The sequence below is a fragment of the Luteibacter sp. 621 genome (assembly GCF_050435445.1).
Classification (GTDB): domain Bacteria; phylum Pseudomonadota; class Gammaproteobacteria; order Xanthomonadales; family Rhodanobacteraceae; genus Luteibacter.
Map to the genome: position 1 here is coordinate 1 of NZ_JBNDKI010000028.1, position 57,671 is coordinate 57,671.

At 65.2% G+C, this 57,671-nt stretch carries 39 protein-coding genes, 1 rRNA gene and 1 pseudogene; 15 read left to right on the forward strand and 26 right to left on the reverse strand.

Annotated elements, in window-relative coordinates; all coding sequences use genetic code 11:
• Window positions 1-166: 166 nt before the first annotated feature.
• The 3 genes from rrf to ABIE56_RS21170 all read left to right on the forward strand — a co-directional run bounded on the left by rrf (window position 167) and on the right by ABIE56_RS21170 (window position 2,736).
• Window positions 167-281 (forward strand): 5S ribosomal RNA (rrf, locus tag ABIE56_RS21160).
• 170 nt (window positions 282-451) lie between these two features.
• Window positions 452-2,050 carry an AAA family ATPase gene (locus tag ABIE56_RS21165; protein WP_429245788.1) on the forward strand — a complete coding sequence of 533 codons (1,599 nt, stop codon included), beginning with the start codon at window positions 452-454 and terminating at the stop codon, window positions 2,048-2,050.
• A 2-nt stretch (window positions 2,051-2,052) separates the two neighbouring features.
• On the forward strand, window positions 2,053-2,736 hold the full coding sequence (locus ABIE56_RS21170; RefSeq protein WP_429245826.1) for a rhomboid family intramembrane serine protease: 684 nt from the start codon (window positions 2,053-2,055) through the stop codon (window positions 2,734-2,736).
• On the opposite strand, the gene ABIE56_RS21175 is transcribed toward ABIE56_RS21170, so the two are convergent.
• Complete coding sequence (locus ABIE56_RS21175; protein ID WP_429245789.1) at window positions 2,725-3,462, reverse strand: glutamine amidotransferase; 738 nt, start codon at window positions 3,460-3,462, stop codon at window positions 2,725-2,727. The genes ABIE56_RS21170 and ABIE56_RS21175 overlap by 12 nt on opposite strands.
• A gap of 3 nt (window positions 3,463-3,465) precedes the next feature.
• Complete coding sequence (locus ABIE56_RS21180; protein ID WP_429245790.1) at window positions 3,466-5,280, reverse strand: GspE/PulE family protein; 1,815 nt, start codon at window positions 5,278-5,280, stop codon at window positions 3,466-3,468.
• A gap of 65 nt (window positions 5,281-5,345) precedes the next feature.
• Between ABIE56_RS21180 and glyQ the strand changes: the two genes are divergently transcribed.
• Window positions 5,346-6,260, forward strand: coding sequence for a glycine--tRNA ligase subunit alpha (gene glyQ, locus ABIE56_RS21185; RefSeq protein ID WP_429245791.1), 915 nt, complete (start codon window positions 5,346-5,348; stop codon window positions 6,258-6,260).
• The gene (gene glyS / locus ABIE56_RS21190; RefSeq protein WP_429245792.1) at window positions 6,250-8,394 is read left to right on the forward strand and encodes a glycine--tRNA ligase subunit beta; all 2,145 of its coding nucleotides are present in this window, start codon (window positions 6,250-6,252) and stop codon (window positions 8,392-8,394) included. The genes glyQ and glyS overlap by 11 nt, the downstream gene beginning before the upstream one ends.
• Before the next feature lie 35 nt (window positions 8,395-8,429).
• Here glyS and ABIE56_RS21195 read toward each other — a convergent pair whose 3' ends face one another.
• On the reverse strand, window positions 8,430-9,038 hold the full coding sequence (locus tag ABIE56_RS21195; RefSeq protein WP_429245793.1) for a helix-turn-helix domain-containing protein: 609 nt from the start codon (window positions 9,036-9,038) through the stop codon (window positions 8,430-8,432).
• A 568-nt stretch (window positions 9,039-9,606) separates the two neighbouring features.
• On the opposite strand from ABIE56_RS21195, the gene ABIE56_RS21200 reads away from it, so the two are divergent.
• The 4 genes from ABIE56_RS21200 to ABIE56_RS21215 all read left to right on the forward strand — a co-directional run bounded on the left by ABIE56_RS21200 (window position 9,607) and on the right by ABIE56_RS21215 (window position 20,949).
• The gene (locus ABIE56_RS21200) at window positions 9,607-12,678 is read left to right on the forward strand and encodes a TonB-dependent receptor (protein WP_429245794.1); all 3,072 of its coding nucleotides are present in this window, start codon (window positions 9,607-9,609) and stop codon (window positions 12,676-12,678) included.
• A gap of 476 nt (window positions 12,679-13,154) precedes the next feature.
• Window positions 13,155-16,190: a TonB-dependent receptor gene (locus ABIE56_RS21205; RefSeq protein WP_429245795.1), complete on the forward strand. Its 3,036-nt coding sequence runs from the start codon at window positions 13,155-13,157 to the stop codon at window positions 16,188-16,190.
• 530 nt (window positions 16,191-16,720) lie between these two features.
• Window positions 16,721-19,768, forward strand: a complete 3,048-nt coding sequence (locus tag ABIE56_RS21210) for a TonB-dependent receptor (RefSeq protein WP_429245796.1) — start codon at window positions 16,721-16,723, stop codon at window positions 19,766-19,768.
• 335 nt (window positions 19,769-20,103) lie between these two features.
• A complete protein-coding gene (locus ABIE56_RS21215; protein ID WP_429245797.1) occupies window positions 20,104-20,949 on the forward strand; it encodes a YbaY family lipoprotein in 846 nt (281 codons plus the stop codon).
• 113 nt (window positions 20,950-21,062) lie between these two features.
• On the opposite strand, the gene ABIE56_RS21220 is transcribed toward ABIE56_RS21215, so the two are convergent.
• The 5 genes from ABIE56_RS21220 to pepN all read right to left on the reverse strand — a co-directional run bounded on the left by ABIE56_RS21220 (window position 21,063) and on the right by pepN (window position 31,388).
• The gene (locus ABIE56_RS21220) at window positions 21,063-22,859 is read right to left on the reverse strand and encodes an autotransporter outer membrane beta-barrel domain-containing protein (protein ID WP_429245798.1); all 1,797 of its coding nucleotides are present in this window, start codon (window positions 22,857-22,859) and stop codon (window positions 21,063-21,065) included.
• A 198-nt stretch (window positions 22,860-23,057) separates the two neighbouring features.
• Window positions 23,058-25,397, reverse strand: coding sequence for a Tex family protein (locus ABIE56_RS21225; protein WP_429245799.1), 2,340 nt, complete (start codon window positions 25,395-25,397; stop codon window positions 23,058-23,060).
• Between the two features lie 96 nt (window positions 25,398-25,493).
• On the reverse strand, window positions 25,494-26,282 hold the full coding sequence (locus tag ABIE56_RS21230) for an RDD family protein (RefSeq protein WP_429245800.1): 789 nt from the start codon (window positions 26,280-26,282) through the stop codon (window positions 25,494-25,496).
• Window positions 26,283-26,354: 72 nt separating this feature from the next.
• Window positions 26,355-28,229 carry a tRNA uridine-5-carboxymethylaminomethyl(34) synthesis enzyme MnmG gene (gene mnmG / locus ABIE56_RS21235; protein WP_429245801.1) on the reverse strand — a complete coding sequence of 625 codons (1,875 nt, stop codon included), beginning with the start codon at window positions 28,227-28,229 and terminating at the stop codon, window positions 26,355-26,357.
• 510 nt (window positions 28,230-28,739) lie between these two features.
• Window positions 28,740-31,388: an aminopeptidase N gene (gene pepN, locus ABIE56_RS21240; RefSeq protein ID WP_429245802.1), complete on the reverse strand. Its 2,649-nt coding sequence runs from the start codon at window positions 31,386-31,388 to the stop codon at window positions 28,740-28,742.
• A 71-nt stretch (window positions 31,389-31,459) separates the two neighbouring features.
• Here pepN and ABIE56_RS21245 point away from each other — a divergent pair, with 71 nt between their 5' ends.
• The 3 genes from ABIE56_RS21245 to ABIE56_RS21255 all read left to right on the forward strand — a co-directional run bounded on the left by ABIE56_RS21245 (window position 31,460) and on the right by ABIE56_RS21255 (window position 34,129).
• Window positions 31,460-32,464: an aldose 1-epimerase gene (locus ABIE56_RS21245; RefSeq protein ID WP_429245803.1), complete on the forward strand. Its 1,005-nt coding sequence runs from the start codon at window positions 31,460-31,462 to the stop codon at window positions 32,462-32,464.
• On the forward strand, window positions 32,461-33,405 hold the full coding sequence (locus ABIE56_RS21250; protein WP_429245804.1) for a threonine ammonia-lyase: 945 nt from the start codon (window positions 32,461-32,463) through the stop codon (window positions 33,403-33,405). Before ABIE56_RS21245 ends, ABIE56_RS21250 begins: the two co-directional genes overlap by 4 nt.
• A gap of 172 nt (window positions 33,406-33,577) precedes the next feature.
• A complete protein-coding gene (locus tag ABIE56_RS21255; RefSeq protein ID WP_429245805.1) occupies window positions 33,578-34,129 on the forward strand; it encodes a DNA-3-methyladenine glycosylase I in 552 nt (183 codons plus the stop codon).
• Window position 34,130: 1 nt separating this feature from the next.
• Here ABIE56_RS21255 and bioC read toward each other — a convergent pair whose 3' ends face one another.
• Genes bioC through bioB form a run of 5 tightly spaced genes read right to left on the reverse strand, consistent with a single transcriptional unit; the run spans window position 34,131 to window position 38,776 of the window.
• Window positions 34,131-35,021: a malonyl-ACP O-methyltransferase BioC gene (bioC, locus tag ABIE56_RS21260; RefSeq protein WP_429245806.1), complete on the reverse strand. Its 891-nt coding sequence runs from the start codon at window positions 35,019-35,021 to the stop codon at window positions 34,131-34,133.
• The gene (bioH, locus tag ABIE56_RS21265; protein WP_429245807.1) at window positions 35,018-35,791 is read right to left on the reverse strand and encodes a pimeloyl-ACP methyl ester esterase BioH; all 774 of its coding nucleotides are present in this window, start codon (window positions 35,789-35,791) and stop codon (window positions 35,018-35,020) included. The genes bioC and bioH overlap by 4 nt, the downstream gene beginning before the upstream one ends.
• Entirely contained in the window at window positions 35,788-36,531 is a 744-nt protein-coding gene (locus ABIE56_RS21270) for a sulfurtransferase (RefSeq protein ID WP_429245808.1), read from the reverse strand. The genes bioH and ABIE56_RS21270 overlap by 4 nt, the downstream gene beginning before the upstream one ends.
• Window positions 36,532-36,554: 23 nt before the next feature.
• Window positions 36,555-37,766 carry an 8-amino-7-oxononanoate synthase gene (gene bioF / locus ABIE56_RS21275; protein ID WP_429245827.1) on the reverse strand — a complete coding sequence of 404 codons (1,212 nt, stop codon included), beginning with the start codon at window positions 37,764-37,766 and terminating at the stop codon, window positions 36,555-36,557.
• A gap of 2 nt (window positions 37,767-37,768) precedes the next feature.
• Entirely contained in the window at window positions 37,769-38,776 is a 1,008-nt protein-coding gene (gene bioB, locus ABIE56_RS21280) for a biotin synthase BioB (protein WP_429245809.1), read from the reverse strand.
• A gap of 136 nt (window positions 38,777-38,912) precedes the next feature.
• Here bioB and ABIE56_RS21285 point away from each other — a divergent pair, with 136 nt between their 5' ends.
• Both ABIE56_RS21285 and ABIE56_RS21290 read left to right on the forward strand, forming a co-directional pair.
• Window positions 38,913-39,122 carry a hypothetical protein gene (locus tag ABIE56_RS21285; RefSeq protein WP_429245810.1) on the forward strand — a complete coding sequence of 70 codons (210 nt, stop codon included), beginning with the start codon at window positions 38,913-38,915 and terminating at the stop codon, window positions 39,120-39,122.
• A gap of 21 nt (window positions 39,123-39,143) precedes the next feature.
• A complete protein-coding gene (locus ABIE56_RS21290) occupies window positions 39,144-39,869 on the forward strand; it encodes a ComF family protein (protein WP_429245811.1) in 726 nt (241 codons plus the stop codon).
• Between the two features lie 76 nt (window positions 39,870-39,945).
• Here ABIE56_RS21290 and ABIE56_RS21295 read toward each other — a convergent pair whose 3' ends face one another.
• The 4 genes from ABIE56_RS21295 to ABIE56_RS21310 all read right to left on the reverse strand — a co-directional run bounded on the left by ABIE56_RS21295 (window position 39,946) and on the right by ABIE56_RS21310 (window position 45,538).
• Window positions 39,946-41,454 carry a CehA/McbA family metallohydrolase gene (locus tag ABIE56_RS21295; protein WP_429245812.1) on the reverse strand — a complete coding sequence of 503 codons (1,509 nt, stop codon included), beginning with the start codon at window positions 41,452-41,454 and terminating at the stop codon, window positions 39,946-39,948.
• A complete protein-coding gene (locus ABIE56_RS21300; RefSeq protein WP_429245813.1) occupies window positions 41,454-43,946 on the reverse strand; it encodes a TonB-dependent receptor in 2,493 nt (830 codons plus the stop codon). The genes ABIE56_RS21295 and ABIE56_RS21300 overlap by 1 nt, the downstream gene beginning before the upstream one ends.
• Window positions 43,947-44,211: 265 nt before the next feature.
• Window positions 44,212-45,138, reverse strand: a complete 927-nt coding sequence (gene ubiA / locus ABIE56_RS21305; RefSeq protein ID WP_429245828.1) for a 4-hydroxybenzoate octaprenyltransferase — start codon at window positions 45,136-45,138, stop codon at window positions 44,212-44,214.
• A 238-nt stretch (window positions 45,139-45,376) separates the two neighbouring features.
• Entirely contained in the window at window positions 45,377-45,538 is a 162-nt protein-coding gene (locus tag ABIE56_RS21310; protein ID WP_429245814.1) for a hypothetical protein, read from the reverse strand.
• A gap of 208 nt (window positions 45,539-45,746) precedes the next feature.
• Here ABIE56_RS21310 and ABIE56_RS21315 point away from each other — a divergent pair, with 208 nt between their 5' ends.
• Entirely contained in the window at window positions 45,747-46,346 is a 600-nt protein-coding gene (locus ABIE56_RS21315) for a short chain dehydrogenase (RefSeq protein WP_429245815.1), read from the forward strand.
• 125 nt (window positions 46,347-46,471) lie between these two features.
• Here the strand turns inward: ABIE56_RS21315 and ilvN are convergent, their stop codons facing one another.
• From ilvN to ABIE56_RS21360, 9 genes and pseudogenes are all read right to left on the reverse strand, one after another.
• Window positions 46,472-46,951, reverse strand: a complete 480-nt coding sequence (gene ilvN / locus ABIE56_RS21320; protein WP_429245816.1) for an acetolactate synthase small subunit — start codon at window positions 46,949-46,951, stop codon at window positions 46,472-46,474.
• A gap of 2 nt (window positions 46,952-46,953) precedes the next feature.
• Window positions 46,954-48,747 carry a biosynthetic-type acetolactate synthase large subunit gene (ilvB, locus tag ABIE56_RS21325; protein WP_429245829.1) on the reverse strand — a complete coding sequence of 598 codons (1,794 nt, stop codon included), beginning with the start codon at window positions 48,745-48,747 and terminating at the stop codon, window positions 46,954-46,956.
• A 175-nt stretch (window positions 48,748-48,922) separates the two neighbouring features.
• The gene (gene ilvC / locus ABIE56_RS21330; protein ID WP_429245817.1) at window positions 48,923-49,942 is read right to left on the reverse strand and encodes a ketol-acid reductoisomerase; all 1,020 of its coding nucleotides are present in this window, start codon (window positions 49,940-49,942) and stop codon (window positions 48,923-48,925) included.
• Window positions 49,943-50,128: 186 nt separating this feature from the next.
• On the reverse strand, window positions 50,129-51,889 hold the full coding sequence (ilvD, locus tag ABIE56_RS21335) for a dihydroxy-acid dehydratase (protein WP_429245818.1): 1,761 nt from the start codon (window positions 51,887-51,889) through the stop codon (window positions 50,129-50,131).
• Entirely contained in the window at window positions 51,886-52,953 is a 1,068-nt protein-coding gene (gene leuB / locus ABIE56_RS21340) for a 3-isopropylmalate dehydrogenase (protein ID WP_429245819.1), read from the reverse strand. Before leuB ends, ilvD begins: the two co-directional genes overlap by 4 nt.
• The gene (gene leuD, locus ABIE56_RS21345; RefSeq protein WP_429245820.1) at window positions 52,950-53,546 is read right to left on the reverse strand and encodes a 3-isopropylmalate dehydratase small subunit; all 597 of its coding nucleotides are present in this window, start codon (window positions 53,544-53,546) and stop codon (window positions 52,950-52,952) included. The genes leuB and leuD overlap by 4 nt, the downstream gene beginning before the upstream one ends.
• A complete protein-coding gene (leuC, locus tag ABIE56_RS21350) occupies window positions 53,543-54,958 on the reverse strand; it encodes a 3-isopropylmalate dehydratase large subunit (RefSeq protein WP_429245821.1) in 1,416 nt (471 codons plus the stop codon). Before leuC ends, leuD begins: the two co-directional genes overlap by 4 nt.
• The gene (locus tag ABIE56_RS21355; RefSeq protein WP_429245822.1) at window positions 54,955-55,902 is read right to left on the reverse strand and encodes a branched-chain amino acid transaminase; all 948 of its coding nucleotides are present in this window, start codon (window positions 55,900-55,902) and stop codon (window positions 54,955-54,957) included. The genes leuC and ABIE56_RS21355 overlap by 4 nt, the downstream gene beginning before the upstream one ends.
• A gap of 40 nt (window positions 55,903-55,942) precedes the next feature.
• Window positions 55,943-57,142, reverse strand: a pseudogene (locus ABIE56_RS21360) (2-isopropylmalate synthase); the annotation flags it as partial.
• Window positions 57,143-57,671 lie beyond the last annotated feature (529 nt).

Consider the following 57,671-nt stretch of genomic DNA (forward strand, 5'->3'; position numbering starts at 1 on the left):
ATGCATTGAGCTTACGTGTACTAATGAGCCGTGAGGCTTGACCATATAACCCCAAGACGCTTCACCGTCTTAACTCTTCAAGCTCGATCCGTTTCGAACCCGGACGCTTGTCACTCGTTTACACCCTCTGTGGAGCCGGCGCTCAATGCGCTGCTCCCACCCCTTCCCTGGCGGCTATAGCGGCGTGGTCCCACCTGATCCCATCCCGAACTCAGAAGTGAAACGCGCATGCGCCGATGGTAGTGTGGCTCAAGCCATGCAAGAGTAGGTCACCGCCAGGGGCCTTATCCCGGAAACCCGGTCTCGAAAGAGACCGGGTTTTCTTTTGCCCGCGATTTGGCAATCCCGCCCCTGTAGGAGCGCGCTTGCGCACGATCGGTACTTGCGGCCAGCCTGAGATCGCGCGCGAGCGCGCTCCTACATCTGCGGGCAATTCGGCTACTCTAGGCCTATGTATCTACAGACCTTTGGGCTGCGCGAGCCGCCGTTCGGCGATGCACCGGATCCGCGATTTGCGTGCTTGTTTGCGCGCGAACGCGAGGTCCTTGCGCACGTCGAATACGAGCTGGGTGCCGGCGACCATAGCGTCACGCTGATTACCGGCGAAGCCGGCATCGGCAAATCCTTGCTGTGCATGCTTATCGAAACCGATGCCGCCCAGCACGGGGTTCGCGCCGTGCGCCACGACGCGGGCGATTACGCCCTGGAGACGGTGGCCTGGTTGCGCTCCATGTACGCGGGCTTTGGGTTGCCGCTACCGCTTAGTGCCGAGGCCAACACGGAAGAGCACCTGGTGGATGGCCTGGCCGCCGGCCTCGGCCGCCTGGCCCACCATGTCAATCACCGCTTCCTGCTTATCCTCGACGATGCCGACGAACTGGGCGACGATGAGCTCACGATCGTCGAACGTCTGTACGTTGCCTGCGAGAAGGCCAAGGCGCCGTTTCATCTGGTCCTGGCGGGCTTGCCTGCATTTCGGGAGCGGCTGGGCGGTGCCGGCGCGAAAGGTCTGGGTGGCCACGTACGCAGCCGGTTGCCGCTGAATCCATTGAATCCGGAAGAGAGCGAGCGCTACGTTCGCCATCGTCTGCATGTGGCAGGCACGGCCCAGATGCCCTTCAGCAGGTTAGGCCTGCGCTCGCTGCGCGATGATGGCAAGGGAAACCCTGGGCGCCTTAATGCGTTGGCCCACCGCGCGCTTGAGCGCGCCGCCGAGCGCGGCGAAAAGAACATCGGTGAACGCGCCCTCGGCTTCGTCGCCCGCGAAGTGCTCCCGCAATATGCCCGCTACTGGCTGCGCCGCTACCGTAAGCCCATCCTGGCGATCGGCGCGATGCTGGCCATTGTCTTCGTGGGCGGATTTGCCGTGTGGGTGTTCACCGGCCACACCCCCTCGCGCCCCAAGAGTTTTGTCGCGGTCACGCCGGAACAGGCCCTTGCGAAGCTGCAGGATGCCCTGCCAACACCCGAAGTCGGCGCTGTCAGGGTCTGGGGCGAGCTTCTGGCGCGGTGGCAGGTTTCTTCCAAGGAAACCTCGGTCGCCAACGCCATTAACTGTGACGCGCTGATATTCCCTGGTTTCGCCTGCGTGAGCGGCCGCGGCACGCTGGATCAGCTGCGCCGTTTCGATCGCCCGCTGGTGCTGGAACTGGACGATGCGCACGCCAAACAACAAGTGTTACTCGTTGGCGCGGGCGACGAAGCCGTGCGGCTCTATCTGGGTGGCAAGTACGTCGAACTGACCCGCGATGCCTTCGATCGCGTTTGGAAGGGCCGCTTCTATGCGGTGTTCCGCGTGGACCCGGTCATGCCGAACAAGCTATCGCGTGGTGACAGCGGCGACGGTATGCACTGGCTGGTAACGCACCTGGGGCCCATTGACCCGAAGGCGACCGACAAGCCGGTATTTGATGCTGGCGTGGAAACACGCGTGCGCAACCTCCAGCAGCGGTTTGGCATATCCGCGGATGGCGTCGTGGGCCCGGAGACCATGTTCGCGCTCTCGTCGCTGGAGACCGACGGCCCGCATCTCGCACGCGGCGTGCCCTGATGATGTTTGTGCACGTCGATACGCGCCGCCGCTCCCGGCTGTGCTGGGCCACGATGCTCATCGTGGTGGTTTGCGTGGTCAGCTTCGTAGCCCTGGCACTCGCCGGGCGCACAGAGCGCATGGCGATCATGCTGCATTGGGGCACGGTGCCGGCGCACCTGTTCGGCGCTGGTCTGCCGCTTTGGCAGCAGATAAGCGATCCGGCGCTCCTGCGCCTGTTCACCGCGATCTTTATCCACGGCGGCTGGTTGCACCTGCTCAGCAACCTGTTGTTCCTGGTTATCTTCAGCCTGCCAGCCGAACGTAGCCTGGGATCGCCTCGGTTCCTGCTGCTGTTCCTTGCGGGCGGCGTGGTCGCCAACCTTATCGGTGCGATTTCGCTCACGGGCGCGCGTGTGGCCATCATCGGCTGCAGTGGCGCCGTATCCGCCGTGGTCGGCGCGTATGTGACGTTGTTTCCGCGAGCGCGCCTCGGCCTGGTCGTACCGCTGGGTCTTTACCTTGAATTCGTCCGTGTGCCCGCGTTCGTGCTCATCGGCATATGGGCGCTGGTGCAGCTGCTTTTCAGCTATGCCGGCGCGAGCTACGGTGCCGTCGTGTGGTGGACCCACATCGGCGGCTTTCTCTTCGGCATCCTGTTCGCGTTTTTCTCGCGCGGCGCCATCGTTCGCCGCCTACGCGGCTGAGGTTTCCCGCAAGGCGCCAAGGTGCGTGTGCAGAAACCCACGCAGAAGGCCCGTCGCGTGTGGCGTGGCCACGACCGCCGCCAGCATCTCACCCGGGGGTGTGCCTTCGCTGGCGAGCACATCGTGCTTGCGGCGGATGTAGGCGCGCATGACTTCGGCCGAGAATTCCGGATGGAACTGCGTGCTGACGGCGTGCTTGCCGTAGCGCACGAGATGGTGCGGATCGCGTGCGCTACGGGCCAGAGACACGGCGCCAGGGGGTAGCTCGAGCACACTTTGCTCATGCGTGGTGTGCGCGTGGAACGTGGCGGGCAGCGTTACGCCCAGTGCATCTGCTGCGGCTGGCCCGTGCGTGGTGAGCGGTACCGTACCCATCTCGCGCCCGCCGGGCAGGTAATCCACGCGGCCACCCAACGCATGGGACATCAACTGGTGCCCGTAGCACACGCCCAGCATCGGCAGCTCCACATCCATGGCATCGCGAATCCACCCGGCAGTTCGTTCACTCCACGGCAGGCGTTCGGTCACCATGGATGCCGAGCCGGTCAGGATCGCGCCCGATACCTCGTCGGGATCGGGCAGGGGATCGCCACCTTCCACATCCACCACGCGCACGCGCGGCAGGCGCAGCCGCAGGCCGAGCTGGAACCAGCGTGGGAAATCTCCATGGCGGGCGCTAATGACTTCCGGGGCACGCCCCGTGCGGACGATGAGTACAGGCTTCATGGGTTACATCGTATCGTCGATATCGGTAGGTGGCAGCACGTTCAGCACTTCGCGCACCGTGGTCAACCCGGCCGCGACCTGCGCCGCCGCGGATATGCGCAGCGGCTTCATGCCTTCGCGTAGCGCGGTTTCGCTGAAGCGCGCAAGGTCGAGCTGTGCGGTGATCTGTGCGCGCAGGCGTGGCGAGAGCGGCATCATTTCGTACACACCCGTGCGGCCGAGAAAGCCGGTTTTGCGGCATTCCAGGCAGCCCACGGCGGTGAATACGCGCTCGGGGATGGGGATGTCCCAGCCATGCGTGAGCACGCGCCACTCGTCGGGATCCTGCGTGGTCGCTACCTTGCAATGCGGGCAAAGCGTACGCACAAGGCGCTGCGCTACCACGCCAGCAAGGGTCGACTGGATGAGGTAATGCGGAACGCCAAGATCGAGCAGGCGCGTAACGGCACTCGGCGAATCGTTCGTGTGCAGTGTTGAAAGCACCATGTGGCCAGTAAGCGACGCCTGCACGGCCATCTGCGCGGTTTCGAGGTCGCGCACCTCGCCCACCATGATGATGTCGGGATCCTGGCGCAGCAGCGTACGTACGCCGGCGGCAAAATCCAGGTCGATCGCCGGTTGCACCTGCATCTGGTTCAGTTCGGGGGAGACCATTTCGATGGGGTCTTCCACCGTGCACACGTTCAGCTCGGGGCGTGCGAGGTGCTTGAGCGTGGAGTAAAGCGTGGTGGTTTTGCCCGAACCGGTGGGGCCGGTCACCAGCACGATGCCATGCGGGCGTTCCACCATGGCGCGCCAGATGCGGTCTTCCTCGGGCGCGAAACCGAGTTGGCTGAAATCCTTCATGACCAGGTCGGGATCGAAGATACGCATGACCACCTTCTCGCCGAACGCGGTGGGCATGGTGGAAATACGCAGTTCCACCTCGCGGCCGCCGGCGGAGCGCGTCTTGATGCGGCCATCCTGCGGTCGGCGCTTTTCCGCCACATCCATGCGGGCCAGGATCTTGATGCGCGAGGTGACCGCGGTCATGACCGGCGGCGGCAATTCGAACACCTTCTGCATGACGCCATCGATGCGAAAACGCATCTGCCCTGCATCGCGGCGTGGCTCCAGGTGAATATCCGAAGCGCGCTGCTCGAAGGCGTATTGCAGCAGCCAATCGACGATGTGCACCACATGGCGATCGTCGGCACCCAGTTCGCCGCCCTTGCCCAGTTCCAGCAACTGCTCGAAGTTGATGATCTTGGCCGAGCTTGCATCCTGGCCCTTGGCATCCACCGCCAGCTGGATGGAGCGCTGCACGCCATAAAACTCGAGCAGGTAACGGTTGATATCGACCGGGTTGGCGACCACGCGGCGGATCTCCCGGCGCAGCATATGCCCAAGATCCTGCGCCCACGCGGCATCGAAAGGCTCCGCGGTGGCAAACGTGACCTCGCCCGGGCCCACGGCGACTGGCAGGATGCGGTGGCGCTGCGCGTAGGCGTTGCTGACCACCTGGGTGACCTGGGCCACGTTCACCTTCATCGGGTCGATCTTCAGGTAAGGCAGGCTCGCCTTGCCCGCCAGCCATTCGATCAGCAGCTCCAGGCTGAGCGGGCGGCCGTTTTCGCGGCGGTTTTCCAGCTTGCTGTTGGCGATGAGCACCAGCGGGTGGAGCTCCACCGCGCTCTTTCCGGCACGCGAGCCGCCGCGGACGCGCTTGGCGTCCTCGCCGGTGAGGTACCCGTCCACCACCAGCGAGGCCAGGACCTCGTCCAGCTCAAGCCGGCCCCGGCGGCCCAGCACCGCAGTGTGTTGCGGATTGACTGCCATGTGCTCCAACCCTGTAAATAGGCTACGCCGCTATACTAGCCCGCTTTCTCAAGGACCCGGGAACCATGTCCGCGCCCACCTTCCAAGACGTGATCCAGACCCTGAACCGCTACTGGGCGGAGCAGGGCTGCGTGCTCATGCAGCCGCTCGATACCGAGGTCGGCGCAGGTACGTTCCACCCGGCTACTTTCCTGCGCTCGCTCGGACCGGAGCCGTGGGCTGCCGCTTACGTGCAGCCGTGCCGTCGCCCGACGGATGGCCGCTACGGCGACAACCCCAACCGCCTGCAGCACTACTACCAGTATCAGGTCGTGCTCAAGCCCAACCCCGAGAACATCCTCGAGCTGTACATCGGCTCGCTGAAGGCGCTGGGCATCGATCCGCTGGTTCACGACCTGCGCTTCGTCGAGGACAACTGGGAATCGCCTACCCTGGGCGCCTGGGGCCTCGGCTGGGAAGTGTGGCTGAACGGCATGGAGGTCACCCAGTTCACGTACTTCCAGCAGGCCGGTGGCCTGGAATGCCGTCCCGTCACCGGTGAGATCACCTATGGCCTCGAGCGCCTGGTGATGTACCTGCAGAACGTGGACAGCATTTACGACATCGTGTGGACGCACGCCCCGCATGGCGTGGTGACCTACGGCGATGTGTTCCACCAGAACGAGGTGGAGCAGAGCACGTATAACTTCGAATACGCCAACGTCCCCGAGCTGTTCCACTGGTTCGACGTTTGCGAGGGCGAAGCCGGCAAGCTCATCGCCGCCGGGTTGCCGCTGCCCGCGTACGAGCAGGTGTGCAAGGCCAGCCATGCGTTCAACCTGCTGGATGCACGCCGCGCCATCAGCGTGACCGAGCGCCAGCGCTACATCCTGCGCGTGCGTACCCTGGCCCGCAGCGTGGCTGAGGCCTACGTGGCCCAGCGCGAGAAACTTGGCTTCCCCGGCCTGAAGAACGACAAGGAGGCCGTCCATGGCCGATAAGCGCCTGCCGCTCATCATTGAGCTTGGCACCGAAGAACTGCCGCCCAAGGCCCTGGATGACCTCGCCGGCGCCTTCGCGCGCGGTGTCGCCGAAGGCCTGGAAAAGCGTGGTGTTGCGGGCGATTACGCCGAAGCGAAAACCTACGCTTCGCCGCGCCGCCTGGCCGTCTACATCCCGGGCGTGGCCGTGGCCCAGCCGGAACAGAACGTCGAGCGCCGTGGCCCGGCGGTCAATGCCAGCATCGGCGCCGATGGCGAGCCCTCCAAGGCACTGGTCGGCTTTGCCCAGTCGTGCGGCGTGGATGTCGCCGCCCTGGAGAAGCTCGAAACCGACAAGGGCGCCTGGTTCGTCTTCCGCGCCGTGAAGCCGGGGCAGCCCACCGCCGCCTTGTTGCAGGAGATCGTGACCGAAGCGCTGAAGGCCCTGCCGATCCCGAAGGCCATGCGCTGGGGCAACCGCGAGGATTCCTTTGTCCGCCCGGTGCACACCCTGCTCATGCTGCACGGCTCCGATATCGTCGATGGCGAGGTGCTTGGCCTGAAGAGCGGCCGGCAGAGCCTGGGCCACCGCTTCCACCATCCGCACCCGGTGCACGTGGCCAGTGCCGATGCCTGGCTGGACGCCCTGCGCCATGCGCACGTCATCGCCGACCCGGCCGAGCGCCGCGAGCGCGTTCGCGCGGAAGTTGCCCGCGTGGCGACCGGCGGCGTGCCGCAGCTTTCTGATGCCCTGCTCGATGAAATCGCCAACCTCACCGAGTGGCCGGTCGGCATCGCCTGCACGTTCGAGCGCGATTTCCTTGAAGTGCCGCCCGAGGCGCTGGTCACCACCATGGAAACGAACCAGAAGTTCGTACCCGTGTTCGATGCTGCCGGCAAACTGACCGAGCACTTCATCGGCGTGGCCAACATCGAAAGCCGCGACCCGGCCGAGATCCGCAAGGGCTATGAGCGCGTCATCCGCCCGCGCTTTGCCGATGCCAAGTTCTTCTGGGATGAAGACCTGAAAACCCCGCTGGCCGACAACCAGGACGCGCTGAAGAACGTGACCTACCAGCAATCGCTGGGCAGCCTGTGGGACAAGACCGTGCGCGTGGCCGAACTGGCCCGTGTCATCGCTAACCGCGTAGGCGTGGATGCCGGCAAGGCAACCCACGCGGCGGCACTGGCCAAGTGCGATCTGCTCACCCGCATGGTCGGCGAATTCCCCGAGCTGCAGGGCGTGATGGGCCGCTATTACGCGACGCGCCAGGGTATCGATGCTGATGTGGCCGATGCGCTGGATAGCTTCTACCAGCCGCGCTTCGGTGGCGATGCGATCGCTGCCGGTAAGGTCGGCCAGGTACTGGCGGTCGCCGAGCGGCTGGATACGCTGGCGGGCATCTTCGCCGTGGGCATGAAGCCCAGTGGCAACAAGGATCCCTTCGCCCTGCGCCGCGCGGCGTTGGGCCTGGCCCGCACGCTGATCGAAGGTGGCCTGGATATCGATCTGCGCGCCGCGCTCACCGAGGCGTTCGAGCTCGTGCCCGAGGCGGCGTTCGTTGCCGGCGTGAAGCCTGGCAAGGATGGTAAGACGCCGGTGGTGGATATCGGTGCCCGCCGTCGCGAACTGGGCGACGAAGTGAACAACTTCGTGCTCGAGCGCCTGCGCGGGTACTACACCGAGCAGGGCTTCACGACGGATCAGTTCGAATCCGTGCTGGCGGTTTCGCCGGCCACGCTGCCCGATTTCGACCGCCGCCTTCGCGCCGTGGCCGAGTTCGCACGGCGTGACGAGGCAGCCAGCCTGGCTGCCGCCAACAAGCGCGTCGCCAATATCCTGCGCAAGCAGGCCGAAGAAGCCGATGCCGCGCCCATCCCGGCCCAGGTCGATCCGGCGCACTTTGAGTTCGATGCGGAGCGCGAGTTGCACGCCGCCCTGGACGCAGCCCGCGCCGAAACGCGCGAGCTGCTCGGCCGCGCCGACTACACGGGTACGCTTGCCCGCCTGTCGGTGCTGCAGGCGCCGGTGGACCGGTTCTTCGATGATGTGCTGGTCAACGCGGAAAACCCGGCCGTGCGCGCCAACCGGCTCGCCTTGCTGGCCCAGCTCAAGGCCGCGTTCGGCGCCATCGCCGATATTTCCCGCCTGTAAAACCAAAGAGCCCGGCCATGGCCGGGCTCTTTCATTCAGGCCGCTACCGCGCCCGGCTCGTCGCTGATCCGCGACATGACCGTCCGGCGGAACGCGATGACACGGTCGGCGTATTCCGGCTCGGACGAGCGGCCGAGAATCGCGTACATCTCCGCGACCAGGTCAGCGTGGCGCACCGGAGAGAAGCGGCTGCCCGCCATCTCGATATCCGACTGCAGCAGCTTCATGGCCGCGGCCAGGCGCGACGGATCAAGCGGCGTCGCCGCCGTGGTCACGTCATGATGATCGTCGCGGCCGCGCAGCGAGCCGGACGTTTCCGTGCGGCCAATCGCATCTTCACTCGATGCATCCAGCACCATCGGGCCTTCGCCCGCGGCCAGCCACACCAGCGAGATGCCCAGCGTCTTCGCCATCGTGACGCAACGGCCACGCGACGGATCGGTGTTGCCATCGCGCCAGCTACGCACCACGCCTTCGGAGAAACCGCAGCGGCGGGCGATATCGCTCACGCTGCCGTTCATCTTGATGACCTGGCGGACTCGGCTCGCGAAGGAGGAGGCAGGCACGTCGCCACCAGCGCGTCCACCCTCGAAGCCGCCCCCGGCCGCATCAGCGCGGAAGGATCCCCTCGAATTGTCGTTCATGCCTATGGAACCTCATCTATTTTGGATTAGCCGCCCCCCGGCGTCTTAGCGCAACAACGCGCGAGCGCAGTTACGGTGTACACGGAAATACCTTCGACGGCCTTTCGATTGAGAAGTTTCGTAGATCCATAGACTTAAGGGCACCCCGGCCCGACTCGGCGGTTTCTACGCCGATTTTCGTAAGAAAGATTCCTAGATCGCAAGAAATACACGTGCCGGAAGTCATGCCGCGTGACCCCATTAAGGCATTGATATGACGAGAAAAATGTCGGCGAATCGCCAAATTTGCTTATTTCGACCGTCACGACGCGCGTCAATCTCCCGTTAGTTTCCCGTTGTACATCGCAAAATGCTGCGGTATACGTGCGGCACACCCTGCAAAAAGTACGGGGTGTGAGGGGCAACACCCCGCCATGGGCTGCGTTTCGAGGGGAACAGCAGCCGGTCGGCCGGGGGCACGGGGAAACAAGTTTTCGTCAACCACCACCCTGGCCAGAGGCCGGGGCAGGTAGATGCGCGCCAACTTTCGGGCCGCACGCCATGTGCGGCATCACTTGGGGAGATTTTGATGAACGTCATGCATCACAGCCGCCAGCTTCGCCGTACCGCGCTTGCTGTCGGCCTTGGGCTGTGCCTGGCCGGCGGAGCCGTCCACGCCCAGTCGAATACCACCGGCGGCATCGCCGGTACGGTGGAAGGCCAGCAAGGCACCACCGTTACGATCAGCAATCCCGCAACGGGCATCACGCGCTCCACGCCGGTGGAGAGCGATGGTCGTTACCGCATCACCTCGCTGCCGCCCGGTACCTACACGGTCACCCTGGAAAACAACGGCACCCCGGTGAGCACGCGCGAAAACGTCGTCGTCACCATTTCCAGCAACACGTCGGTTCCCTTCGGTGCGGCCGCCAGCGCTACGCAGGCCAGCACGCTCGAAGGCGTGTCGGTCACTGCGACCGCGCTGCCCTCGATCGACGTGTCGTCGGTCGATACCCGTACGGTGCTCACCGCCGAGCAGCTGAACAAGCTGCCGATCACCCGCGATGTGCTCGCGGCGGCCCTCCTGGCGCCCGGCGTCATTGGCAACTCGTCGTACAAGGATGCATTGGGCAACCCGGTGCCGAGCTTCGGTGGTTCGGCTTCCTCGGAAAACGCCTACTTCATCAACGGCTACGCGGTGACCAACCCGCTGACCTCGATCGGCCTGACCCAGCTGCCGTTCGATGCGATCGACCAGCAGCAGGTGCTCACCGGTGGCTACGGCGCTGAATTTGGCCGTTCGACCGGCGGCGTCATCAACATCGTGACCAAGCGCGGTACCAACGAGTGGCACGGCGGCGTGTACACGATCTGGGAGCCGCAGGGCACCCGCGCCAGCCCGCGTAATTCCAGCTACCCGGATACCGGCTTCTACCCGGCAACCGACGGCACGCTTTACCAGTACCAGAAGCGGAATAACTTCTGGCGCTCGACGGTGGGTGCGTATGCCAGCGGCCCGCTGATCAAGGACACGCTGTTCTTCTACGTCGATGCGGAAATGAACCGTCGCGAAGGCGAGGGTATTGCCACCAGCACCACCGCGGGCGCGATCACCTCCGCCAGCGTCGGTCGCAACGGCTGGAACGAATACAAGTACAAGATCCCCCGCTGGTTGGCGAAGATCGACTGGAACATCACCGACGATCACCACCTTGAACTGACCGGCGTCTCGGACAAGACCGAGTACGACTCGAAGACCTACGGCTTCAGCTACGCTGACCTCGGCCATGGTGATGTGCAGAACGGTGGCGTGTACCAGAAGGATGGCGGTGACCTGTACGTCGGCAAGTACACCGGCTACATCACCGATGCGCTGACCGTGTCGGCCCTTTACGGCCAGCAGCGTCTCGATCACGTGCAGCAGCCGTTCGGGTATGACCCGAACTGCCCGCTGGTCGTGATCTCCACGGCCGCCTCGCGCGCGCCGGGCATCAACTACGGTACCTGCCAGACCACCTCCACGGCCGTGCGCGTGCCGGGTGCGGAAGACAAGACCGACGGCTGGCGCTTCGACGTGGAATACCGCATTGGCGACCATGACATCCGTGCGGGTGCGGATCGCCAGGAAGCCAAGTCGTTTACCGGTACCTCGCTGCCGGGCGGCTTCAGCTGGACGTACAGCCAGCAGAACGATCCCGCCGGCGCGATCGATGCCGGCCATGGCGTCGGCTCGCCGGCGGCGGCCGGTGGCCTGGGCAACCAGGGCTACTACGTCATCAAGTCCTACACCACCACCTCGGCGAAGGTGAAGACGGTGCAGGAATCGCAGTACCTCGAAGACCACTGGCAGGCGACCGATCGCTGGATGATCTACGCCGGCCTGCGTAACGAGCAGTTCAAGAACTACAACGGCGCCAACCAGGTGTACGCGAAACAGCGCCACCAGCTCGCACCGCGCCTGGGTGTGTCGTGGGACGTGTTCGGTGATTCCACGCTGAAGGTGTACGCCAACGCGGGCCGTTACCACCTGGCCATGCCGAACAACGTGGCGGTACGCGCGGCCTCCGGCTCGCTCAACACCACCGAGTACTTCACCTACACGGGTGTCGATGCGACCGGCAATCCGACGGGCCTGGCGTCCGTTCCTGTGAATCAGGCGGCGGGCTATACCTGTAACGGTACCAACGCCACCTCCGCCAACCTCGAGTGCGGTACCGCGCCGGATCCGCGTACCGTCGCGGCCAAGGGCCTGAAGTCGCACTACCAGGACGAGTACATCGCGGGCTTCGACATGGCGCTCTCGCCCAGCTGGAACTGGGGTGCCAAGGCCACGTGGCGCCAGCTGCGCAGCGCGATCGACGATACCTGTACGCCGGCCCTGGGCGGTGCGTGCTTCCTGTTCAACCCAGGCACGGGCAATACGTTCCTGCAGTTGCAGGATGACGGTTCGTTCGTCGAGCGCCACTACTCGAAGGATGAGCTGGGCCTGGGTAGCCTGAAGCGTAAGTACTACGCGCTGGACCTGTACCTGGAGCATCCGTTCGCCGACAAGTGGTACGGCCGCATCGACTACACCTGGTCGCGCAGCTACGGCAACACGGAAGGCCAGCTGGCATCCGATCTGGATACCGGTAACGGCGGCCAGGCTGACGTGTCGGTCACGCAGGACTGGGATCTTCCGCAGCTGATGGTCGGCGCCAATGGCCGGTTGCCGAACGATCGCACGCACCAGGTCAAGTTCTTCGGCTACTACCAGTTCACCGACGATCTGCGTTTCGGCATCAACGCCAACATCTCGTCGGGTCGTCCGAAGAACTGCACCAGCTTCTACCCGACCGCTGATCGTGGCCTGTACAACGGTTCGTTCTACTGGTTCTGCGGCCTGCCGGGCCAGGAAGGTTACGCGTTCTCGCCGCGCGGCTCACACGGTTCCGCACCCTGGACCTACCTGGTCAACCTCAATGCGGCCTACACCCCGTCGTGGTTCGACCGCCACCTTACGTTCCAGGTGGACGTGCTCAACGTGCTGAACAAGCAGCGGCCGACCACGTACAACTTCCGCTATGCAGCGAGCCGCACCACGCCGAGCCCGCTGTACCTGCGTGAGCTGAACTACACGGATCCGCGCGTCGTCCGCTTCACCGCCCGCTACGACTTCTAAGCAGGCGCACGTTCAAGGCACCGCTAAAACAAGAACAAGCCACGCGGCGGACAGCGGAAGTCCGCCGTACGGCACAAAGGATCACTCCCCAGATCGCCTCCGGTGTGAACCGGAGGCATTTTTTTAGGAATTTTTCCTATACGAAGCGACTTAAAAAAGCCTGCTTTGTCAGCTATTTGTGCACTAAGACCATGATCTGTATGGGTGCGTCGCAACAGTCTGAATAGCTGCCGCGTAAGTAATTACAGAGGTGTGCACTTTGTGTGAAATTTTCATGTTGTACGTATGCATTTTCTTACGTATACATGACGCACGTCACGGACAGTGGCGTTTTCGGGGGACGGCTTCGCAACCACGAAGCCGTTGATTAAAGGGGATTTCCAACCACCGACTTTTCTCGAACCTGGCAGACGCCGGGGCGGGGTCGGCTTGCCGCTTTTTCATGCGGCTGTGATTTTCACTGGGGAGAGTATTTGATGAGTTCGCGTATTTCTCGCGCCGGCGTGCTGAGCCGCCGCACCGCGCTGGCCCTGGCCATCGCCATGGGCACCGCCGCGCCGGGCGTTGTGCTCGCACAGGCCACCAGCGGTTCGCTGTTCGGTTCGGCTACGCCGGGCCAGACCGTCACGGCCACCAGCGATACGGGTGTCAGCCGTACCGTCACCGTCGACCAGCAGGGCCGTTACACCATCGGCCAGCTGCCGGTCGGTAACTACACCGTCACCCTGAAGCAGGGCGATGGCGTGGTCGATACCCGTTCCAACGTCACCCTGCGCGTGGGCGGTGGTACGGATGTTTCGTTCGCCGGTGCCACGGCCACCGCTGCCAACGCCTCGAGCCTGGAAGGTGTCACCGTCTCGGCCAACTCGCTGCCGTCCATCGACGTTTCCGCGGTCGACTCGCGTACCGTCATCACGTCGGAGCAGCTGAACAAGCTGCCGCTTGCCCGTACCGCCGAGGCCATCGCGCTGCTGGCACCGGGTGCCGTGGCGGGTAGCTCGTTCTTTACGGGCCCGACCGGTAACGCGCTGGTCTCGATCGCCGGTTCGGCCGTCACCGAGAACGCGTACTACATCAACGGCTTCAACACGACCGATCCGCTCAGCGGTTTCGGCGGTATCACCCTGCCGTACGGCGCCATCGACCAGCAGGAAATCCTCGCTGGTGGTTACGGCGCAGCGTACGGCCGTTCCTCGGGCGGCGTGATTTCGCAGGTCGGCAAGCGCGGTACCAACGACTGGCACTTCGGTGCACAGGTGCTGTGGGAGCCGAAGGGCACCAAGGCCAACCCGATGAACTACTACCGCCAGGTGGGTTCGCAGGCTGGCGCGCTGTACGACTACAACAAGAAGGACAAGCTGGACCGCGAGACGTACTCCGTCTATGCCGGCGGCCCGCTGATCAAGGACACGCTGTACATCTTCCTTGCTGCGGAGCAGGAGCGCCGTTCGGGTGACAATATCACCAGCACGGCCGCGCCGTTCGTTTACAGCCAGAGCTACCGCAACCCGAAGCTGTACGGCAAGATCGACTGGAACATCAACGACAGCAATATCCTTGAAGTGACCGGCGCGTCGAACAAGCAGAACTACGACGCGAGCATCTACGAATACGACTACGCCACCCGTACCAAGGGCGATTACGTCGGCAAGGACACGGCGGGTGCGCCGCTGAACAAATCCGGTGCTGACCTGTACACCGGTAAATTCACCAGCTACATCACCGACGACATCACGCTGACGGCCCTCTACGGCAAGATGAAGGGCACGTACTACACCGCCACCGGCGGTGACCAGTCGCTGCCGTCCATCATCCAGGCGAACCAGCAGGATCCGCTGCTCGGCAACACCATCACCAATGCCAACCCGGCCGCGACCACCGCGGACCCGAAGCACAAGTCGACCAACACGAACCTGCGCATCGACCTGAGCTGGCACGTGGGCGATCACACGATCGTCGGCGGTATCGATAACCAGAAGGTGCTCGACAAGGACGATGGTGACTCCACCACCGGCCCCGGTTACGCATGGGAATACTGGGCAGGCAAGCCGGGCACCCCGATCATCGGCAAGTCGCCGACCGATGCGGCATACGTCGCTCCCCCCGGTGGCCGCGGCTACTACGTGGCCCGCTACGTGTATCGCACCTCGTCCTCGGTTCGCACCACGCAGCGCGCCCAGTACCTGGAAGACACCTGGCAGGTCAACGACCGCTGGATGGTGAAGGTCGGTATCCGTAACGACCAGTTCACCAACTACAACCAGGACGGCGTGCCGTATCTGAAGCTCACCAGCCCGCAGTGGGCCCCGCGCCTCGGCGCCACCTGGGACGTGAACGGTGATTCCAGCCTGAAGATCTACGCTAACGCGGGCCGTTACTTCCTCGCGCTGCCGGCATCGGTCGCGCTGCGTTCCGCCGGTGCCTCGCTGTACACCCGTGAGTACTTCACCTACACGGGCATCGATGGCAACGGTATTCCGCAGGGCCTGACCCCGATCGCCAGCAGCACCGGCGGCCCGATCTCGGCCAACGGCGAGTACGGCGTGCCGCGCGACCCGAAGACGGCCGCGTCCACCACCATCAAGTCGGAATACCAGGATGAGTTCATCCTCGGTTTCGATGCGGCGCTGAACGACAAGTGGACCTACGGTGCGAAGGCCACGGTGCGCAAGCTGCGCAACGCGATCGACGACGTCGGCGACAGCGGCGCCATCCTGCGCAAGATGGAGCGTTCGGGTATCGATCCGGACACCATCGGCGATATCCAGGGTAGCTACCTGTTCAACCCGGGCCGTGCCAACACGTTCCTGATCCCGAACGTCAACGGCGGTTACTACAACGTCGAGATGAACAACGAAGACTTCGGGTTCCCGCACTCCAAGCGCAACTACTACGGCCTGGAGCTGTACCTGGATCACGCGTGGGACGGCAAGTACCAGGTCCGCTTCGACTACGTGTACTCGAAGAGCTACGGCAACTCCGAAGGCCAGGTGCGTTCGGATATCCGCCAGGACAACGTCTCGGCGACGGTGGACTGGGATTACGCCGAAGTCATGCAGTACTCGAACGGCGAACTGGCTAACAGCCGTAAGCACAACTTCAAGATCTACGGCTCCTACCAGCTGGCATCGGAGTGGATGGTCTCGGGCAATATCAACATTGCCTCGGGTGCACCGAAGAGCTGCCTGGGCTGGTTCGGTCCGGATGAGACCAACCCGAACCTCGGTTATGGCTCGTACTACCACTGGTGCGATGGCCAGCCGTCGCCCCCGGGTGCCGCAGGCCACAATCCGTGGACCTACATCGTCACGGGTGCGCTGGAATACCGCCCGGAATGGGCTGACAAGAAGCTTGCCTTCAACGTCACGGTCTTCAACCTGCTGAACCAGCGTAAGGAAACCCAGGTCTATCCGATCCACGGCCAGTCGTTCGCGCTGAACCCGCGTTATGACGTGCCGCTCTACCAGACCACCCCGCGTTACGCCCGTTTCGGCATCAGCTACGACTTCTAAGTAGCCGCGAAACGCCCCCGGGCCGGCCCGGCCCGGGGGAAATGCGAACCAATAACAACAAGATCACCGCGGCCGGCCCATCCACCCGGCCGACGGAAAGGCAAGGCAACTCCCCAGATCGCCTCTCCTCCTACCCGGGACGGGAGGCGTTTTTTACGCCAAAACGCTTGGCTAATAAGAAAAATCCAGCTCCGCCCGTGATTTGGGAGGGCCCTTTCCTGTCACCTGGCGTGAATAAAAACGCCCACCCCGTGTAAATAATTTGTTGACACGGTGGACCTTGCCCGCCTAGATTCGGGTTCGGCGAAATCCGGGTTTGTTTTTCGTGGATGCGAAAAACCCCCCGGGTAACGTTGACGGACTTGTCGGGAGCAGGTCTCGAGGGGCGGCGCCACCACTCTGGGAGGAGCAGGTGGCATCGGCAAATCACCCCCGAAAACATGCACCCCAAGGCCGACCTTTTTTTTCCGGCCATTGGTCGGTTTTGCACGTTTTCAGGCCCAATAGGGCCGATCTGGGGAGATTTGCACATGAGTTCTCGTAGCACCCGGCAGGCTTCGGTCCTGCGTCATTCCGCGTTGGCTATTGCCCTCGCGATCGGCATGGGCGGCACCGGTGCCGTCCTCGCCCAGTCCACTGCTGGTTACCTGTTCGGTTCGGCCCAGCCCGGCGACACCGTCGAGGTGAAGAGCGGCGGCGGTATCAACCGCGAAGTGCCGGTGGATGCCAACGGCCGTTTCCGCCTGGATAACCTCCCGGTCGGCTCCGCGTACGAAGTGAACCTCAAGCGCAATGGCGCCGTCGTCGATTCGCGCAAGAACGTGAACCTCACCGTCGGCAAGGGCACGGACGTTTCGTTCGCCGCCGCTGCCACGGCTGCCAGCGCCCAGTCGCTGGAATCGGTCACGGTCACCGCGAACTCGCTGCCGCCGGTCGACGTTTCCACGGTCGACTCGCGCACCGTCATCACCTCCGAACAGCTGGCCAAGCTCCCGCTGGGCCGCACCGCCGAAGCCATTGCGCTGCTGGCACCGGGTGCTGTCTCGGGTAGCGGCTACTTCCAGGGCCCGACCGGCAACCAGCTGGTGTCGATCGGTGGCGGCTCGGTCACCGAGAACGCCTACTACATCAACGGTTTCAACACGACCGACCCGCTGTCGGGCTTCGGCGGCATCACCCTGCCGTACGGTGCGATCGACCAGCAGGAAGTGCTCGCCGGTGGTTACGGCGCCGCTTACGGCCGTTCGGCCGGTGGTGTGATTTCGCAGGTCGGCAAGCGCGGCACCAATGAGTGGCACTTCGGTGCACAGGTGCTGTGGGAGCCGCGCGGCACCCGTTCGAGCTCGCCGAACGACCTGTACCAGGTCAACGGCAAGTCGACGCAGGCCGGCGAAGTCTTCAACTACAACAAGAAAGACACCCAGATGCGCCAGGTCGAGTCGGCCTACGTGGGTGGCCCGCTGATCAAGGACAAGCTGTACATCTTCCTTGCCGCGGAACAGGAAAAGGTGAATTCCGACCGTTACACGGATCGTGATTCCCCGGCTTATTACGATCGCTCGTACCGTAATCCGAAGTACTACGGCAAGATCGACTGGAACATCAACGACAGCAACATCCTTGAAGGTACCTACGCGTCGAACAAGCAGAACTACGACGCGAACATCTACAGCTTCGATTACTCGACGCTGTCGAAGGGCGCCCTGATCGGCAAGGACAACGGTGGCGTGCCGCCGACCAAGTCGGGTGCTGAGCTGTATTCGTTCAAGTACACCAGCTACATCACCGATGACCTGACCCTCACGGCCACCTACGGCAAGATGAAGGGCACGTACTACACCCCGATCCCGGAATCCGATAACCCGCACATCATCGGGCCGTCGAACCAGGATCCGGACGTCCTCGCTGGTCGTAACCCGATCAACAACGACAACCCGAGCACGCGCGTTTACGATCCGCAGCACAAGTCGACCAACCGCAACCTGCGCATCGATCTGAGCTACCACGCTGGCGACCACACCATCACGGGTGGTATCGATAACCAGGACGTGAAGGATTCGAAGGACGGCCAGTTCACCTCCGGCCCGGGTTATGCCTGGGAATACGGCCAGGTCGATCCGGGCGCTGACATCGCCGGTGACGGTCCGGGCAGCTCGAGCTATGTTGGCCCGGGTAACGCCAACGGTTACTACGTCGACAAGTACATCTACCAGGCCACGGCGTCGGTCCGCGTCAAGCAGCGCGCCCAGTACCTGGAAGATTCCTGGCAGGTCAACGACCGCTGGCTGGTGAAGGTCGGTATCCGCAACGACCAGTTCACCAACTACAACGGCCAGGGCCAGGCTTACCTCAAGCTCACCAGCCCGCAGTGGGCCCCGCGCCTGGGCGCCACCTGGGACGTCAACGGCGATTCGTCGCTGAAGGTCTATGCCAACGCTGGCCGCTACTACCTCGCCCTGCCGGCAAGCGTGGCACTGCGCTCGGCGGGCCAGTCGCTCTACACCCGTGAGTACTTCACCTACACGGGCATCGATGCGAACGGTATCCCGCAGGGCCTGGACCCGATCGCCACCGCCACCGGCGGCCCGATCTCGGCCAACCGTGAATACGGCGTCCTGCGTGACCCGAACACGGCCGCCTCGCGCAGCCTGAAGTCGGAATACCAGGACGAGTTCATCCTCGGCTTCGACAAGACCCTGGGCGACAAGTGGGTCTACGGCGCCAAGGCCACGGTGCGCAAGCTGAAGAACGCCATCGATGACGTCGGCGATTCGGACACGATCCAGGCTGCCCTCATCCGTCAGGGTGTGGATCCGGCGACGATCGGTGATATCCAGGGCAGCTACCTGTTCAACCCGGGCCGCTCGTCGGACTTCCTGGTGCCGAACACCAACGGTGGTTACTACACCGCTCATGTGACGAACGCCGACTTCGGCTTCCCGCACCTGAAGCGTAACTATTACGGCCTCGAGATGTACCTCGAGCATCCGTTCGATGGTAAGTGGTACGGCAAGCTGGATTACCTGTACTCGAAGAGCTACGGCAACTCGGAAGGCCAGGTCCGTTCGGACATCGGCCAGACCGACGTGTCGGCGACGGTGGACTGGGACTTCCCGGCCCTCATGAGCTACTCGAACGGCGAACTGTCCAACAGCCGCCGCCACACGATCAAGGCCTACGGTTCGTACCAGCTGACCGACGAGTTCCTGCTCTCGGGTAACCTGACGATCCAGTCCGGCGCGCCGAAGGATTGCCTGGGTTACTACGGTTCGGACCAGTCTGACCCGACCGGCTATGGTTCGTACTACCACTGGTGCTACGGCGAGCCGTCGCCCCCGGGTAAGCAGGGCCACCTGCCGTTCACGTACCTCATGGACCTGAGCGCCGAGTACCGTCCGATCTGGGCCGACAAGAAGCTCGCCTTCACCGTGTCCGTGTTCAACGTGTTCAACAAGCGCGACAAGCTTGCGATTTACCCGCAGGCTGGCCAGAGCACCGCGGTCGATCCGGATTACAAGACCACGCTGTTCCAGACCACCCCGCGTTACGCTCGCTTCGGCATCAGCTACGACTTCTAATCGGTCGCAGCACACTGCCAGCCGCCACCCCCTGGGGTGGCGGCACCCCAGAGAGGCGCCACCTTCGGGTGGCGTCTTTTTTTATGGGAGGGGCAGGTTTTGACTGGTATCAGGACAAACTTGCGAAAAATCAGGGGTTTGGCAAATTCGGCATGAATGAGGTGGGAAATGCGCAGCGGTTCGCGCTTCCACGTCCTCGCGGCAGGCGCCGCTTGACTTTTCCACAGCCGTTTTTGCCGGTATGCTCCATGGTTCCCCCCGGAAGTCCTTGCGGGCCATGCGCTTGCGTATCTTCCGTGACCCACACACATTTCCGTTTCAAACGAGGCTCGACCATGCGCAGGATTCTCTTGTCGCTCGCATCCGTATCCGCCCTGGCGCTTGCCGGTTGCGGTGGCGGTTCGGACAACAACGGCCAGCAGGCCGCCGCTGGTGGCGAGAATGCCGCTCCCGCCAACGCCGTGACTGGCACCGTGACCCTGCGTGACGCGGGCGCCTCGCTGTCGCCGGACGCCAAGCTCGACCTGAAGCTGGTCGATGTGTCGGCCGAGGGCTCGCAGCCGCTGGCCACCAAGTCGATTGCGCCGGTCACCCTGCCGCAGCAGTTCCAGCTCGATTTCAACGCCGCCGACCTCAACCCCAACGACATGTACATCGTCGAGGTGTCCCTGCAGGATGGCGAGCGCCACTACTCGTCGCCGCTGAAGACCCCGGTGCTCACCAAGGGCGCCAAGAACGTTGCCAACATCCAGCTCGTGGGTGAAGCCACCCCGGGCGAAAAGGAACTGGCCGGCTTTAACACCGTCAAGAAGAACATCGGCGGTATGAAGATGACCCAGGGCACCGCGCTGAAGGAAGGCGAGTCGCGCGGCTGGCAGATCTTCAAGAAGGGCAACGATGTCGTCTTCGTCATCGAGCTGGTCGACTACGGCGATAAGGGCTTTACCTCCACGAACTACGCTTACAAGGATGGCAAGCCTTGGGTGATCGTGCAGGAGAAGAAGCCGAGCAAGGATGCCAAGCCGACCTCGACCGAGCGTGCAGGCTGGAACGATGCCGGCGACCTCGTGCTGAAGGAAAATCAGGCTGGCAGCAAGACCGACGTCCTCAGCGACGACGACGCCAACAGCCTGAAGAGCCAGGCCCAGGCCATGTACACGAAGGCTGGCGGCAAGAAGTAAGCTGCCGCCTTGCGATGAAATGAAAACGCCGGCGAAAGCCGGCGTTTTTTTGTGCGTTGTTATCGCCCCGGGGTTGATCGGGCCAGCTCGGCGCTGGCCCGATCCACGCCAACTCAGAACGCCAGCTTCACACCCAGGTTCAGGCTGTTGAGGCGCTGGGTGTCATCGCTGAAACGGCCGCTGTAGCTGGCCCAGCCGCTCCAGCTCTTGCTGAAGTCGGCGGAGATGCCCACATCGGCGGTCGCCCAGGTCTTGTCGGGCGTGAAGCCCTGCAGCTCGAACTTGCCGCTCATGTTGGTGAGGCCGGCGGTGACGTAACGATCGTCGGCGCGGCCATCGTGGTTGTAGGCCACTTCGACAAACGGATGCACGGTGGTGCTGCCGGTGGCCCACGAACCCTGCAGGCGCCAGCCCAGCGTTTCGATACGGGCGTTGCGCACCTGCTTGCCGAAGGTCATGGCGGTGCTGGTGTTGTTACGCTCGGTGTAACCGAACACGCGCAGCTGTTCGAATTCCACCGTGGCGAACGGGCCCGTCTTCAGCGAATCGCTGCCGAACCACCAGCCGCCGGTCAGGCCGCCGCCAACGTGCGAACCATCGGTCTTGCCGGTTTCCGTGCGGCGTGCGGCGCCCAGGTCGATGCGGCGATCGATATCGGTGAAGCTCAGCTGGCCGAAGGTGGCGAAGCCGCCCACGTAGCCACCACCCTGGTGGTAGAACGCGTAGCCAGTGCCGGCCACGTCCTGCATCTTGTAACCGCCACCGCCCTTGAAGTCCGCATTGGCCTGGGCAAGGCCCAGCGCAACGCCCGCGTTGAAGTTGTCGTTGATGCGCGCATCCGCACCGACGGTGAGGTTCACGTTATCGCTATCGGTCTGCGGCGAGTTGCTGGTGTTCTTGTACTTCTGCTGGCCGTATTCGACCGAGGCGAAGAAGCGCGACTCGGCGCCGAAGTTGTCGGCAATCATTTCGTTGCGCAGCGCGCGCTGGTGCGCGGCATCGGACGCGAGGCCGGCTTCACCCAGCAGCGAGATCTGCTTCGGCGCTTCGAGCACGGAGATGGCGTACTGGCTGAGCAGGGCGTGCGCGGCGGTGGTCGGGTGGATGCCGTCGGCGAACAGCCAGGTGTTGGCGGCGTTCGGGTCGCGCAGGGTCGCGGGCGAGCAGGTGATCGAGCTGGCCGTGGTGCAGGCCGGCACGGTGACATTGGTGAAACCGTACGCCGACGGGTTGGCGATCACTTCGTTGAGCAGGGAGTACGTATCGATCGATACGATGCCCTTGTTCAACGTGGAGAGGCCGCCGCTGAGGACGCCGTTGTAGATCTGCGACAGCGAGGTGATGCTGGATGCAGCCGCCGCGCCCGATGCCTGGGCGGCCGGGGTCTTGCCGATATCGGGCAGGTTGAACACCACGATGGTCTTGGCACCGGCGGCCTGAAGGGCGGCGATCTGGCCAACTTCCTGCTGGGCGGCCGTGCCGACGATGACCTGCGCCTGGGCCGGGTTCTGCGTGGCGGCCAGGATATCGTTGGCGCCGATCCACATGGTGTACAGGGCGTTCGGGTCAGCCTTGCCGCCGTTGGCGGTCAGGTACTGCTGGATCTGTGCCGAGGTAGGCGGCACCGGGTTGGCCACGCCTGCGCGGGCGCCACCGAAGGCGTAATCCGTGCCGCCCTGGAGCGACGGGGTGAGCGAGAGGTTGAAGTACTTCGCGATGTTCTCCACCGCGACCGTACCCGGGTTGGTGGTGAAGCGGGAGATCACCGGCGAGCCCGAAAGGATCGAGACATTGCCGTTATCGCTCAGGCTGTCGCCGAACGAGACAACCTGCTGGAACCCGTCGGCGTGCGCCCCGGCACTGAACAGAAGGGCGGCACCGATGGCGCCTGCGAGATGACGAATACGCATTTTGAAATCACTCCGTGTGTGGGGCGTTAGAGAATCGTTACCGTAGCCGAAGCCATACGGCGGCGCATGCTGCGCCGCCGCAGGTTTTTTGCAGGGTTGGGGTGCATCGCGCGCAAGCGCGCTCCTACAGGGAGCGCGCTGCGTTTCAACGGTTGTGTTCCCCTGTGGGGCGCACGCTTTCGCGCGCCCCCCGCGTCGTCAGCGTTTGAGAGCTTTCGAAAACGCGTCCGCAAACGCGCTATTGGCCGGTGCCGGTGTGGCCTTCGGTGCCTGGGCCGGGCGCGAACCACCGCCACTCTGGCCGCCGCGGCGGTTGCCGCCGGCATTGGCATCGTCGCGCTGGCCGGGACGGCCCGTGCGCGCTTCACCCGGCACATCGTCCAGGCGCATGCTGAGCGCGATGCGCTTGCGCGGCAGGTCTACTTCCATGACCTTTACCTTCACGATATCGCCGGCCTTCACCGCATCGCGCGGATCCTTGACGAAGGTGTGCGACAGCGCGGAGACGTGGACCAGGCCATCCTGGTGCACGCCGATATCCACGAACGCGCCGAACGCGGCCACGTTGGTGACGCGGCCTTCCAGCACCATGCCGACCTTGAGGTCCTTCAGGTCTTCCACGCCCTCGGCGAAGCTGGGCGCGATGAATTCCGGACGCGGATCGCGGCCCGGTTTTTCGAGTTCCTTGAGGATGTCGCGCACCGTCGGAACACCGAACGTTTCGTCGGTGAAATCTTCGGCTTTCAGCCCACGCAGGAACGACGTATCGCCGATCACCTGCTTCACTTCACGGCCGCACTGCTTGAGAATTCGCTCAACGACCGGGTAGGCCTCGGGATGGACCGAGCTGGCATCCAGCGGGTTGTTGCCGCCGGTGATGCGCAGGAAGCCCGCGCACTGTTCGAAGGCCTTGTCGCCCAGGCGCGGTACTTTCAGCAGGTCCTTGCGGCTGCCGAACGCGCCATTGGCGTCGCGATGCTTCACCACGTTCTCGGCGACGCTGGACGACAGGCCGGCGACGCGTGCGAGCAGCGGTGCGGAGGCGGTGTTCACATCCACGCCCACCGCGTTAACGCAGTCTTCCACCCGCGCATCGAGCGCGCGGGCGAGCTTCACCTGGTTCACGTCGTGCTGGTACTGGCCCACGCCGATGGCCTTGGGCTCGATCTTCACCAGCTCCGCCAGCGGATCCTGCAGGCGGCGCGCGATGGAAACCGCTCCGCGGATCGACACGTCGAGTTCGGGGAATTCCTTCGAAGCGAGTTCGGAGGCGGAGTACACCGAGGCGCCTGCTTCGCTGACGACCACCTTGGACAGGTTCAACTCCGGCATCTTGCGCATGACATCGCCGACCAGCTTGTCGGTTTCGCGCGATGCCGTGCCATTACCGATGGCGACCAGGCCCACGCCGTGCTGCTTGCTGAGCTGCGCAATGCGGACCATGGACTGGTCCCACTGGTTGCGCGGCTCATGCGGGTAGATGGTGTCGTAGGCGAGCAGCTTGCCGGTGGCATCCACGATGGCGAGCTTGCAGCCGGTGCGGATGCCCGGATCGAGGCCCATCACCGTCTTGGCGCCGGCCGGTGCCGCGAGCAGCAGGTCCTTCAGGTTCTCGCCGAACACGCGGATCGCTTCGTCCTCGGCGCCTTCGCGCACGCGGCCGAACAGGTCGAGCGTCAGGTGCAGGTGCAGCTTCACCCGCCAGGTCAGGCGCACGGTTTCGCGCAGCCACGCATCGGCCGGGCGGCCGCGGTCGCTGATGCCGGCGCGCACGGCCACGCGGCCTTCGCCTTCGGCGTGGCCCTGGTCCGCATCCAGCGCGGGGTTCAGGTCGATCTCCAGGATGCCCTCGTTGCGTGCACGCATGAGCGCCAGCAGGCGGTGCGAGGGGATCTTGGACAGGGCTTCGGTGTGGTCGAAGTAATCGCGGAACTTCGCGCCTTCGTTTTCCTTGCCGGCCACCACGGCAGCCTTGATCTGGCCCTTCTCCCACAGCCAGTCGCGCAGCTCACCCACGAGCGCGGCGTCTTCGGCAATGGTTTCCATGAGGATGGCGCGCGCGCCATCCAGTGCGGCCTTCACATCGGCCACGCCCTTCTCGGCATCCACGAAGCCGGCGGCGAACGTTTCCGGGTCCTGCGAGGGGTCTTCGCGCAGGCCGGTGGCCAGTGGCTCCAGGCCGGCCTCACGGGCGATCTGGGCCTTGGTGCGGCGCTTGGGCTTGTACGGGAGGTACAGATCCTCAAGGCGTGCCTTGGTGTCGGCGGTGAGGATGTCCGCCTTGAGGGCGTCGGTCATCTTGCCCTGCTCGGCGATGCTGTCGAGGATGGCCGAGCGGCGGTCCTCCAGTTCGCGCAGGTAGCGCAGGCGCTCTTCCAGCAGGCGCAGCTGCGTGTCGTCGAGGCCGCCGGTCACTTCCTTGCGGTAGCGGGCGATGAACGGCACGGTGGCGCCACCATCGAGAAGATCCACCGCCGCGCGTACCTGGTCGGGGCGGGCGGCGATGTCCTGGGCGATACGTTGTTCGATGCTCTGCATGTCTTTCCTGTGCTAGCTCAGCCGACCGAAACGAGGGCCGGGCCGCCGATGATAGCAAGCAGGGCAGGCCGGCCGCCGCCGCGGCCGGCCGGGGCATCAGGCGTCGAAGCTTCCGGTCGGGCCGCTGGGGCCGCTACGCGGGGCCGGCGTGGCGCGCGCATCGGCGCGGCCGGTGAGCACGTAGGTGCCGGCCAGCATGTCGTGGATGCCCTGCTTGCGCTCGGAGAACGCAGCGGTGATGTAGAACACCATCGGCAGGATCGACAGGAACGGTACGGCGTTGGCCAGGCGGATGAGGTTGCGGCCGGCCGCACGGCCCGCGGTCAGGCGCTGCCCGGCGGTATCGGTGACCCGGATGCCCACGGCGAGCTTGCCCGGCGTGGCCTGCCACTTCGAGGACTCGAACAGTACGTAGTAAACGAAGCCGATCAGCAGCACCACGTACGCGATGGGGCGCACTTCATCGAGGTAGGCGGTCATCGCCGCGCTCTGGTTGGTTTCCATCTGCGCGAAGAACGTGGTGATGGCGTGCTGGAAACCCATCGCCATCGCGATGAACGTGGAGGGGATGGTGATCAGGATGTAATCGATGACCCACGCGCCGAAGCGCAGCCAGAAGCCCGCGTATTCAGGTGCCACCGTGTTCTCAGTGATCCCCATGAACGGCTGTTCCCGCGGCGGCGGGGGTGGCGGCGCCGCGGCACCCGGCGGGGGCGTGGCGGGGCGGTCTTCCGGGAACAGCTCGCCCAGCGGGCGCCAGTCGGTCATGCCCTCGTACCAGCCGAGTTCCTCGGGGCGGCAGGTGCCATCCCGCAGCCACTGGCGGATCTCGTCATCGGGGTAGGGGCCGAAGCGCTCGCCGTTCCGTCCGATCCAGACTTGCATGGTGTGTCATCCGTAAGTCGCTAACTGCCCCGGATGATGCCAGATGCCTGCGTGCCCGCCGAGGGCCAGAGGTCAGGCGGCCCGGCGCTTCAGGTGTACGAGTAGCAGCGAAATGGCGGCCGGCGTGACGCCACTGATCCGCGAGGCCTGGCCGATCGTGGCGGGCAGGGAGCGCTTCAGCTTGGTCATGACCTCGGCCGACAGGCCGCGCACGCGGTCGTAGTCGAAATCGCCGGGGATCGCGGTGGCCTCGTGGCGGCGCTGGCGTTCGATCTCGTCACGCTGGCGCTCCAGGTAACCGGAGTACTTGGCCTGCACTTCCACCTGCGTCGCGACTTCGGCATCCGCCACGGCCGGGCCCAGTTCGGGCACGGCCATCAGCGCGGCGTAATCGAGTTCGGGCCGGCGCAGCAGATCGAGCGCGTGGGTTTCGCGGCTCACGGCGATACCGAGCGAGCGCTCGATCGCCGCGCCTAGCGTATTGGTGGGCGCTGCCCACATGCTGCGCAGGCGCGCGGTTTCTTTCTCTGCCGCATCGCGCTTTTCTTCCAGCCGGCGGAAGCGCGCCTCGGGCACTACGCCGCGCGCGAAACCCTCGGGTGTCAGGCGCAGGTCGGCGTTGTCTTCGCGCAGGTGCAGGCGGTATTCCGCGCGGGACGTGAACATGCGGTACGGCTCGATCGTGCCGTTGGTGGTGAGGTCATCGATGAGCACCCCCACGTACGCTTCGTCGCGGCGCGGGTACCACGGTGCCTCGCCGCGAACGGCGAGAGCGGCATTCATGCCAGCGATGAGGCCCTGCGCGCCAGCTTCTTCGTAGCCCGTGGTGCCATTGATCTGGCCGGCGAAATAAAGACCGGGGATCCCCTTTGTTTCCAGCCACGGGTGCAGGCCGCGCGGATCGAAGTAGTCGTATTCGATGGCGTAGCCCGGGCGCGTGATGTGCGCGTTCTCGAAGCCAGGAATGGAACGCACGAGCGCGTACTGCACATCGAACGGTAGCGAGGTGGAGATGCCGTTCGGGTAGATCTCGAACGTATCCAGGCCTTCCGGCTCGACGAAGATCTGGTGCGAAAGCTTATCGGCGAAGCGCACCACCTTGTCTTCGATGGAGGGGCAGTAACGCGGGCCCACGCCTTCGATCTGGCCGCTGTACAGCGGCGAGCGATCCAGCGAGCCGCGGATCAGGTCGTGGGTGGCTTCGGTCGTGTGCGTGATCCAGCAGCTCACCTGGTGCGGGTGATCAGCCGCCGAACCCATGAACGAGAAGTGCGGCATCGGGTTATCCCCGGCCTGCTCCTCGAGCACGCTGTAGTTGATGCTGCGGCTATCAATACGCGGCGGCGTGCCGGTCTTCAGGCGATCGGCCGCTACCGGTAGCTCGCGCAGTTTCGCGGCGAGGGTTGATGCGGGCGGATCGCCCGCGCGGCCACCGGCATACTGCGCCGGGCCGATATGGATCTTGCCGGCCAGGAACGTACCTGCGGTGAGCACGACGGCAGGCGCGTGGAAGTCGAGGCCCATCTGCGTGCGCACGCCAATGACCTTGCCGTTCTCAAGCAGAAGGTCATCCACGGCTTGCTGGAACAGGCTCAGGTTCGGCTGGGTTTCCACGATGTGGCGGATGGCCGCCTTATACAGCGCGCGGTCGGCCTGGCAGCGGGTGGCGCGCACGGCCGGCCCCTTGGAGGCATTAAGCGTGCGCCATTGGATACCGGCCAGATCGGCCGCGCGGCCCATCGCGCCGCCCAGTGCATCGATCTCCTTCACGAGGTGACCCTTGCCGATACCGCCAATGGCGGGGTTGCAGCTCATCTGGCCGATGGTTTCGATGTTGTGGCTCAGCAGGAGCGTGCGTGCGCCCACGCGGGCAGCCGCCAGCGCGGCCTCCGTGCCGGCATGGCCGCCACCGACCACGATCACGTCGTAGGTTTCTGGATAAATCATCGGAAGGATCGCGGGCAAAGGGCCGGGTTGGTTATTTTAGCGCCACTTGGGATCCCGTGTAGGCGCCCGCCCGGGGACGTTATCGCGAACGGTGCCCCCCACAGGGTGAGCTCCTGCACAAATTCGGAGGCGGTTGGCACGGATGCTGCTTTGCTTGCAGGGCACTTCCACCAGGCAGACGCTGCGCGACATACGCGCGCTGAGATCGAGCGACAGGGGCTTGATCGCGTGCTGGAGGAAGGAAGCGGGATGCGGGCAGGGACGCCCCATTCGGTTCTAAGAATGAGATCTGGCGCCCAGCGGTCTCAGGAACAGGGGGAATCCAGGATGACCGTGCTGCTGGGCGCCAGAAACCGAAGTGATTGGCACGAATAGCCGCGGCCCCTGCCGCGGCTTTCTTCGTTGGAGCCAAACATACTCTGTCCGGATGAACCGTGTGTGACTTTTTTGTCAACGATCGGCTCTATTTCGGCAATTGGTGACGCTGAGCGTCAGTTTTTGATAATCGCGTCACCCTAACGCAACCCGGGCAAGGATATCCGTCAGGTCACGTGATAGATCCTTCCTTGCGGCGAGTTCCGCGACCACGGCATGCGCCGCTTCCCGGCGCGCCGGCTCCAGTCGCTTCCACCCGTTGAAGGCCGTGGCCACGCGTGCGGCCACCTGTGGGTTGAGCGCGTCGATGGCCACGAGACGATCCGCCAACCACCGATACGCCGCGCCATCCGCACGGTGGAAGCCGGTGGGGTTGGCGCGCGCAAAGGTGCCCAGCAACGCCTGCACGCGGTTGGGATTCTTCAGGGTGAAAGCGGGATCGCCCTCCAGCGCCTGGATGCGGGCCAGCGCCGCGTCGCCGGGCAGCTGCGCCTGGGCGGCGAACCACTTGTCGAGCGCCAGGGCGTTGCCGTCGTAACGCTGGCGGAAGTGCGCCAGCGGTTCCGCCGCGGCGTCCGCATCGGCTACCGCCAGCGTGGTGAGGGCCGCCAGTCGATCGGTCATGCCGGGCGATTGGGTGTACTGCGCGTGGGCGAGCGCCAGCGTGCCTGGCTGGTCGACCAGTGCAAGCAGATCGAGCACGCGGCGCTTGAGCTGGCGCCGGGCCTGGCTGGCGGCATCCAGGCCCGCGCTCGTGTGGGCGCGCAACGCGGCGTAGCGGGTACGTAGCGTATCGGGCCCGATGGCTTCGGCCAGGGCACGCAGCATGCCCTGGCGCACCGCGCGGATGCGCTCCGGGTCGCGTTCCGCCTGACGCTCCACCAGTTCAATTTCGCCCGGCGGTGTCAGCAACTCTGCGAGCAGCGCATCATCGATGCTCGCGTCGCCGAACAGCCCCGCGAGTGCGGAGGACCATGCCGCGACGGCGGCGCCGTTCGGCTTGCCGTCACGGAACTCGTCGTACGCGAGGGCCGCCAGTTGCTGGCCCGCATCCCAGCGGTTGAACCCATCGGCATCGTGGCGCAGGAGCAGGGCGAGTTCCGCCGGCGCGTACTCACACTCCAGGATGACCGGCGAGGAAAAACCACGCAGCAACGAAGGCACGGGTGCTGTCGCGATGTCCTCGAATACGAACGCCTGCTCGGCGCCGGCGAGCACAACGGTGCGCTCGGTGCTACCGGCTTCCGCTTCGCCTTCCATGCGCAGGGGCACAGCCTTGCCGCTTGCATCGAATAGGGAAAGACGCACGGGCACCGGCAGTGCCTGCTTGTTAGGTTGGCCGGCACTCGCCGGGGTGCGCTGGCGCAACAGCAGGCGGTAGCGGCGCTTGTCCGCCTCATAGCGGCCTTCGGCGCTCAGCCGCGGCGTACCGGCCTGGCCGTACCAGGCCAGGTAGCCGGAGAGGTCAACGCCGTTGGCATCGCCCAGGGCCTTCAGGTAATCCTCGATCGTCGCGGCCTGGCCGTCGTGGCGCTGGAAGTACAGATCCATGCCCTTGCGGAAGCCATCGTGGCCCAGGTGCCCGGCGATCATGCGCACGAGCTCGGCGCCCTTTTCGTACACGGTGGCCGTGTAGAAGTTGTTGATCTCCGAATACTGCGACGGCCGCACCGGGTGCGAAAGCGGGCCGGCATCTTCGGGGAATTGCGCGCGGCGTAGCAAGGCCACATCCTCGATGCGCTTGAGCGGCGCCGAGTTCATGTCGGCCGAAAAGCTCTGCTCGCGGAAAACGGTGAGGCCTTCCTTCAGGCTAAGCTGGAACCAGTCGCGACAGGTGACGCGGTTGCCGCTCCAGTTATGGAAGTATTCGTGGGCAACCACCGCCTCGACATGGCGGTATTCGTCATCGGTACTGGAATCCGGGTCGGCCAGCAGGTACTTCGCGTTGAAGATGTTGAGGCCCTTGTTCTCCATCGCACCCATGTTGAAATCGTGGGTGGCAACGACATGGAATACGTCCAGGTCGTAGTTGCGCCCGTACGCTTCTTCATCCCAGCGCATGGAGCGCACCAGGGAATCCATGGCGTAGTCGCAGCGGTCAATGACATCGGCCTCGGCCCAGATGTGCAGGCCTACCTGGCGGCCATCCGCGGTCGTGTAATCCTGGCTGATGCGCTCAAGCCGGCCGGCGACCAGTGCAAACAGGTAACTCGGTTTCGGGTGTGGGTCGGCAAAGCGGGCCCAATGCCGGCCATCGGGCAATTCACCCGCGCCGTCGGGATTGCCGCCGGCCAGCAGCACAGGGAAGCGTGCCTTGTCCGCACGCAGGGTTACGGTGTACTTCGAAAGCACATCGGGGCGATCGGGGTAGAACGTGATGTGGCGGAAACCTTCGGCTTCGCACTGGGTGAGCAGGAAGCCCTTTTCGCGGCTGCCGGAAAGGTAAAGCCCCTCGAACGCGGTATTTTCCGCCGGGCGCAAACCCACGCGCGTGGTCAACGTGCAGCGGTCGCCCTCGACACCCACTTCGAGCACGCCGTTTGCAAGGATGTATTCGCCTTCACCCAGCGTGCGGCCATCGACGGTGAGCGCCAGCAACTCGAGGCCCTCGCCGTGCAGGCGGATAGGCTCATCGGCCTGGCGCACCAGCGCCAGCGTGGCCAGCACGTCGGTGTGATCGATGCCTAGATCGAACTCCAGGGCGACGTGTTCGACCGTCCATGCGGGCGGGCGGTAATCGGCCAGGCGGATAACAGTGGTGGGGGTATCGGATCGGTCGCTCATGGCGTCAGACAGTCGTGGTGCGGGCTCTGGCAGGCTAACATGCGGGCAGATCCGCCAAAAGGAACCCTCCGATGTCCCGTTTTGCCGTGACGCGCTCGACCATGGGCGCACAGGAACTGGTGGTCCTCCGCGATAGCGAGGCCCGGCGTGAAATTCACATCGCACGCCGCGGTGCCACCGTGGTCTCCATAAGCGTTCCCACGCGTGCCGGCGAGCGCAATATCGCCGATGCCTTTCTTAACGAACAGGAACTGGTGCCGCATAAGGGTTCCCGTTTCGCGATCATGGCGCCGTTCGCTAATCGCATTAATAACGCGAGCTATACGTTTGAAGGGAAATCCTACGATTTGCAGCCGGGTGTTGTCGGTGCCGATCGCGCGATCCGACACGGCTTCCTGCGAGGCGAGCTGTTCGATATCACCCTTGAGCAGGCGAACGACGATGCCGCAACGGTGACGTTCGCAACCAGCGCCATCCGGCCGGGCGTGCATCCAGGCTATCCGTTCGCACTGGATTTCAGCGTCACCTTCACGCTCGACGCCCGCGGCGTGACCCTGGAAACCCACACCCGTAATGTTGGCGACCATGCCGCGCCTACCTTCTTTGGCTGGCACCCCTATTTCCGTCTTTCGGATAATCCGATCGATACCTGGGAGCTGCAGGTTCCTGCCGAAACCGTCATTGTCGCCGGTGAGGATTTCATTCCGGTACCGGGGAAGGCGGCATGGCAATCCATCAACGATGCGGATGCTTCGCTGGATTTCCGCCAGCGCCGCAGCATCGGTGCCACGCCACTGAACAACACCTATGCCGACCTTCAGGTGGATGACGATGGTAAGGCGCGTACTTACCTGCGCGACCCGCAGACCGGTACGGGTCTTGCGGTGTGGCAGGAGCGCGGCGTGATGCTGGTGTTCACTTCCGATACGAACGAGCGCGATCCGCGCAAGTCCGTCGCGCTCGAGCCGATGGAATCGATTCCTGATGCGTTCAATCGCGAGGATTGCGCGGCGGCGTTGAAGCTGGCGCCGGGTGAGGAGCGTCGCTTCGTCTGCGGCATGGAGTTCACCGCGTGACACTGCCTTCGTTTGCGGAAGTGCGCGATGCGGCGGCGCGTATCGCGCCGCACGCGCGCATCACTCCGGTCATGCGCAGCGATCTCATCGATGCGCGCACCGGCGCATCTGTGTGGTTCAAGTGCGAGAACCTGCAGCGCGGCGGTGCCTTCAAGTTCCGCGGTGCCACCAATGCCGTGTGGTCGCTCACGGATGAGGAGGCGGCGAATGGCGTGGTCACGCATTCGTCGGGGAACCACGGCAACGCGCTGGCCATGGCGGCACGTACCCGGGGCATCCCCGCGCACGTCGTGGTGCCCGAGGGCGCGGTAAAAGCGAAGGTCGATGCAATCATCGCCGCCGGTGCCACGATTCATCGTTGCGCCGCGACCACCGCCGCACGTGAGGCGAAAGCGGCCGAGGTCATGGCCGCCACCGGCGCAAACCTGGTCCACCCATACGCGGATTCACGTGTCATGGCGGGACAGGGCACGCTCGTGCCGGAGCTTCTCCAACAGGCGCCGGACGTGGATACCCTCGTGTTCCCGGTCGGGGGCGGTGGCCTTGCAGCGGGGTGCTCCATCGCGGCGCACGGGATCGATCCCGGTCTCGTCCTGTACGGCGCCGAGCCCGAAGGCGCGGACGATGCGGCGCGTTCGCTGGAGGCGGATGAGCGCGTCGGGCCGTTTACTCCCGATACGATCTGCGATGGCCTGCGTACGCTCATCGGCGAACCGAACTTCCACGCGTTGCGCGATCACCAGGTTCGTGTGCTCCGCGTGAGCGATGAGGAAGTTATCGCGGCCATGCGCCTGCTCTGGAGGGAGTTGCGCGTGGTGGTCGAGCCCTCCAGTGCAACCACATTGGCCGCACTGCTGCGTTATCCCGAGCGCTTTGCCGGCCGTAAGGTGGGTGCCGTGATCACCGGTGGCAACGTCGACCTCGACGCGCTTCCCTGGTAACCATGGGCGCGGGCGCCGCCTCGTGCGGCGTCAGCGTCGCCCGCGCGCCGTGCAGGGCTCGCTCGCTGCGCCGCAGTCGCATGCGCCCACTGCGCGTGCCGGGCCGCCCGGACAGAACAGGCGCGGCCATGTTCCTAACCTAGTCGTTCCTTCCGCGACGACGAGGTGGAACATGCGTTGTTCCTGGGCAGACCACAGCGACATGGAACGCGAGTGGCACGATAACGAGTGGGGCAGGATCGTCCGTGACGATCGCCGGTTGTTTGAGCTCCTGGCTCTGAAAGGCGCGCAGGCCGGGCTGGCCTGGCGTACGGTGCTGGGCAAGCGCGACGCCTACCGGCAGTTGTTTCACCAGTTCGATATCGAGCGCATCGCGAGCATGGACGATGATGAGCTGGCATCGGTGGCCGTGAATCGCGGCATCATCCGGCACCGGCTCAAGGTAACTTCCGTGCGTGCGAACGCGCGCATCGTTCTGGGCATGGCCCAGAGGGGGGAGTCCCTGGCCGAGCTGCTGTGGTCGTTCACCCAGGGTGAGCCGATCATCAACGCGCACAGCGAACCGCGTGACGTACCCATGCGCTCTGAGCTGTCTGACCAGATGAGCGTTGAGCTACAGCGGCGCGGTTTTCAATTCGCCGGCACGGCTATCTGTTACGGCCTCATGCAGTCCGCAGGTATCGTCAACGATCACCTGGTGACATGCGATTGCTACCACCGGTAGCTCACGTAAACGGGTTCTTCCGCCGGGAGCCGCGCAGCTTGTCGATGGAGAAGCTGGCGATCTCGCCATCGCCTTCGCGGCGCGACTGGCCTTCCGGCGGACCCCACGCGTGTGCCGTCACTACTTCCCAGGTGGAGGGGATAGTGCCTTCGGAACGGAGCGCTTCGTAGGCATCGAGCATGCGCTTGTAGTGCTGCTTGCCGGTCAGCCCACGCAGGCGACCAGCGTCGGCATTGTTCGCGCCGAGCCCGCGCAGTTCATCGAGCAGGGCACGGGGCGTGGGGTAGGTCAGCGTGTAGCGCTCGGCGAACAACACCGGGTCTTTCAGGCCCTGGGCCAGCATGGCATCGCCGACATCGTGCATATCCAGGAAGCGGGCCACATGGGCGTGCTGGTCGGCACTGGCCCACGCGGCGCGCAGTTCGTGCAACGTATCCGGGCCAAACGTCGAGAACGTGAGCAGGCCGCCGGGCTTCAGGACGCGTGCACACTCGGCGAACAGGCGCGAGAGATCCTCGCACCACTGGAAGCAGAGGTTGGAGAACAGCACGTCCACACTGTGGTCCGGCACGGGCAGGGTGTATGCATCGGCCTGCACGCGTGCGAACGGCTTCAGCCACCCGGCGTGCTGCTTCGCTTCCTTCAGCATGGGCAACGCGAGGTCTACCGCGATCACCTGCGCCTTTGGATACTTCTTCTTCAGCGCCGCGCTGCCGCGACCGGTGCCGGCGCCCACGTCGAGCACCACCTCGGGAACCTGCGGGAACACTTCGAGGCGTTCGATGAGCGTGGACTGCACTTCGCGCTGTAGCGCGTCGTGCTTTTCATACGTGCCGGCCGCGCGACCGAAGTTGCGGCGTACCTGGCGGCGGTCGAAATGGAAATCGCTCATGCGTTGGAACCCGTGAACTGCGTGATGACATCCGCCAGTTCGGCGGCGTGTCCAATGAAGGGAGCGTGGCCGGCATGTGCCAGTTCCACGAAGTGGCCACCGGCGGCATCCGCCGACCAGCGCATGGCCTCGGGATGCACGATGCGGTCGCGTCGGCCGGCGATCCAAAGGCTAGGCATCGCCAGCTCAGGCAGGCGCGGGCGCAGGTCGGCGTTCTCGAGCAGGCGCAGGCCTTCCATAAGCACGCGCGGATCCGGCTCGCCGCGTTCGTAGGCTTCCGCCATCAGGCGCCGGGTTTCGGCGCGCGGATCCTGGCTGCCCATCGCCTCCAGCGCGATGAAGCGATCGACGGTGGCCTTGTAGTCGGCTTCGAGATCGGCGGCGAGTTTGCGCACCATTGCAACGTCGTTGCCGTACGGCCAGTCATCCGTGAGAACGAACTTCGGCGTGGAACTGACCGGCACGAGCTGGCGCACGGCTGCGGGGAATTCGAGTGCGGCGGTCGTTGCGACCAGGCCGCCCAGCGACCATCCCAGCCACGCGGCCGGTGGCGTTTCGCGGATGATCGCTTCGGCGCAGGCGCGCGGGTCGAGCGGAACGGTCGAGGCGCGCGAGTTGCCATGGCCCGGCAGGTCCACCAGGTACATGTCGCAATGCGCATCCAGCGCCTCGGCCAGCGGGTGCAGGATGCCGCCGTGCATGGCCCAGCCATGGATCATCACCAGGGGCACGCTGCCGTGGCCGCGGCGCTCGATGTAGAGCTCGTTCACGGCGTATCGCTCGGGGCCAGCCCTGGATCGACAGCGCCACGGCCATCGAACACGAAGCAGTCGCCGCGCCAGTGCGCGCCGCCCACCTCCTCGAAATACTTCAGGATGCCGCCTTCCAGCTGATACACGTGATCGATGCCGATCTCGCCCATATGGATGGCGGCCTTTTCACAGCGAATGCCACCGGTGCAGAACGACACCACCGTCTTGCCTTCGAAGCGCGCGCGGTCCGCGGCGACGGCTTCGGGGAACCCGGTGAAGCTGGCGAGGCCGTATTCCACGGTGTTCTCGAACGTGCCGGCGGCCACTTCGTAATCGTTGCGCGTATCGAGCAGCAGCACCTCGCGGCCTTCGTCGTCGTGGCCCTGATCGAGCCAGCGGCGCAGGTCCACGGGTAGCACATGCGGCGCGCGGCCGGCTTCGGGGCGGATGGCGGGCGCGCGCATGGTGATGATTTCTTTCTTCAGGCGCACGCGCATGCGACCGAACGGCACTGTCTCGGACCAGCTCTCTTTCGGCGAGATATCGGCGAAGCGAGCGTCCTCATGCAGCCACGCCACGAAGGCTTCCACCGCTTCGCGCGGCGCAGCCAGGAACAGGTTGATCCCTTCCGGCGCCAACAGGATCGTGCCCTTGAGCGATAACGCCTCGCAACGCGCCACGATTCGCTCGCGCAGGGCGGCGAGGTCGTCGAGGGCGACGAACTTGTAGGCGGAAATGTTGAGGATGTTCATGGGCATGGGGCGATGCGCGGGGCCGCCCATTATACGGCGACGGCCTGCAGCGGCAGCGGAATGTGGCCCAGAGCCTCCAGCAGGGCGTCGATCCGGGCTTCACTGTGTGCGGCCGAGAGGGTGATCCTGAGCCGGGCGCCCCCGCGCGGCACGGTAGGCGGCCGGATCGCCACGACCAGGAACCCGGCCCGCTCCAGCTGCCGTGCCGCGGCCAGCGTGGAACCCGCATCGCCCAGCACCACGGGCTGGATGGCGGTCGTGGAAGGCATCAGCGGCAGGCCCAACTGCGCGGCACCGGCCCGGAAGCGGGCGATGTTGGCGGCCAGCCGCTCGCGGCGGCCTTCCGTGTCCTCGCGCACCAGGCGCAGCGCGGCCCGGGTCGCGGCAGCCAGCGCCGCGGGCATGGCCGTGGTGTAAATGTACGGGCGGGCGAACTGGACGATCGCATCCATCAGGTCGGCATCGCCGGCCACGAAGGCGCCAGCGCAGCCCAGCGCCTTCCCCAGAGTGCCCATGAGCACCGGCGCGTCGCTGGCGCTAAGGCCGGCGGCGGCCAGGGATCCTGCGCCATGCGGGCCCAGCACGCCTACGCCATGGGCATCATCCACGTAGAGCAGGGCGCCGCGGTCGCGGCATAGTTTGGCCAGCGCGGGCAGCGGGGCCACATCGCCATCCATGCTGAACACGCCATCGGTGGCGAGCAGGGCCGGCAGGTCGGGGCTGGCCGCTAGCTGACGTGCGGCACCCTCCAGATCCGCGTGAGGGTAGCGGCGCAGTTCGGCGCCGGCCAGTTGGGCGCCATCGACCAGGCTCGCGTGGTTCAGCTTGTCCTGCACACAGAGGGCGGTTTCGCGCCCGGGCATGGCCCCGGCACTCAGCAGGGCTTGCAGGGCGCCCAGATTCGCCATCACGCCAGTGGAGAACAGCACGGCGCGCTGGCGCCCCGTCCAGTCGGCCAGTTCCTCTTCCAGCGCGGCATGCTCGCCACGGTGGCCGGAGACCAGGTGCGCGGCACCCGTGCCGACGCCTTCCGCCGCGGCGGCACGGGTGAGCGCGGCCAGCAACTCACGGTGACTGGCCAGGCCCAGGTAATCGTTGCCGCAAAAATCGGTGAGCACCTTGCCGCCGACCACACGTCGGCCGCCGGGAAGCACATCGCACACGCGCACCCGGCGTAGCAGCCCTTCGCGCTCGCGCTGGGCGCGGGCGGCCGCGAGGCGCGCGCGAAGGTCCGGCCGTATGCTCACGCTGCGTCGGCGGGTTCGATAATGTCGGCGTGGACCGTGCCCGGCTCGATCTCCACTTCCAGCGGCTTCAGGCCCAGGCGTTCGAACAGGCGGCGGTCGTGTTCGACATCCGGGTTGCCCGTGGTCAGCAGCTTCTCGCCATAGAAGATGGAGTTCGCACCGGCAGCGAAACACAGGGCCTGCAGCGCATCGTCCATGGTCTCGCGGCCGGCGGAGAGGCGCACGACCGACGCCGGCATGAGGATGCGGGCGACGGCGATGCTGCGCACGAACTCGAACGGATCCAGCGCCTCGGTGCCGTGCAGCGGCGTGCCGGCCACCTGCACCAGCCGGTTGATCGGCACCGATTCCGGGTGTTCGGGCAGGTTGGCCAGCGTCTTCAGCAGGCCTGCGCGCTGCGCACGCGATTCGCCCATGCCGACGATGCCGCCGCAGCAGGTTTTCATGCCGGCCTGGCGTACGTGGTCGAGCGTATCCAGGCGGTCCTGGTATTCGCGGGTGTGGATGATTTCGCCGTAGAAATCCGGCGAGGTATCCAGGTTGTGGTTATAGAAGTCGAGGCCGGCCGCCTTGAGCGTATCGGCCTGCGGCTGGCTGAGCATGCCCAGGGTGGCGCAGGTCTGCAGGCCCAGGCCTTTCACCGCGCTCACGATCTCGGCGACCTTGGCCACATCGCGATCCTTCGGCGAGCGCCACGCGGCACCCATGCAGAAGCGGCTGGCGCCGGCGTCCTTCGCGGCCTGCGCACGTGCCAGCACGGCCTCCACGCTCATCAGCTTCTCGGCCTTCACGCCCGTGGCGTACCGCGCGGCCTGCGGGCAGTAGGCACAATCCTCCGGGCAGCCACCCGTCTTGATCGAGAGCAGGGTGGAAACCTGTACCGCGTTGGGGTCGTGGTACTGGCGGTGGACCGACTGGGCATGGAACAGCAAATCATTGAATGGCAAGGCGAACAGGCGTTCTACCTCGTCGAGGGTCCAGTCGTGGCGAAGGGCTGCGGTCATGGAGGGCTCCCGTGGCGAAGGCGCGAAGTGTCGGCGCCCGCCCTGGCACTGTCAACCTTAACGGTATGCCGTCAGTTTACCTTTCAGCGGCCCCACCCTGCCGTACGATGGTTCCGTCCCCCACGGAGTGTCCCCCATGAGTGCAGCAGGACAAGGTAGCAGCGGTAACGTCATCGCGGCCGTGTGCAGCTTCTTCATCCCCGGCCTGGGCCAGCTCGTCCAGGGGCGGGTGTTCAAGGCGCTGATCATGTTCGTGCTCGCGGCCGTGCTGTGGATCGTCTGGCTGGGCTGGCTCATCCACCTGTGGTCGATCGTGGATGCGGCGATGTTCCGGGCCAACAACTAAACGTACTTTCGGAGTGGATGCATGGATGCGTTCTCCTGGCTCACCCAATTGGGTCGGTTTCTCATGCCACCCAGATGCTTGTTGTGTGGCAGCGCCAACTGTGGCGCCATCGAGTTGTGCGAAGGTTGTGCTGGGTTGTTCGCCCGCAACATTTTTCACTGTCGCCGCTGTGCGTTGCCATTGGCGCGCACAGCCGACGTGTGCAGCGCCTGCATGAGGGAAAACCGGCCATGGCATGCGGTATGGGTACCCTACCGCTACGCGTGGCCGCTCGACCTTATTGAGACTCGCTTCAAGTTCGGCGGCAGTTTGGTCGCGGGTAAGGTGCTTGCCCGGCAGTGGATGGCTGCGGGTGCGCCGCCCGCATTGCCGGAACTGATCGTGCCCGTGCCGCTACACGTTTCGCGGTTGCGCCAGCGTGGTTTCAATCAGGCGCTGGAACTGGCGCGGCCATTGGGCAAACACTTCGGCGTGCCTGTGCGTGCGTGGGGCCTCGAGCGGCTGCGATCGACCGATGCGCAGAGTGGCCTGGACGCCGAGGAGCGCACGGCCAATGTGCGGCGGGCTTTCCGCGTGCGAGATCTGCCGACCGTGAATCATGTTGCCGTCGTGGATGACGTGATGACCACAGGCGCCACGCTCGCGGCGTGTACGCTGGCGCTGCTTGAGGCAGGCATCGAGCGGGTGGATGTATGGGCCTTGGCACGCACGCCCAAGCCGGATTTCAAAGCGAAGGAAGGCGTGTAGGAGCGCGCTCGCGCGCGATCGGTGGCGCGGCGGCGGCCGGAGTTTGCCGCGCCGTCGATCGCGTGTGAGCACGCTCCTACAGGGGGTTGAGGTACACCGGGTTGCCGAGGAGGATGAGCTTGCCGGTGGCGTCGCGGATGTCGATGCGGAGCCAGTGCGCTTTGCCGTCGCTGTTCCAGTCGAGCGACGCCGTGTTGTCGGCGGCGATGGGGTTGGAGGAGAGGCGCTTGCCGTCCAGTGTGGCGATGGCCTGCATGCCGGTGACCGCTGCCGTCGTGACCGCCACGTGCACCTTCTGGCCCCTCACCACCTTCAGCGCATCGCCCATGTGTGCCTCGGCGCTTGCGTCTGCGTCGGCACCCGCCGTCGTGGCGGTTACCTCGAGCAGGCGGTCCTTCGTGCCCTCGGTATCCACGAACACGTGCCCCGCGCGGATGCCGTCGAGGATCGCGTCCATCGAGAGCGCATCGGCATGCACCACGGTGGTCGGCACGCCGATCACGCCGGCGAACTCGTCGCGTGCGCCGTCGCTGCCGTCGTGGCTGTCGCCGCCACCGATGCCGGTGATGCGGACCCCGGTGTTGAGCTGCTTCTCCCAGAACGGAATGCCGGTGTCCGGGCGGCCGGGGTCACGGCCGTTGATGGCCTCGATGGCCTGGAAGCCGTGCATATCCACCGGCTTCTTCGGTGTGAAACCACAGCCCATGCAGGTTTCATCGTTGGGGCGGCGTGGGTGATTGATGGAGATAAGGCCATGCGCCTTCGCGACATCGGCCGTGAGTGCGTTCCAATCCGGCACCGTGGGGCTGCCCAGGCGGAAATCGAGGGGCCGCGATACGCCGAACAGATTGGCATGGCCTTCGAACGTCGTGATTTCCCGGGCCGGGATCATCAGCATCGTATCGAAGTAAGGCTGCAATTCGCGCATCTCCGATACCTGCGACATGGTGTTGTGTTCGGAGATGGCGATGAAATCCAGGCCGCGCTTCGCCGCCGAGACCACGGTCAGGAACAGGGGGCACGGCACCTTGGCGGTACCACTGGCATTCAGGCAGCCGCCATCGCTGTGGGCGGTGTGCATGTGCAGGTCGCCGCGGTACCAGCCGGCGGTGGTTTTGAGGGGGGCGGAGAGGCCGTGCTCCGGACCGAAGCCCTCATCGTCGTTCGAGAACCACACATCGGCGGTAAAGGAAGCCGTGGAGGTGGGCCGAATGTTGGGGATACCCAGCAGCAGGCGCCAGCGGCCCGGGTAGATCTCACCCGGCAGGAACGACGCGGTGGCATCGGTGGCGGATACGGTGAAGCGGTGCTTGCTGCCGCCACTCCAGCCGCGGAACCCGTCCTGCTCCGCGAAGCCGCCTGGGCCAAGCAGGCCCAGGTCGATCGTGGTGCGCTGCTCGCGGCCGGTGTAGGCAACGTCGATGGTGATGCGTTTGGTCCCCGCAGGTACCTCGAAAGGCACTTCCCGGTAGGTGTGGTTGTCCTTGCCGGTCAGGTCGCCGCGCAGCACGACATCGGGCGCACGCTCCGCCGCCATGGTGGTGGCGGCGAAGCAAGCGAGAAGGAGGGCAGTGAGGGCGCGCATCAGAAACGGTACATCGCGGCAGCGCGGAACGAGCGGCCGAGCAAGGGCCGGGCGATGAACGTGGTGGCGCCGACATCGGAGCTCGCGAGCTCGCCGGCGCGCGGGTTGCCTTCGGTCAGGCCCAGCGAGTTGAACAGGTTATCGGCGTACAAATACAGCGACAGCTGCTGGGTGGCATCGTAGCGGGCACTAAAGTTCACCACATGGTAGGCCGGCAGGCGCACCGAGTTGGCGGTATCGACGTAACGCTGCCCTTCGTGCTCGTACGAAAACTGCAGGCGCAGGCGGTTATCCATCAGGTTTACCCCCGGGACGATGCGGTAGCTCACCTTGGGCACGCGGATGAGCTGGTTGTCCTCATAGTCGCGCAAAACCGGGGCATTGTTCACCACCTCCGTATAGCGCAGGCCCTTGTACTTCGGGTCCTGCAGGGTGGCGTTGAACTGCACGTCGAACCACTGCGTGGGGTAGATCGTGCCTTCCAGCTCCAGGCCGAAGGTCTTGGTATCGGCGTAACCGGTCTGCGGTGTGGAGGTGTTGGTGTTGCGATCGAATACGTAGTTCGAGAAGCCGACGTTGTTGTACTTGGTGTAGAACAAGGTCGCGTAGGTATCCACGAAGCGGTCGCTGTACTTCCAGCCCGCCTCGCCCAGGTCCATGGTCTGTAGCACCGGCGTGGCGGTGGGGCTGGTGATATAGGTGCTGAGATTGGGCAGGCGGAACGCCGAGGTCCAGCGGGCGAACACGCCTTGGCGCGGCGAGAACTGCCAATTGGCGCCCAGCGTCCAGCCGGTCTTGTCGAAGCTCTGGTCGTAGTGGGTGTACTGGCCGTTGCCCGTGAGGACCTTCATCGCCGCCGGTGTGCCGCCCAGGTTCACGGTGGCCTTGCCCTCGGTGTAGCCCTGCACGTTCACCTTCTCCCAGCGGGCGCCGCCATCGATGCGCAGCTCGGGCGTCACCTGCCACTCGTCGGAAAGGTAAAAGGCGTTAGTGGCCGATTTGCCGCTGGCGTGCTCCCACTCATAGCCGTAGCCGTAGAAGCCGTGGTCGGTGAGTGAGCCGACCACGTTGCCGTTCGCGTCCACGCCCACGAGGTCGAGCAGGCGAGCGTTGTCACGGACATCAAGAAGCACCGTCGACGAATACCGATCGAAATCCTGCTGGAAGTTGGCGTGGTAATAGCCCAGCGTCACGTCGTGGCTCTGGTCGCCGAACTCGAACTTGCGCAGCACGCGCGTATCGTTGATGAACTCATCCACCGGCAGCGTCACGCCACGGATGCCGCCGGTGACGACCAGGCCATTACCGTTCTGGCCATTGACGTTGAAGACCTGTGCCGGGTTATCGACATAGCGAAGCTGCAACGCGGTCGCGCCAGGAACGAGGCCAAGGCGATTGGCCGTATCCTGCTGGATGAGCGTAGAGCCGGTCTGCACCGCGTTCGGGAACACGCCGTTGCGCTGGGTATCGGTGGTGCTGTAGCGCATGGACTCCGCAAGCTTCCAGTCGTCGCCCAGGTCGTGGTTGAACTTGAACGACACCTGGGTACGCTTCACGTGTGTCCCTTCGCTGTTATCGAAGTGATACGTGCCGCCGCCGGCTTCGCGCATGTCCAGGTTCTGGGTTTCGGGGCCCGCGAGGGTGCCGTAGTTGCCGTTGAAGCCCGGGGTGGGACGGATGTCGCCGTGCGAATCGGTATACATGGGGATGCCGAGATACAGCGCGACCTTGTCGTCCATGTGCTTCACATCGAAACTGATATCGCCATGTTCCAGCTGCTTCGATAGCGTGGCGCGCAGCTGGCCGCCATCGTCGGCGTTGAACTGTGGGCGGCGCACGCCATCATCCACGCGCCAGAAACCGCCGACGCCAAGCTTCCAGCCCCCACCGATCGGTGTGCCGTACCAGAAATCCAGGCGGTTGAGCGAGTAGTTACCCACGGTGTACTTCACCAGCCCTTCGGCCGTATCGCCGACCTGGCGCGGGATGAAGTTGATGGCACCCGCTGGCGCGTTCGAGTAGAACACCGACGAGGGGCCGCCACGGACGACTTCCACGCGTTCGATCGTCTCGTCGAGACGGAATGCCTGATCCGCGTTGAGGTAGCCCAGCGCAGGATCGTGCTGCACGGGAATGCCATCTTCCAGCAGCGTGACCGAGCCGTAACCATCCACCGGAATACCGCGTGCGCGGATATTGCCGGAGGCTTCACCGCCGGACGATTCCACCCAGAAACCGGGTACGGACTTCACCGCCTCGGTGACGCTGGTCGGTGCCTGCATGCGCAGGCGGTCCTCGTCGATCGTGGTGATGGAGTAACTGGTTTCCGCCTTGGTGCGGCTCTCCACGCCCGAGCGGGCGGTGACCACCACGTTATCGAGGTCGGTGGTCTTCTTCTCGGGTGCCGCATCCTGGGCGTGGGCGGCGGCGGAAAACACGAACGCGCCGACGATCGCCGCGCGCAGGGCACGGCAGAGCTGGGTGTTACGCATGGGGGGTAGAACTCCGGGGATGGGCTTGCACATGCCCACCCCGACGCCCGGCAGGGGTTTGCCAGGTCGCCGGCCTCTCCCTGGGCACGCGATCCGAACGAACTTATGCGTAAGTAGTGACGGACAAGTTCATGCGCGATGACCGCGAGATGTCACGATGACAGCAAAGTTTTCCGAACGGTGACGAACGTGAAACCCGTCACAGGAACAGCGTGCACGTCCACCGGCTCTGTGTAGGAGCGCGCTCGCGCGCGATGCTCCCTACCTACAACGCAAGCGCCACAACAATCCCCACCCACAGCGCCAATCCCACCCAATTGTTATGCCGGAACGCCGCCAGGCAAGCATCCCGCGCACGTTCACGCATGATCCATTGCTGGTAGCCGAACAACGCAGCGGTGATGGCGAGGCCCAGCCAGTAAGGCCAGCCCAGCTCAGCCCGTGTGCCGACCAGCAGCATGGCCAGCAGGAAGGTACCCATGAGCACGCCGATGATGACCAGATCCGCATCGGCAAACAGGATGGCCGTCGATTTAGCGCCTGCCTTCAGGTCTTCCTCGCGATCCACCATGGCGTACTCGGTGTCGTAGATCACCGACCAGAGAATGTTCGCGATGAACAGCAGCCACGCCACGGGCGGCACGGTGTTGGTCACCGCAGCGAAGGCCATGGGAATAGACCAGCCGAAGGCCGCGCCCAGCACCACCTGCGGCAGGTTGGTATAGCGCTTGGTGAAGGGATAAAGCGCCGCCAGGCCCGCGCCAGCGAACGACAGCAGGATGGTGAGCTTGTTGGTGAACAGCACCAGCACGAAGGAGAACACCAGCAAGGCGGCAAAAGTGATCAATGCCTCGCGCGGCGTTACCCGTCCGCTGGCGATCGGGCGCCCCGCGGTCCGGCTTACCTGCGGATCGAGCTTGCGGTCGGCGTAATCGTTGATGGCGCAGCCGGCCGAACGCATGGCGAACACGCCCAGGGTGAAGATCACGAGCGGTCCCACCGGGGGGAAATCCTTCGCGGCCAGCCAAAGCGCCCACCACGTTGGCCAGAGCAGAAGCAGGGCGCCGATCGGGCGATCCATGCGGGTGAGCTGCAGGAAGGCGTAGATACGCTCACGACGGGCGGCCGGCGCGCTGCGCAGGAGGAACGCGATGACACGTTCGGCGGTGGTCGATGCATCCGCCGGGCGCACGGGCGCCGGAGCGGGAGCGGCGACGGGCTTGCGCGCCATGGTCGGGACCTTGCGGCGCGCGGTGGGCTTCTTCGGGGCAGGGCTCATGGGTACGAAGTGTACCCAGCGGCGACGAATACCTGTAGGAGCGCGCTTGCGCGCGATGAGGGGCGCCGTGATGCCTGGGTGGTGACGCACGGCCATCACGCGCAAGCGCGCTCCTACAAGGAAGCAGGGCGCCGGGGAGGCGCCCTGGATGCTATTTGGGTTCGAGCGGCTCGATCGGATCGTTGTCCTCGGGCGGCTCCGGGTCCGCGTCGCGCTCCGGGCGGTAACTACCGGGCTGGCGAATCTCATCTTCCGGGCGATTCTTGCCCGGCTCGGCGAACGGCGGCTGAGGGTTGGTCGGGGTGTAGGGCATGAGGAGACTCCTTCGCTACGTTGAAGCCCAACGTAGGTTCGGGAGGGTGAAGCCGCCGGATACACCCCATGAAGCCGCGGTCGACGCGCGCGCCGGCCAAACAAGGCATCCGTGACGCGCCACCCGCCGCGCGCAAGCGGCCCAGTCGGCGGGGAGTTCACCCGCCTGGGCGTATCCTTGGACGTTGCACTCACCAGGAACCCTTGTCATGAAGATTCTTATCGTTGGCGCCAGCGGAACGCTGGGCCAGGCCGTCGCCGCCGAACTTGAGCAGCGTCACGAGATCATTCGCGCGGGCAGCAGCAGTGGCGATGTGCAAGTGGACCTGCGCGATGCGGCAAGCGTGACGGCCATGTACGACGTGGTCGGTGACCTCGATGCCGTCGTGTGCGCAGCGGGCAAGGTCCCGTTCGCGCCGCTGGCCGAGCTCGGCGAGGCAAAGTATCTGGAAGGGCTTAACGACAAGCTGCTCGGCCAAGTGCGCCTGGTGCAGGCCGGTATGCATAAGCTGCGTGACCGCGGCTCGTTCACGCTCATCACCGGCATTCTCACCGAGCAGCCGATCCTCTCGGGCGCCTGTGCCAGCATGGCGAACGGCGCCGTGGAAGCGTACGTACGTGCAGCCGCGATTGAATTGCCGCGTGGACTGCGCATCAACGTCGTGAGCCCCAATGTGCTGACGGAAGCGATGCACGCTTACGGTCCCTACTTCCGCGGGTTCGAGCCGGTAAGCGCCGCGCGCGCCGCGCTGGCCTTCTCGCGCTCGGTCGAAGGCTTGCAGACCGGGCAGGTTTATAAAGTCTGGTAACGGAACAGCGCGCAACGCGTCGCCGTCTGTAGGAGTGCGCTTGCGCGCGATGGGTGCTCGTCGCGAGACCTGATCGCGCGCAAGCGCGCTCCTACAGTAAACCCATGGTGCAGATCGTAGGCGGATTACGCAGCGACCAGCGGGCGCTCTATCGCCGCGATGCCGCTGCGGGCGTGGTCGGCCACATCGCCGGCCGCGCGCAGGGCATCCAGGAAGGCATCGACCTCGTCGGCGCGGCCGGTGTATTCGACGACCGATTGTGCGCCTTCGCGTTGGAGGAGGCGTGCCCCGAAGCGGCCGAGGCAGCTATCCACGGCATTGCCATCGGCTTCGACGCGAGCCACGACGAGCTCGCGCTCCACATGCTCCTTGCGGGTGAGCTCACCAATCTCGATCACATCCACCAGCTTGGCGGATTGCTTGATGATCTGCTCCACCGTGGCGTCATCGCCGAATACCACCAACGTCAGGCGCGATACGTCCTCGTCGTGCGTGGCGGCGACCGTCAGCGATTCGATGTTGTAGCCGCGCGAGGCGAACAGGCCTGCCACGCGGGCCAGTGCGCCGGCCTCGTTCTGCAGCAGGATGGAAACCGTGTGGCGCATGATCAGAACATCCCCGTCGGCTGGCCGGTCGGCGCCACGGGCGCACTGCGGCTGGCGATCCAGTCGCCGGTAATCATCTGGGCGTACGTGGCACCCGGCCCCACCATCGGGTAGACGCCGGCATCGGGGTCGATGACCACTTCGAGGAACGCCGGCCCCTTGAAGGCCAGGAAATCCTCGATGACTGCCGGGATGTCTGCTGGGTTCTCCAGGCGCTGCGCCCACTCGAAGCCATCGGCCTGCGCGGCGCGGACAAAATCCTTCTTGTGCAGGCTCTTGTCCGAGGCGGAGAAGCGGCCCTTGAAGAACAGCTTTTGCCACTGCCGCACCATGCCGTCGCCGCTGTTGTTCAGCACCACGACCTTCACCGGCAAGCCATAGGTGGTCACGGTCTCCAGTTCGCCGATGTTCATGCGGATGCTGGCGTCGCCATCAATATCGATCACCGTGAGGTCGGGGCGGGCGAGTTGGGCGCCGATCGCCGCGGGCAGGCCAAAGCCCATCGTGCCCATCGACCCCGAGGTCAGCCAATGGCGCGGCTCGCGAAAATCGAAGTACTGCGCCGCCCACATCTGGTGCTGGCCCACGCCCGTGCTGATGATGGCGCGGCCATTGGTGATGCGGTTGATCGCCTCGATCACCGCACAGGGCTGGATCGCCTCGCTGTCACGGCAGAAGTTCATTGCATGCGCGCGCTTCAGCCCGGCCACGTGCGCGTGCCAGGCCGAGAGATCCTTGCGGAAGCCCTTGCGGGCGCCGTAAGCGAGCAGGCGGTCGAGCGTGGTATCGAGTGAGCCGACGTGGTGCCAGTCGACCGCTTTCACCTTGCCAATTTCGGCCGGGTCAATGTCGACCTGTGCAATGGCCTTCGCCTTGGGCGCGAACTGATCGGGCACACCGACCACGCGATCATCGAAACGTGCTCCCAGGGCGAACACGAAGTCGCAATCGTCCATAGCGTAGTTGGCGTACGCGGCACCGTGCATGCCCAGCATGTGCAGGGCGAGCGGGTCCGTGGTGTCGAAACCACCAATTCCCATCAGCGTCGTGACCACCGGGATGCCGAACGCATGAGCGAACTCGCGCAACGGTCCGGCGGCGCCGGCAGCGACAATGCCACCACCCGCGTAGATCAGTGGCCGCTCGGCCTGGGCCAGCTGGGCGAAGAATGCCGCGCAATGGGCATCGGCAAGCGTTGCGGATTCAACCGCGTGCAGGCGCGATCGGTAGCCGCGCACGGGCAGTTCGCGGTTGCCTTCGAATGTGAGCGGAGCATTCTGCACGTCCTTGGGAATATCGATAACCACCGGGCCGGGCCTGCCACTGCGCGCGATGTGGAACGCGGTGCGCAGCGTGGCCTCCAGCGTGGAGGCATCGGTGACCAGGAACACGTGTTTGGCACACGAGCCCATGATCTGGCTGATGGGCGCTTCCTGGAACGCATCCGTGCCGATAGAGCCCGTAGGCACCTGGCCGGAGATAACGACCAGTGGAATGGAATCCGCCATGGAATCACGCACTGGCGTCACCGCGTTCGTGGCGCCGGGGCCTGACGTCACGAGCGCCACGCCAACACGACCGGAGGCGCGGGCATACCCGGCGGCCATGAAACAGGCGCCCTGTTCATTGGCGGGGACGATCAGCGGCAGCGGCTCGCTGCCGTCCTCACGCACGTGGTCGGCGTTGAAGCGGAACACCGCGTCGTACACCGGAAGGATGGCGCCACCGGAATAACCAAAAAGTACATCAAGGCCTTCATCGGCAAGGATCTGCACGACGATATCGGCGCCGGTCATGGCGCGCCCGGCCAGGGGGTGCTTCGAGGTGGTGCGGCTAATGTCGCCGACGGTATCCAGTTGCGCGTTCACGTGGGTTTCCTTTTCAAGGCTCTGTGTAGGAGCGCGCATGCGCGCGACTCGGATTTGCGGCAGGCGACCATCGCGCGCAAGCGCGCTCCTACAGGTGGCGGGATCAAGCGGTCTTCGATGCTTCCTCAGCGGGCTTCGGCTGGTTTGCCGCGAGCCACGGCATGCGCGCGCGAAGCTGCGCGCCGACCTTCTCGATCGGGTGCTCGAGATCGCGCTGCTTGAACGCCTTGTAGTTCGGCAGGCCGGCCTTGTATTCAGCGGTCCACTCGCGGGCGAACGTGCCGTCCTGAATTTCCTTCAGTACGGCCTTCATGCGCTCCTTGGTGCCTTCATCCACCACGCGCGGGCCACGGGTGTAATCGCCGTACTGAGCGGTCTCGGAAATGAATTCGAGCATGCGGGCGATACCACCTTCGTAGAACAGGTCCACGATCAGCTTCAGCTCGTGCATCACTTCGTAATAGGCGATCTCCGGACGGTAGCCGGCTTCCACCAGCGTTTCGAAACCCTTGATCACCAGTTCCGATGCACCACCACACAGCACGGCCTGCTCGCCGAACAGATCGGTTTCGGTCTCTTCCTTGAAATCGGTTTCGATCAGCATGGCGCGGGCGCCACCGATGCCGGCGGCGTACGCGGTGGCGCGCTCGGTGGCGTGGCCGGTCGCATCCTGGTGCACGGCGTACAGGCAGGGCACGCCGCGGCCGATCTCATACTCGCGGCGCACCAGCGCGCCAGGGCCCTTCGGCGCGACCAGCACGACGTCGATATCCGCGCGCGGGGTAATCTGGCCGAAGTGGACGTTGAAGCCGTGGGCGAACAGCAGGGTGGCGCCGGGCTTGATATTCGGTTCGATCGATTCCTTGTAGATACCCGGCTGGGTCATGTCCGGCGTGAGCACGGCAACCAGGTCGGCGCCGCGCACGGCATCACCCGGTTCGGCCACCGCGAAGCCATCCACGTAAGCACGGTTCCACGACGGGCCACCCGGGCGCAGGCCGACGACGACGTCGAGGCCGGAGTCCTTCAGGTTCAGCGCGTGGGCGCGGCCCTGGCTACCGTAGCCGAGCACGGCGATACGGGCATTCTGCAGCGGGGCGGTAGTAGCTTGCTTCTCGGTCATGTCGGTTCCTTGGGTAAATAGGTAAATGTAGGAGCGTGCCTGCACGCGATCGGGGAGTGCGCGGCGGCGCCATCGCGCGCAAGCGCGCTCCTACAAAGGCAGATCACTAAGGCGCGGGGGCGTGCTTGCACGCGGCCAGGGATTCAGGGCCCGGTGCGCGCGCTAGCACGCCCCCGCAAAACAAAATTAGTTGCCGATCAGTTCCTGCGTGAGGTCCTCATCCTCAATCTCGCGGCGTACGCGCTGGCTGGTCGCGGGTGCATCGTCAAACGCCTGGGTTACCGCACCCTCGGCGGCGGAGCCCACGAGGCGCGCGTACTTGGCGAGCACGCCACGGGTCACCTTCGGTGGGGTGGGGCGCCATGCGGCGCGACGGGAGGCCAGGTCGGCGTCGGTGCGCAGTTCGCGCGTGGTCGCATCGATAAAGATCGCGTCACCTTCGCGGATAAGCCCGATCGGACCACCGCGTGCGGCCTCCGGTGCAATGTGGCCGACCATGAAGCCGTGGGTCGCGCCGCTGAAGCGGCCATCGGTGATCAGCGCCACGTCGTTGCCCAGGCCGCGGCCGACGAGCGCCGCGGTGACCGCCAGCATTTCGCGCATGCCCGGGCCGCCTGCGGGGCCTTCGTTACGGATAACCATGACATCACCGGCACGGATACGCCCTGCCTGCACGGCCGCGAAGGCTTCTTCTTCGCTCTCGAACACGCGCGCCGGCCCGGCGTGGCTGGTACGGCCGTGGCCTGCCAGCTTCAGGATGCAGCCTTCAGGCGACAGGTTGCCGTAGAGGATGCTGTAGCCACCGCGTGGCTTGAATGCCTCGGTGACGCTGCGAACCACAACCTGGCCCTCGGTAGCCGGCGGTGCGGCATCCAGTTCCTCAAACATGCTACGGCCGGTGACGGTGGCCGTGTTCTTCAGCATGCCGGCCTTGCGCAGTTCCTGCGCCACTATGGCGACACCGCCGGCGGCGGACATTTCTACCGCGCTGTAGCGGCCTCCCGGCATCAGGTCGGCGATGACGGGTGTGTTCTTCGATGCGGGCTCGAAGTCTTCGATTGACAGCGGTACGCGGGCTTCGTTGGCCATCGCCAGCAGATGCAGCACGGCGTTGGTGGAGCCCGCGGTGGCGGCGACGACGCGCGTAGCATTTTCGAACGCATCGCGGGTCATGACGTCGCGCGGCTTGCGGTCGGCTTCCAGACAGGCCATGGCCAGTTCGCCGCAGCGGAACGCGGCGTCGCGCTTGGCCGGGTCCGTCGCGGGAATGTCGTTCAGGCCGACCGGGGTCAGGCCGAGCATGGTCAGCACCATGGCCATGGTGTTCGCGGTGTACTGCCCGCCGCACGCACCGGCGCCCGGGCACGCATGGCGCTCGACATCATCCAGTTCCTCGTCGGTGATCTTGCCGGCGCCGTGGGCGCCCACCGCTTCGAACACGTTCTGCACGGTAATGGCGCAGCCGTTGCGCTTGCCGTGGTCGATGCTGCCGCCGTACAGCGCGACGCCCGGGATATTCAGGCGGGCCAGCGCCATCGCGGCCGCAGGGATGGTCTTGTCGCAACCACACAGCACCACCATCGCATCGAGGCAGTGGCCATCCACGGCCAGCTCGATCGAATCGGTGATCACCTCGCGGCTCACCAGTGATGAGCGCATGCCGGTGGTACCCATGGCGATGCCATCGGTCACGGCGATGGTGTTGAACTCCACCGGCGTGCCACCGGCAGCGCGCACGCCTTCGGCGGCGGCTTCGGCGAGTTCGCGCAGGTTGAGGTTGCATGGCGAGACGTTGGACCAGCTGTGCACGATGGCGACCATCGGCCTGGCGATAGCGTCATCATCCAGGCCGGTGGCGCGCAGCATGGCGCGGGCCGGCGCGCGATCCGGGCCGGTCTTGATCGCATCGCTGCGCAGCGTGCGGATGGGAATCTTCCGGGTGCTCATGCGGCCTCCGCCTTGGCTTGGATGGCGTCCAGGACAGAACGGGTGACGGCGTGCGTCGTGGCCGTGCCGCCCAGGTCGCGGGTGAGGTTGGCGTGCTCGAGTACGTGGTCCACGGCGTCTTCGACGGCGGTGGCTTCGTCGGCCAGGCCGAGCGAATGGCGCAGCAGCATCGCGGCGGAGAGGATCGTGCCCAGCGGGTTGGCCGCCGCCTGGCCCGCAATATCCGGCGCGGAACCGTGGATGGGTTCGTAGATGCCGGCACCGGGACCGCCGATCGATGCGGACGGCGACAGGCCCAGCGAACCCGCCAGCACCGAGGCTTCATCGGTCAGGATGTCGCCGAACATGTTCTCGGTCACGATCACGTCGTAGTCGGCGGGGTGGGTCAGCAGGTGCATAGCCATGGAATCGACCAGCTGGTGTTCCAGCGCCACGTCCGGGAAGTCGGCGGCGACGCGCGTGGCGACCGAACGCCACAGGCGCGAGGTCTCCAGCACGTTGGCCTTGTCTACCGAGGTGACTTTCTTGCGGCGGGTGCGGGCCAGCTCGAACGCGTGGCGCACGACGCGCTCCACTTCCTCGACGCTGTAGCGGCACTCGTCCGTGGCATCGCTTTCGCTGCGCGTTTTGGCGCCGAAGTAGATGCCGCCGGTGAGCTCGCGAATGAACACCAGGTCCACGCCGGCAGTGCGCTCCGGCTTCAGCGGGGACAGCGCGGCGGTGCGCGGATGAAGCTTCAGCGGGCGCACGTTGGCGAACACGCCGAGCATCTTGCGCATGGCCAGCAGGCCCTGTTCCGGGCGCACCTTCGCGGAGGGGTCAGACCACTTCGGGCCGCCGACGGCCCCGAGCAGGATGGCATCGCAGGCCAGGAGTGCGTCGCGGGTTGCCTGCGGCAGCGGGTCGCCAAAGCGATCGATGGCGTCACCACCAATGGCGTGCTCGGTGAAGGAGAATGTATGGCCGAAGCGCTCGGCCACGGCACGCAGGACGGCGACGCCCGCGGCGGCGACCTCCGGGCCGATGCCGTCACCCGGCAATACGACGATGTTGGCCTTCTTCATGCTGCTTTCTCCATGCGTTGTTCATAGGCGCCGATGGCGTCGTCCTGCTGCAGCAGGAAACCCATCTGGTCCACGCCGTTGAGCAGGCAGTGGCGGGCGAATGGTTCAAGATCGAAATGGATGTTTCCGCCATCGGGCAGGCGGATGGTTCCGCTGGCGATATCGATGCGCAGTTCGACGCCGGGGTTATCCAGCAGCCAGCGGTGTTCTGCCGTGGAAAGCACAATGGCGAGCAGGCCGTTCTTCAACGAATTGCCGCGGAAGATGTCCGCGATCTCGCTGGAAATCACTGCCTGGATGCCGTAATCCAGCAGGGCCCACGGCGCGTGTTCGCGCGAGGAGCCGCAGCCGAAATTGTGGCCGGCGACCAGGATGGAGCAACCGCGTGCGGCCGGCTGGTTCAAAGCGAATGCGGGGTTATCGCTTCCGTCGGCGGCGTAGCGCCAATCCTCGAAGCAATGCTTGCCCAGCCCCGTGCGCTCGGTGGTGGTGAGAAAGCGCGCCGGGATGATCCGGTCGGTATCGATGTTTTCATCACGCAGCACGGCCGTGCGCGAGTGCACATAGGTGAGCGGGCGGGTGGTGGTGCTCATGCGGCGGCTTCCTGGTTCATGTACTCACGCGGATCGGTGACGCGCCCGGCCACGGCCGAGGCGGCGGCGACCAGCGGGCTGGCGAGCACCGTGCGTGCGCCCTTGCCCTGGCGGCCTTCGAAGTTGCGGTTGCTGGTGGCGACGACGAGCTGGCCCGGCTGGGCCATGTCGCCGTTCATGGCGATGCACATGGAGCAGCCCGGCTGGCGCCATTCCGCACCGGCTTCCAGGAACACGTGGTGCAGGCCTTCGCTTTCCGCATCGCGGCGCACCTGTTCGGAGCCCGGCACGACCAGCATGCGCACGCCTTCCGCCACGCGGCGGCCACGCAGGATCTCCGCAGCGGCACGCAGGTCGGACAGGCGCCCGTTGGTACAGCTGCCGATGAACACGACATCGACGGCTTCGCCCGCGATCGGCTTGCCCGCGGTGACCTTCATGTAATCCAGTGCACGTTGTTCCAGCGCATCCGCAGCCGCGGGCACCGAGGCGTGAATGGCCATGACCATGCCCGGGTGGGTACCGTAGGTGACCGACGGCTGGATGGCCGAGGCATCGATGCGCACTTCGCGATCGTAGGTTGCGCCTTCGTCGGTGGTGAGCGCACGCCAGCGCGTGACGGCTTCATCCCACGCGGCGCCCTGCGGTGCGCGTTCGCGGCCCTTCAGCCACGCGAACGTGGTGTCGTCGGGGGCGACCAGGCCCGCACGGGCGCCAGCTTCGATCGACATATTGCACACCGTCATGCGCTCTTCCATCGACATGGCGCGGATCGCTTCGCCGGTGTACTCCAGCACGTAGCCAGTGCCGCCACCGATGCCGATCTTCCCGATGATGTGCAGGATCAGGTCTTTCGCGGTGACGCCCTGCTGCAGCTGGCCATCGACGTGGATGGCGAACGACTTGGGTTTGCGCTGGAGCAGGCACTGCGTGGCCAGCACGTGGCCGACCTCGGTGGTGCCGATGCCGAAGGCCAGCGAGCCGAATGCGCCGTGGGTGGCCGTGTGGCTATCGCCGCAGACGATGGTCATGCCCGGGTGCGTGGCGCCCACTTCGGGGCCGGCCACATGGACGACACCCCGGTGCGGACTGTCCCAGCCCATCAGGTCGATGCCGAACTCGCGCACGTTGGCTTCGAGCTTGGCGACCTGGGCTTCGGCTTCCTTCGTGAAGTACGGGCGCTTGCCCGCGGCATCCGGCGGCAGCGTCGGGGTGGAGTGGTCCAGCGTGGCCAGCGTACGATCCGGGCGGCGCACCTTCAGGCCGCGCGAACGCAGTTCATCAAACGCCTGCGGCGAAGTCACTTCGTGGACCAGGTGCAGGTCGATGTACAGCACGCCCGGCGTGCTGTCCGTCTCGGCCTTGACCTGGTGGGCATCCCACAGTTTGTCGAACAGGGTGCGCGCCTTCATGCCGCGACCCTCCCGGCGGTGGTTTCTTCCACCGGTGACAGCCAGCCCCAGCGATCCTCCGTGCGGCCATCGAACAGGCCGAAGAAAGCATCCTGCAGCGCGCGGGTGATGGGGCCGGGACGGCCGCTGCCAACCGGCTTGCGGTCGACCGAACGCACGGCGGTCACTTCGGCGGCGGTGCCGGTCATGAACACCTCATCGGCGAAGTACAGCATCTCGCGCGGCAGCGGCTGTTCGACCACGTCGTAGCCAAGGTCCTTGGCCAGCGTGAGCACGGAATCGCGGGTGATGCCGCACAGGATCGACGCGGCGGCGGGTGGCGTGTAGATCACGCCTTTGCGCACGACAAACAGGTTCTCCCCCGCACCTTCGCTCAGCAGGCCGTCGGTGCCCAGCGCGATGCCTTCGGCGTAGCCGCCGTTCACCGCTTCACGCGCGATGAGCTGGCTGTTGAGGTAGTTGCCGCCGGCCTTCGCGCCGGAAGGGAACGTATTGGGTGCCGCGCGGTTCCACGAGGAAACGCAGACATCCACGCCTTTTTCGATGGCATCGGCACCGTGGTAGGCACCCCACGGCAACGCGATGATCGCGACATCCACGGCGGTATCCAGCGACGGCGCCAGGCTGAAGGTGAAGCCGCTGCGGTACACGATGGGGCGCACGTAGGCGGACTTCAGGCCGTTGGCCACGATCACTTCGCGGCACGCGCGGTTGAGCGTGGCCGCGTCGTAGGGCATCACCAGGTCATACACGCGGGCGGAGTGGAACAGGCGCTCGGTGTGCTCATCCAGGCGGAAATAGCGCGGGCCATCCGGCGTGCTGTACACGCGGATGCCTTCGAATACCGAGGAACCGTAGTGCAGCGCGTGGGCGCCGACGTGGCAGGTGGCTTCGGCCCAGGCCTTGATACGGCCGTTGTGCCAGAGATGGGTCGGGGCTTCCATGGTTCCTCCTTCAGGACTGGACCGCGACGGCCGCGGTCTCGCTTTCAGCCTCGTACGCACCCATGAGGGCGACGAGGTCATCGTTGGTAACGGAGCGCTGGCGATCGGCGACCACCTTGAAGCGCTCGAAGACGGCATCCAGCGTGGTTTCGTCGACCTCGTACTCCAGTTCGACCAGGCGCTGGCGCAGGGCGTGGCGGCCCGAATGCTTGCCGAGGACCAGCGAGGTCTTCGCGCCAACATCCTGCGGGCTCATGATTTCGTAGGTACCGCGGTGCTTGAGCATGCCGTGCTGGTGGATGCCCGATTCGTGGGCGAAGGCGTTATCGCCCACGATGGCCTTGTTGCGCGGCACGGCCTGGCCGGTCACTTCGGTGAGCAGGCGCGAGGTCGGGTACAGGTGCTGGGTGACGATGCCGGTATCCAGCTTGAACAGCGGGCGGCGCGTGTGCAGCGCCATCACGATTTCTTCCAGCGCGGCGTTGCCGGCACGCTCGCCAATGCCGTTGATAGTGCATTCCACCTGGCGGGCGCCGGCGCTGATCGCGGCCAGGCTGTTTGCCACCGCCATGCCCAGGTCATCGTGGCAATGCGTGGAGAACATGACCTTGTCCGCGCCACGCACGTTCGCACGCAGGTAGCGGAACATCTCGGTGATTTCGGCGGGGGTGGTGTAGCCGACGGTGTCGGGAGCGTTGAGCACGCAGGCGCCGGCTTCAACGGCGACCGAGAAGATCTCGGCGAGGTAATCCGGCTCGGTGCGCAGGGCGTCTTCGGCGGAGAATTCGACTTCATGGGCGAGGGCCTTGGCCCTGCGGATCGCCGTTGCGGCGATGTCGATCACTTCTTGTTTCGATTTCCCCAGCTTGTGTTCGCGATGCAGGGGAGAGGTGGACAGGAACAGGTGGATCCGTGAATGCCTTGCGCCTTCCAGGGCCCTTCCGGCGGAGTCGATGTCACCGGGTTGGCATCGTGCCAGCGCGGCGACCGTGGGTTGTTTCAACGTCCTCGCGATCTCGGCCACGGCGGCGAAATCATCGGGTGAAGCCTGCGGGAACCCCGCTTCGATGATATCGACGCCCAGGTCCTCCAGGGCTTGTGCCATGCGCAATTTGGCGCGCCGGTCCATGGAAAACCCAGGGGCCTGCTCGCCGTCGCGCAAGGTGGTGTCGAAGATACGCACGCGGCCTACGTCGCTTTCGACGTCGCCGTGTGTACTGCCCTGGTGTGCTGGATTCATGTCTGGCTCCGCTCGTTGTCGAGGCGGGCCGGGCAATAAAAAACCCCGCATCCGTGTCCGGGTGCGGGGTTCTTAAGGAGTCTTCAGGTTATTTTCGTTTCACCTGGACACTTGCCCTTAGCCCGCACCTCCGCAGGTAATAAGTACAAGGTTAATAAGAAGGAGGCCGCCGCCGAGACGCAGCTTTCCGTCGACCTTGGTAAGTCGATTCAGGGAAAAGCGGCCATGGGTGGTGCGCTGCGTCATGCGGTCGAACGTACGTCACCGGTTTGACGCGTGTCAACAGTTTCGTTTGTAAGAATTTTCCTAGGAACGTTTGGACGGCTATCCATCCAACCCGTGGTTTTGTCCCGCAACCCGCGCCGGACCGCGGCATCCACGCCACTGGTATACCCACCCAGATGCGCCCCTGTAGGAGCGCGCTTGCGCGCGATCGCACGAGCGAGTTGACCGCAAGACGCAGCCGGACGCTGCACGAACGACACCGCCCGCTCCCTTGGAGTCGGCCTACCCGACATCCACGCCCAAC

Bases quoted from the DNA above. Each gene is read 5' to 3' on its own strand.
- ABIE56_RS21355 (WP_429245822.1), bottom strand. From the start codon at position 55,902: ATGGAAGCCCCGACCCATCTCTGGCACAACGGCCGTATCAAGGCCTGG.
- ABIE56_RS21220 (WP_429245798.1), bottom strand. From the start codon at position 22,859: ATGCGTATTCGTCATCTCGCAGGCGCCATCGGTGCCGCCCTTCTGTTC.
- ABIE56_RS21255 (WP_429245805.1), top strand. From the start codon at position 33,578: ATGCGTTGTTCCTGGGCAGACCACAGCGACATGGAACGCGAGTGGCAC.
- ilvD (WP_429245818.1), bottom strand. From the start codon at position 51,889: ATGAGCACCCGGAAGATTCCCATCCGCACGCTGCGCAGCGATGCGATC.
- ilvB (WP_429245829.1), bottom strand. From the start codon at position 48,747: ATGACCGGCGCCGATATCGTCGTGCAGATCCTTGCCGATGAAGGCCTT.
- ABIE56_RS21315 (WP_429245815.1), top strand. From the start codon at position 45,747: ATGAAGATTCTTATCGTTGGCGCCAGCGGAACGCTGGGCCAGGCCGTC.
- ilvN (WP_429245816.1), bottom strand. From the start codon at position 46,951: ATGCGCCACACGGTTTCCATCCTGCTGCAGAACGAGGCCGGCGCACTG.
- ABIE56_RS21225 (WP_429245799.1), bottom strand. From the start codon at position 25,397: ATGCAGAGCATCGAACAACGTATCGCCCAGGACATCGCCGCCCGCCCC.
- ABIE56_RS21175 (WP_429245789.1), bottom strand. From the start codon at position 3,462: ATGAAGCCTGTACTCATCGTCCGCACGGGGCGTGCCCCGGAAGTCATT.
- bioB (WP_429245809.1), bottom strand. From the start codon at position 38,776: ATGACCGCAGCCCTTCGCCACGACTGGACCCTCGACGAGGTAGAACGC.
- ABIE56_RS21290 (WP_429245811.1), top strand. From the start codon at position 39,144: ATGGATGCGTTCTCCTGGCTCACCCAATTGGGTCGGTTTCTCATGCCA.
- ilvC (WP_429245817.1), bottom strand. From the start codon at position 49,942: ATGACCGAGAAGCAAGCTACTACCGCCCCGCTGCAGAATGCCCGTATC.
- ABIE56_RS21310 (WP_429245814.1), bottom strand. From the start codon at position 45,538: ATGCCCTACACCCCGACCAACCCTCAGCCGCCGTTCGCCGAGCCGGGC.
- leuC (WP_429245821.1), bottom strand. From the start codon at position 54,958: ATGAAGGCGCGCACCCTGTTCGACAAACTGTGGGATGCCCACCAGGTC.
- glyQ (WP_429245791.1), top strand. From the start codon at position 5,346: ATGTCCGCGCCCACCTTCCAAGACGTGATCCAGACCCTGAACCGCTAC.
- ABIE56_RS21270 (WP_429245808.1), bottom strand. From the start codon at position 36,531: ATGCCCATGAACATCCTCAACATTTCCGCCTACAAGTTCGTCGCCCTC.
- ABIE56_RS21245 (WP_429245803.1), top strand. From the start codon at position 31,460: ATGTCCCGTTTTGCCGTGACGCGCTCGACCATGGGCGCACAGGAACTG.
- ABIE56_RS21215 (WP_429245797.1), top strand. From the start codon at position 20,104: ATGCGCAGGATTCTCTTGTCGCTCGCATCCGTATCCGCCCTGGCGCTT.
- ABIE56_RS21200 (WP_429245794.1), top strand. From the start codon at position 9,607: ATGAACGTCATGCATCACAGCCGCCAGCTTCGCCGTACCGCGCTTGCT.
- ABIE56_RS21295 (WP_429245812.1), bottom strand. From the start codon at position 41,454: ATGCGCGCCCTCACTGCCCTCCTTCTCGCTTGCTTCGCCGCCACCACC.
- ABIE56_RS21205 (WP_429245795.1), top strand. From the start codon at position 13,155: ATGAGTTCGCGTATTTCTCGCGCCGGCGTGCTGAGCCGCCGCACCGCG.
- glyS (WP_429245792.1), top strand. From the start codon at position 6,250: ATGGCCGATAAGCGCCTGCCGCTCATCATTGAGCTTGGCACCGAAGAA.
- ABIE56_RS21210 (WP_429245796.1), top strand. From the start codon at position 16,721: ATGAGTTCTCGTAGCACCCGGCAGGCTTCGGTCCTGCGTCATTCCGCG.
- ABIE56_RS21230 (WP_429245800.1), bottom strand. From the start codon at position 26,282: ATGCAAGTCTGGATCGGACGGAACGGCGAGCGCTTCGGCCCCTACCCC.
- leuB (WP_429245819.1), bottom strand. From the start codon at position 52,953: ATGAAGAAGGCCAACATCGTCGTATTGCCGGGTGACGGCATCGGCCCG.
- ABIE56_RS21170 (WP_429245826.1), top strand. From the start codon at position 2,053: ATGTTTGTGCACGTCGATACGCGCCGCCGCTCCCGGCTGTGCTGGGCC.
- ABIE56_RS21165 (WP_429245788.1), top strand. From the start codon at position 452: ATGTATCTACAGACCTTTGGGCTGCGCGAGCCGCCGTTCGGCGATGCA.
- ABIE56_RS21285 (WP_429245810.1), top strand. From the start codon at position 38,913: ATGAGTGCAGCAGGACAAGGTAGCAGCGGTAACGTCATCGCGGCCGTG.
- bioC (WP_429245806.1), bottom strand. From the start codon at position 35,021: ATGAGCGATTTCCATTTCGACCGCCGCCAGGTACGCCGCAACTTCGGT.
- ABIE56_RS21180 (WP_429245790.1), bottom strand. From the start codon at position 5,280: ATGGCAGTCAATCCGCAACACACTGCGGTGCTGGGCCGCCGGGGCCGG.
- pepN (WP_429245802.1), bottom strand. From the start codon at position 31,388: ATGAGCGACCGATCCGATACCCCCACCACTGTTATCCGCCTGGCCGAT.
- ABIE56_RS21195 (WP_429245793.1), bottom strand. From the start codon at position 9,038: ATGAACGACAATTCGAGGGGATCCTTCCGCGCTGATGCGGCCGGGGGC.
- leuD (WP_429245820.1), bottom strand. From the start codon at position 53,546: ATGAGCACCACCACCCGCCCGCTCACCTATGTGCACTCGCGCACGGCC.
- mnmG (WP_429245801.1), bottom strand. From the start codon at position 28,229: ATGATTTATCCAGAAACCTACGACGTGATCGTGGTCGGTGGCGGCCAT.
- ABIE56_RS21300 (WP_429245813.1), bottom strand. From the start codon at position 43,946: ATGCGTAACACCCAGCTCTGCCGTGCCCTGCGCGCGGCGATCGTCGGC.